The sequence below is a fragment of the Chitinophaga hostae genome (genome assembly GCF_018224885.1).
GTDB classification, from domain to species: Bacteria; Bacteroidota; Bacteroidia; order Chitinophagales; family Chitinophagaceae; genus Chitinophaga; species Chitinophaga hostae.
The window spans coordinates 230,686-286,932 of sequence record NZ_JAGTXB010000006.1; the positions used below are offsets into that span (position 1 = coordinate 230,686).

At 45.8% G+C, this 56,247-nt stretch carries 61 protein-coding genes and 2 tRNA genes (1 of these 63 only partly in view); 26 read left to right on the plus strand and 37 right to left on the minus strand.

The features are described 5' to 3' along the window. Positions 1-296 precede the first annotated feature (296 nt). Positions 297-368, minus strand: a tRNA-Arg gene (locus tag KE626_RS14700). A gap of 47 nt (positions 369-415) precedes the next feature. Continuing rightward, positions 416-982, minus strand: coding sequence for a MarC family protein (locus KE626_RS14705; protein WP_211973670.1), 567 nt, complete (start codon positions 980-982; stop codon positions 416-418). 86 nt (positions 983-1,068) lie between these two features. Between KE626_RS14705 and KE626_RS14710 the strand changes: the two genes are divergently transcribed. The 4 genes from KE626_RS14710 to KE626_RS14725 all read left to right on the plus strand — a co-directional run bounded on the left by KE626_RS14710 (position 1,069) and on the right by KE626_RS14725 (position 8,212). Continuing rightward, on the plus strand, positions 1,069-1,653 hold the full coding sequence (locus KE626_RS14710; RefSeq protein ID WP_211973671.1) for a helix-turn-helix domain-containing protein: 585 nt from the start codon (positions 1,069-1,071) through the stop codon (positions 1,651-1,653). 100 nt (positions 1,654-1,753) lie between these two features. Beyond that, a complete protein-coding gene (locus KE626_RS14715) occupies positions 1,754-4,966 on the plus strand; it encodes a SusC/RagA family TonB-linked outer membrane protein (RefSeq protein WP_211973672.1) in 3,213 nt (1,070 codons plus the stop codon). Positions 4,967-4,994: 28 nt separating this feature from the next. Next, a complete protein-coding gene (locus KE626_RS14720; protein WP_211973673.1) occupies positions 4,995-6,581 on the plus strand; it encodes a SusD/RagB family nutrient-binding outer membrane lipoprotein in 1,587 nt (528 codons plus the stop codon). 305 nt (positions 6,582-6,886) lie between these two features. Further along, positions 6,887-8,212 (plus strand): DUF5690 family protein, encoded by a 1,326-nt coding sequence (locus KE626_RS14725; RefSeq protein WP_211973674.1) that lies wholly within the window; start codon positions 6,887-6,889, stop codon positions 8,210-8,212. Positions 8,213-8,287: 75 nt separating this feature from the next. Here KE626_RS14725 and tatA read toward each other — a convergent pair whose 3' ends face one another. The 12 genes from tatA to KE626_RS14785 form a co-directional block, all read right to left on the minus strand. Further along, positions 8,288-8,506: a twin-arginine translocase TatA/TatE family subunit gene (gene tatA, locus KE626_RS14730; RefSeq protein ID WP_211973675.1), complete on the minus strand. Its 219-nt coding sequence runs from the start codon at positions 8,504-8,506 to the stop codon at positions 8,288-8,290. A 128-nt stretch (positions 8,507-8,634) separates the two neighbouring features. Then, positions 8,635-9,210, minus strand: coding sequence for an alpha-ribazole phosphatase (gene cobC, locus KE626_RS14735; RefSeq protein WP_211973676.1), 576 nt, complete (start codon positions 9,208-9,210; stop codon positions 8,635-8,637). Continuing rightward, positions 9,177-9,953, minus strand: a complete 777-nt coding sequence (locus tag KE626_RS14740) for an adenosylcobinamide-GDP ribazoletransferase (RefSeq protein ID WP_211973677.1) — start codon at positions 9,951-9,953, stop codon at positions 9,177-9,179. Before KE626_RS14740 ends, cobC begins: the two co-directional genes overlap by 34 nt. Continuing rightward, positions 9,950-10,996: a nicotinate-nucleotide--dimethylbenzimidazole phosphoribosyltransferase gene (cobT, locus tag KE626_RS14745; protein WP_249207471.1), complete on the minus strand. Its 1,047-nt coding sequence runs from the start codon at positions 10,994-10,996 to the stop codon at positions 9,950-9,952. Before cobT ends, KE626_RS14740 begins: the two co-directional genes overlap by 4 nt. Positions 10,997-11,009: 13 nt before the next feature. After that, the gene (locus KE626_RS14750) at positions 11,010-11,528 is read right to left on the minus strand and encodes a bifunctional adenosylcobinamide kinase/adenosylcobinamide-phosphate guanylyltransferase (protein WP_211973678.1); all 519 of its coding nucleotides are present in this window, start codon (positions 11,526-11,528) and stop codon (positions 11,010-11,012) included. Between the two features lie 136 nt (positions 11,529-11,664). Continuing rightward, on the minus strand, positions 11,665-13,002 hold the full coding sequence (locus tag KE626_RS14755) for a DUF5074 domain-containing protein (protein ID WP_211973679.1): 1,338 nt from the start codon (positions 13,000-13,002) through the stop codon (positions 11,665-11,667). Positions 13,003-13,188: 186 nt separating this feature from the next. Next, positions 13,189-13,782 (minus strand): DUF6580 family putative transport protein, encoded by a 594-nt coding sequence (locus KE626_RS14760; protein ID WP_211973680.1) that lies wholly within the window; start codon positions 13,780-13,782, stop codon positions 13,189-13,191. Between the two features lie 18 nt (positions 13,783-13,800). Further along, positions 13,801-15,744, minus strand: a complete 1,944-nt coding sequence (locus KE626_RS14765) for a TonB-dependent receptor plug domain-containing protein (protein WP_211973681.1) — start codon at positions 15,742-15,744, stop codon at positions 13,801-13,803. 113 nt (positions 15,745-15,857) lie between these two features. Further along, a complete protein-coding gene (locus tag KE626_RS14770; RefSeq protein WP_211973682.1) occupies positions 15,858-16,508 on the minus strand; it encodes a tetratricopeptide repeat protein in 651 nt (216 codons plus the stop codon). A 66-nt stretch (positions 16,509-16,574) separates the two neighbouring features. Further along, positions 16,575-17,447 (minus strand): EamA family transporter, encoded by an 873-nt coding sequence (locus KE626_RS14775; RefSeq protein WP_211973683.1) that lies wholly within the window; start codon positions 17,445-17,447, stop codon positions 16,575-16,577. A 230-nt stretch (positions 17,448-17,677) separates the two neighbouring features. Next, entirely contained in the window at positions 17,678-18,898 is a 1,221-nt protein-coding gene (locus KE626_RS14780) for an MFS transporter (RefSeq protein ID WP_211973684.1), read from the minus strand. A 118-nt stretch (positions 18,899-19,016) separates the two neighbouring features. Next, positions 19,017-19,691 carry a FadR/GntR family transcriptional regulator gene (locus KE626_RS14785; RefSeq protein ID WP_211973685.1) on the minus strand — a complete coding sequence of 225 codons (675 nt, stop codon included), beginning with the start codon at positions 19,689-19,691 and terminating at the stop codon, positions 19,017-19,019. 84 nt (positions 19,692-19,775) lie between these two features. Between KE626_RS14785 and KE626_RS14790 the strand changes: the two genes are divergently transcribed. From KE626_RS14790 to KE626_RS14820, 7 genes are all read left to right on the plus strand, one after another. Beyond that, positions 19,776-20,507, plus strand: coding sequence for a sterol desaturase family protein (locus KE626_RS14790; RefSeq protein ID WP_211973686.1), 732 nt, complete (start codon positions 19,776-19,778; stop codon positions 20,505-20,507). Positions 20,508-20,618: 111 nt separating this feature from the next. Continuing rightward, positions 20,619-21,497 carry a helix-turn-helix domain-containing protein gene (locus KE626_RS14795; RefSeq protein WP_211973687.1) on the plus strand — a complete coding sequence of 293 codons (879 nt, stop codon included), beginning with the start codon at positions 20,619-20,621 and terminating at the stop codon, positions 21,495-21,497. A gap of 14 nt (positions 21,498-21,511) precedes the next feature. Next, positions 21,512-21,973: a DUF983 domain-containing protein gene (locus KE626_RS14800; RefSeq protein WP_211973688.1), complete on the plus strand. Its 462-nt coding sequence runs from the start codon at positions 21,512-21,514 to the stop codon at positions 21,971-21,973. A 204-nt stretch (positions 21,974-22,177) separates the two neighbouring features. Next, positions 22,178-23,524 carry a TolC family protein gene (locus KE626_RS14805; RefSeq protein ID WP_249207473.1) on the plus strand — a complete coding sequence of 449 codons (1,347 nt, stop codon included), beginning with the start codon at positions 22,178-22,180 and terminating at the stop codon, positions 23,522-23,524. Positions 23,525-23,537: 13 nt separating this feature from the next. Then, positions 23,538-24,764: an efflux RND transporter periplasmic adaptor subunit gene (locus KE626_RS14810; protein ID WP_211973689.1), complete on the plus strand. Its 1,227-nt coding sequence runs from the start codon at positions 23,538-23,540 to the stop codon at positions 24,762-24,764. Next, positions 24,761-25,513 (plus strand): ABC transporter ATP-binding protein, encoded by a 753-nt coding sequence (locus tag KE626_RS14815; RefSeq protein ID WP_249207476.1) that lies wholly within the window; start codon positions 24,761-24,763, stop codon positions 25,511-25,513. The genes KE626_RS14810 and KE626_RS14815 overlap by 4 nt, the downstream gene beginning before the upstream one ends. Positions 25,514-25,526: 13 nt before the next feature. Beyond that, a complete protein-coding gene (locus tag KE626_RS14820; RefSeq protein ID WP_211973690.1) occupies positions 25,527-26,747 on the plus strand; it encodes an ABC transporter permease in 1,221 nt (406 codons plus the stop codon). Positions 26,748-26,756: 9 nt separating this feature from the next. Here the strand turns inward: KE626_RS14820 and KE626_RS14825 are convergent, their stop codons facing one another. Next, positions 26,757-27,083 (minus strand): hypothetical protein, encoded by a 327-nt coding sequence (locus KE626_RS14825; RefSeq protein WP_211973691.1) that lies wholly within the window; start codon positions 27,081-27,083, stop codon positions 26,757-26,759. Between the two features lie 52 nt (positions 27,084-27,135). Between KE626_RS14825 and KE626_RS14830 the strand changes: the two genes are divergently transcribed. After that, complete coding sequence (locus KE626_RS14830; RefSeq protein WP_211973692.1) at positions 27,136-27,660, plus strand: GNAT family N-acetyltransferase; 525 nt, start codon at positions 27,136-27,138, stop codon at positions 27,658-27,660. Between the two features lie 53 nt (positions 27,661-27,713). On the opposite strand, the gene KE626_RS14835 is transcribed toward KE626_RS14830, so the two are convergent. Further along, on the minus strand, positions 27,714-28,019 hold the full coding sequence (locus KE626_RS14835; RefSeq protein ID WP_211973693.1) for a hypothetical protein: 306 nt from the start codon (positions 28,017-28,019) through the stop codon (positions 27,714-27,716). Positions 28,020-28,213: 194 nt separating this feature from the next. Between KE626_RS14835 and KE626_RS14840 the strand changes: the two genes are divergently transcribed. After that, the gene (locus KE626_RS14840; protein WP_211973694.1) at positions 28,214-28,795 is read left to right on the plus strand and encodes a hypothetical protein; all 582 of its coding nucleotides are present in this window, start codon (positions 28,214-28,216) and stop codon (positions 28,793-28,795) included. A gap of 83 nt (positions 28,796-28,878) precedes the next feature. On the opposite strand, the gene KE626_RS14845 is transcribed toward KE626_RS14840, so the two are convergent. Beyond that, positions 28,879-29,274 (minus strand): nuclear transport factor 2 family protein, encoded by a 396-nt coding sequence (locus KE626_RS14845; RefSeq protein WP_211973695.1) that lies wholly within the window; start codon positions 29,272-29,274, stop codon positions 28,879-28,881. A gap of 142 nt (positions 29,275-29,416) precedes the next feature. Here KE626_RS14845 and KE626_RS14850 point away from each other — a divergent pair, with 142 nt between their 5' ends. Then, positions 29,417-30,412: an AraC family transcriptional regulator gene (locus tag KE626_RS14850; protein WP_211973696.1), complete on the plus strand. Its 996-nt coding sequence runs from the start codon at positions 29,417-29,419 to the stop codon at positions 30,410-30,412. Here the strand turns inward: KE626_RS14850 and KE626_RS14855 are convergent. After that, positions 30,400-30,987 carry an SMI1/KNR4 family protein gene (locus KE626_RS14855; protein ID WP_211973697.1) on the minus strand — a complete coding sequence of 196 codons (588 nt, stop codon included), beginning with the start codon at positions 30,985-30,987 and terminating at the stop codon, positions 30,400-30,402. The genes KE626_RS14850 and KE626_RS14855 overlap by 13 nt on opposite strands. Before the next feature lie 145 nt (positions 30,988-31,132). Between KE626_RS14855 and KE626_RS14860 the strand changes: the two genes are divergently transcribed. Beyond that, positions 31,133-31,414 carry a hypothetical protein gene (locus tag KE626_RS14860; protein WP_211973698.1) on the plus strand — a complete coding sequence of 94 codons (282 nt, stop codon included), beginning with the start codon at positions 31,133-31,135 and terminating at the stop codon, positions 31,412-31,414. A gap of 56 nt (positions 31,415-31,470) precedes the next feature. Here KE626_RS14860 and KE626_RS14865 read toward each other — a convergent pair whose 3' ends face one another. After that, a complete protein-coding gene (locus KE626_RS14865) occupies positions 31,471-32,316 on the minus strand; it encodes an AraC family transcriptional regulator (RefSeq protein ID WP_211973699.1) in 846 nt (281 codons plus the stop codon). A gap of 84 nt (positions 32,317-32,400) precedes the next feature. Here KE626_RS14865 and KE626_RS14870 point away from each other — a divergent pair, with 84 nt between their 5' ends. The 9 genes from KE626_RS14870 (at position 32,401) to KE626_RS14910 (ending at position 38,993) form a co-directional block, all read left to right on the plus strand. Further along, a complete protein-coding gene (locus KE626_RS14870) occupies positions 32,401-32,799 on the plus strand; it encodes a DoxX family protein (protein ID WP_211973700.1) in 399 nt (132 codons plus the stop codon). Further along, positions 32,799-33,743, plus strand: a complete 945-nt coding sequence (locus KE626_RS14875; RefSeq protein WP_211973701.1) for a polysaccharide deacetylase family protein — start codon at positions 32,799-32,801, stop codon at positions 33,741-33,743. The genes KE626_RS14870 and KE626_RS14875 overlap by 1 nt, the downstream gene beginning before the upstream one ends. A gap of 117 nt (positions 33,744-33,860) precedes the next feature. Then, positions 33,861-34,604, plus strand: coding sequence for a hypothetical protein (locus KE626_RS14880; protein ID WP_211973702.1), 744 nt, complete (start codon positions 33,861-33,863; stop codon positions 34,602-34,604). Between the two features lie 66 nt (positions 34,605-34,670). Then, on the plus strand, positions 34,671-35,630 hold the full coding sequence (locus KE626_RS14885; RefSeq protein WP_211973703.1) for a glycosyltransferase family 2 protein: 960 nt from the start codon (positions 34,671-34,673) through the stop codon (positions 35,628-35,630). Positions 35,631-35,651: 21 nt separating this feature from the next. Further along, complete coding sequence (locus tag KE626_RS14890) at positions 35,652-36,602, plus strand: helix-turn-helix domain-containing protein (RefSeq protein WP_211973704.1); 951 nt, start codon at positions 35,652-35,654, stop codon at positions 36,600-36,602. Positions 36,603-36,686: 84 nt separating this feature from the next. Next, positions 36,687-37,427: an SDR family oxidoreductase gene (locus KE626_RS14895; protein ID WP_211973705.1), complete on the plus strand. Its 741-nt coding sequence runs from the start codon at positions 36,687-36,689 to the stop codon at positions 37,425-37,427. Positions 37,428-37,460: 33 nt separating this feature from the next. Next, complete coding sequence (locus tag KE626_RS14900) at positions 37,461-38,213, plus strand: SDR family oxidoreductase (RefSeq protein ID WP_211973706.1); 753 nt, start codon at positions 37,461-37,463, stop codon at positions 38,211-38,213. Positions 38,214-38,225: 12 nt separating this feature from the next. Next, positions 38,226-38,579 (plus strand): DoxX family protein, encoded by a 354-nt coding sequence (locus KE626_RS14905; RefSeq protein WP_211973707.1) that lies wholly within the window; start codon positions 38,226-38,228, stop codon positions 38,577-38,579. Between the two features lie 90 nt (positions 38,580-38,669). Further along, positions 38,670-38,993, plus strand: coding sequence for a hypothetical protein (locus KE626_RS14910; RefSeq protein WP_211973708.1), 324 nt, complete (start codon positions 38,670-38,672; stop codon positions 38,991-38,993). A gap of 52 nt (positions 38,994-39,045) precedes the next feature. Here KE626_RS14910 and KE626_RS14915 read toward each other — a convergent pair whose 3' ends face one another. After that, the gene (locus KE626_RS14915) at positions 39,046-40,059 is read right to left on the minus strand and encodes a glycosyltransferase (protein ID WP_211973709.1); all 1,014 of its coding nucleotides are present in this window, start codon (positions 40,057-40,059) and stop codon (positions 39,046-39,048) included. After that, positions 40,038-40,655 (minus strand): class I SAM-dependent methyltransferase, encoded by a 618-nt coding sequence (locus tag KE626_RS14920; protein ID WP_211973710.1) that lies wholly within the window; start codon positions 40,653-40,655, stop codon positions 40,038-40,040. The genes KE626_RS14915 and KE626_RS14920 overlap by 22 nt, the downstream gene beginning before the upstream one ends. 141 nt (positions 40,656-40,796) lie before the next feature. Between KE626_RS14920 and KE626_RS14925 the strand changes: the two genes are divergently transcribed. Further along, on the plus strand, positions 40,797-41,174 hold the full coding sequence (locus KE626_RS14925) for a DUF4180 domain-containing protein (protein WP_211973711.1): 378 nt from the start codon (positions 40,797-40,799) through the stop codon (positions 41,172-41,174). On the opposite strand, the gene KE626_RS14930 is transcribed toward KE626_RS14925, so the two are convergent. Both KE626_RS14930 and KE626_RS14935 read right to left on the minus strand, forming a co-directional pair. Continuing rightward, the gene (locus KE626_RS14930) at positions 41,171-41,809 is read right to left on the minus strand and encodes an acetyltransferase (RefSeq protein ID WP_211973712.1); all 639 of its coding nucleotides are present in this window, start codon (positions 41,807-41,809) and stop codon (positions 41,171-41,173) included. The two genes, KE626_RS14925 and KE626_RS14930, sit on opposite strands and share 4 nt — an antisense overlap. Before the next feature lie 9 nt (positions 41,810-41,818). After that, positions 41,819-42,895: a DegT/DnrJ/EryC1/StrS family aminotransferase gene (locus tag KE626_RS14935; RefSeq protein WP_211973713.1), complete on the minus strand. Its 1,077-nt coding sequence runs from the start codon at positions 42,893-42,895 to the stop codon at positions 41,819-41,821. 143 nt (positions 42,896-43,038) lie between these two features. Between KE626_RS14935 and KE626_RS14940 the strand changes: the two genes are divergently transcribed. Next, a complete protein-coding gene (locus tag KE626_RS14940; RefSeq protein ID WP_211973714.1) occupies positions 43,039-43,764 on the plus strand; it encodes a carboxypeptidase-like regulatory domain-containing protein in 726 nt (241 codons plus the stop codon). Between the two features lie 3 nt (positions 43,765-43,767). Here KE626_RS14940 and KE626_RS14945 read toward each other — a convergent pair whose 3' ends face one another. The 14 genes from KE626_RS14945 to KE626_RS15010 all read right to left on the minus strand — a co-directional run. Beyond that, a complete protein-coding gene (locus KE626_RS14945) occupies positions 43,768-44,376 on the minus strand; it encodes a 2'-5' RNA ligase family protein (RefSeq protein ID WP_346344420.1) in 609 nt (202 codons plus the stop codon). 244 nt (positions 44,377-44,620) lie between these two features. Then, on the minus strand, positions 44,621-44,893 hold the full coding sequence (locus tag KE626_RS14950; RefSeq protein WP_211973716.1) for a DUF5615 family PIN-like protein: 273 nt from the start codon (positions 44,891-44,893) through the stop codon (positions 44,621-44,623). A 21-nt stretch (positions 44,894-44,914) separates the two neighbouring features. Next, positions 44,915-45,070 (minus strand): DUF433 domain-containing protein, encoded by a 156-nt coding sequence (locus KE626_RS35205; RefSeq protein WP_211973717.1) that lies wholly within the window; start codon positions 45,068-45,070, stop codon positions 44,915-44,917. A gap of 201 nt (positions 45,071-45,271) precedes the next feature. Beyond that, a tRNA-Arg gene (locus KE626_RS14960) sits at positions 45,272-45,343 on the minus strand. A gap of 52 nt (positions 45,344-45,395) precedes the next feature. Beyond that, entirely contained in the window at positions 45,396-47,213 is a 1,818-nt protein-coding gene (locus KE626_RS14965) for an AMP-dependent synthetase/ligase (protein WP_211973718.1), read from the minus strand. Between the two features lie 30 nt (positions 47,214-47,243). Further along, positions 47,244-47,531 carry a 2TM domain-containing protein gene (locus KE626_RS14970; protein ID WP_211973719.1) on the minus strand — a complete coding sequence of 96 codons (288 nt, stop codon included), beginning with the start codon at positions 47,529-47,531 and terminating at the stop codon, positions 47,244-47,246. Between the two features lie 84 nt (positions 47,532-47,615). Further along, the gene (locus KE626_RS14975) at positions 47,616-48,281 is read right to left on the minus strand and encodes a YceI family protein (protein WP_211973720.1); all 666 of its coding nucleotides are present in this window, start codon (positions 48,279-48,281) and stop codon (positions 47,616-47,618) included. A 64-nt stretch (positions 48,282-48,345) separates the two neighbouring features. Continuing rightward, complete coding sequence (gene paaN / locus KE626_RS14980; RefSeq protein ID WP_211973721.1) at positions 48,346-50,001, minus strand: phenylacetic acid degradation protein PaaN; 1,656 nt, start codon at positions 49,999-50,001, stop codon at positions 48,346-48,348. Positions 50,002-50,095: 94 nt separating this feature from the next. Continuing rightward, a complete protein-coding gene (locus tag KE626_RS14985) occupies positions 50,096-51,169 on the minus strand; it encodes a tetratricopeptide repeat protein (RefSeq protein ID WP_211973722.1) in 1,074 nt (357 codons plus the stop codon). 92 nt (positions 51,170-51,261) lie between these two features. Continuing rightward, positions 51,262-52,080 (minus strand): CPBP family glutamic-type intramembrane protease, encoded by an 819-nt coding sequence (locus KE626_RS14990; RefSeq protein WP_211973723.1) that lies wholly within the window; start codon positions 52,078-52,080, stop codon positions 51,262-51,264. Positions 52,081-52,143: 63 nt separating this feature from the next. After that, positions 52,144-53,388, minus strand: coding sequence for a DUF1015 domain-containing protein (locus tag KE626_RS14995; RefSeq protein WP_211973724.1), 1,245 nt, complete (start codon positions 53,386-53,388; stop codon positions 52,144-52,146). Positions 53,389-53,514: 126 nt separating this feature from the next. Beyond that, positions 53,515-54,624, minus strand: a complete 1,110-nt coding sequence (gene serC / locus KE626_RS15000) for a 3-phosphoserine/phosphohydroxythreonine transaminase (protein ID WP_346344421.1) — start codon at positions 54,622-54,624, stop codon at positions 53,515-53,517. 154 nt (positions 54,625-54,778) lie between these two features. Continuing rightward, positions 54,779-55,759 (minus strand): zinc dependent phospholipase C family protein, encoded by a 981-nt coding sequence (locus KE626_RS15005; protein ID WP_249207477.1) that lies wholly within the window; start codon positions 55,757-55,759, stop codon positions 54,779-54,781. Between the two features lie 94 nt (positions 55,760-55,853). Continuing rightward, on the minus strand, positions 55,854-56,247 hold the 3' portion of the coding sequence (locus KE626_RS15010) for a DUF502 domain-containing protein (RefSeq protein ID WP_211973725.1). The gene runs 215 nt beyond the window's last position; only the last 394 of its 609 coding nucleotides appear in the window; its start codon lies off the right edge, out of view; the stop codon is at positions 55,854-55,856.

Sequence of the window (56,247 nt, forward strand, 5' to 3'; positions counted from 1 at the left end):
AGCTATAAGCTAGCTATCCGGCGGACAATTCATCAATATCCGGGCTACACAACCAATGCCGGCCAAAGTACGGCTTGAAACAGCCCCGGGCCTTTTCTGATAAAACTGAATATTCATTTTGGGGAGTGTATATTCTGGTCAACAAAGTATTTGCCGGTACTCGCCTGATTCATCCAGCGTTCCCGGGCGGTTAATTCTTTTTTCGTTCACTACCGTTCCTGGTCCTGAAATGCTTACCAGGTAATGAAAAACGCCCGAACCTAGTAAAACTAAGCTCGGGCGAATAACATTTTTTGTAGCCTCGTCAAGAATCGAACTTGAATCTGGAGCTTCGGAAACTCTTATACTATCCATTGTACTACGAGGCCGGAAAGTACGCAAAACTACATTTTCTAATGAATAATCCCAAATCACATTAAAGATTGATATTACTCTTGAATATTTTAACGGCAATAGCCAGTAGTATTACCCCGAAAAATTTACGCAAAACCATCAGCCCGGCCTTGCCCAGCATACGTTCTATGTAATTTAAACACCGTAGTACGATATATACAATAGCCAGGTTCAAACAGATGCCGGCTAAAATATTATACTGGCCGAAGTCCGCTTTAAGCGACATAATAGTGGTGAGCGTTCCGGAACCGGCTATCAGAGGGAAGGCGATAGGCACCACGCTGCCGGCTTTTGCATCCGGATCGTTTTTAAAAAACTCCAGCCCCAGGATCATTTCCAGGCCAATAACAAATATAACTATGGAGCCCGCCACTGCAAAGGAATGTACATCCACGCTCAGTAATTTCAGAAAAGGTTCTCCCACCAGCAGGAACAGGATCATCAGGAAACCCGATGCCAGGGTCGCTTTGCCGGCATCTATATGGCCGAGCTTTTCTTTCAGGGAAACGAGTACTGGTATGGATCCTACAATATCAATGACCGCAAATAACGTAAAGGTAATGGCCAGAATTTGGTCGATACTGAACATGAATGCTAATTTGTGTAAATATAGGTAGAATGCAGAACGTTTTATCCTAGCGCCTTTCTGCTTATATTTGTTTCAATACTACTTATATGACGGAGGATATTATCATTCAGATCAGTAATAAGATCAAGGAGAAAAGAAAGGCAAAAGGTATTACTATCCAGGAGCTGGCAGACAGGGCACAGGTGAGTAAAGGACTGATATCCCAGATAGAGAATAACAGAACCGTTCCCTCCCTGTTGGTACTGATCAATATTATTAAGGCTCTCCGGCTCGATATGAACGAGTTCTTTAACGAAATTGATCAGCAAACCCAGAGCGCCAAGGTAATCATCAAGCAAAAAGCCGCCTACCAGGAGTTTGAAAAAGAACCGGCCAAAGGCTTTATCTACAAAAGGGTACTCACGAAAAATGTGAAAAATTTCCCGGTAGATATTGTATTGCTGGAACTGAAAAAAGGTGCTACCCGTGCGCAAACCGTGAAAACGGATGCCTACGAGTATAAATATATTATCAAAGGCAGGGTAGAATACCTCATCGATAACGAAAAATATATATTGGAAGAAGGCGACTCGCTGTTCTTCGATGGCCGCCTCGGCCACAAACCCAGTAACATAGGACCCGACAACGCCCAAATCCTGGTCGTGTATTTCTTCCTCGACAGCGAAAAATAGTAATATACAAATACTTAACAATAAATTTAGTATAGGTTAACATTCCGGTCACATTGGAACGTAAACTTTGCATGTAAATAATACCCAAACCTACTTTTACATGCAATCAAATCTACTTCCGGCGCTCAAAAGGCAGCTATGCGCCTTACTATTGCTGCTAATCACCACCACCACACTGTATGCACAACAAGCTATTACCGGGAAAGTCATCTCAGCTGACGATCGCCAGCCGGTAATTGGTGCTACCGTTAAGGTAAAGGGCGTCAACCGCGGCGCCGTAACAGATGCAAACGGAAGTTTTGCCATCTCCGCCGCCACAACCGATGAACTGCAGATCAGCTTTATCGGTTACCTGCCAACATTATATCCACTTAAAGGCGCTTCCGATGTAACCATTGCGCTGCAACCGGATAAGAAAGCCCTCGATGAAGTGGTTGTAACTGCATTGGGTATACGAAAAGAAGTAAAACGGGTAGGTTATGCTGTTCAGGAAGTAAAAGGCGCCGATCTCATTAAAGCCAGGGAACCCAATCCCATCAACGGTCTTACAGGTAAGGTTGCCGGTCTCACTGTAGGCGCTTCCGCCGAACTGCTGGCGGCTCCACTGGTGTTACTACGCGGTAGTAATATCGGGCTGTATGTAGTTGACGGCGTACCCATCAACTCCGATACCTGGAACATTTCTCCGGACGACATCGAAAGTTATACCGTCCTGAAAGGTGTAACCGCCTCCGCGCTGTATGGCTCCCGTGGCCTCAACGGCGCTATCATGATCACCACTAAGAAAGGAACAAAAGATAAGCGCGGCCTGTCCATTGATTTTAACTCCAGCACCATGTTCGAAAAAGGATTTAATGCCATTCCTGCTGTACAGGATGAGTACGGTCCCGGCGATCATGGTAAATACGCATTTGTAGACGGTAAAGGTAATGGTACGAACGACGGTGACTATGATGTATGGGGACCAAAATTCGAAGGTCAGCTGATTCCGCAATACGACAGCCCCGTTGATCCTGCTACCGGTAAACGTACCGGTACCCCATGGATTGCCCGCGGCAAAAACAACCTGCAACGCTTTCTGCAAACAGGGATGCTGAGCACTAACAACATCTCGGTATCTTCTCATACGGAGAAGGCCGACCTGCGATTCTCCCTGTCACATTCTTACCAGAAAGGAATTGTTCCAAACACCTCATTGAACATTACCAATTTTAATATCTCTGCAGGCTATAACTTCTCATCCCGCCTGCGCCTCGACGCCTACATGAATTACAACCGCCAGTATTCCAATAACTTCCCGGATGTAACCTATGGCCCCAACAGTATCATTTATAACACCCTGATCTGGGCGGGCGCCGACTGGAGCATGGATGATATGCGCAATTACTGGCAGCCCGGTAAAGAAGGTATACAGTCCATCTACGCAGAATACCAGCGTTATCATAACCCCTGGTTTATGACATACGAATGGTTAAGAGGACACTATAAAACAGATATCAACGGCTACGCAAAACTGAATTATAAAATCACCGACAAGCTGGAACTGCTGGCCCGTACACAGATCACCAGCTATGACCTGATGCGGAACGAAAAAGTCCCTTACTCAGCCCACCCATATGGAAGGGAAGAAGGTAAAGGGGATTACCGGGAAGACAAGCGCACTTTATTTGAAAACAACACCGATGTGTTGTTATCCTATACCAACATGTTCCCGCATAAAATTGGTGTCCACGCTTCTGTTGGTGGTAACGCCCGCTCTTACAGATTTAATTCCAGCTACGTTTCCACCAACTACCTGAACGCACCGGGATGGTATGGTTTTGGCAACTCACGCGATCCGCTGTTTGCTACCAACTTCCAGGCGCCAATGCTGGTACTGAGTGCCTACGGTTATGTAGATATTGACCTGGGAAAATATGCTACGATCTCCCTCACCGACCGCGTGGATAAAGCATCTAACCTGCCAATCCGGAATAACGTGTATTCGTACCCGTCAGTGGCATTAAGCACCGTAGTGTCCGACTATGTGCAACTGCCGTCAGTGATCTCCTTCCTGAAGCTGAGAGGATCTTATGCCAATGTGAAAGGCGGATTTACCCAGGCTACTATCGGGGCTACACCACTTGCTACCTATCCGCTGGGATATGGAACAGAGTACCAGTCTTCTTACGATGGTCCGGTGTATAACACCGCATCTTATAACGTTGCGCCTGTATACCAGAACCAGGCAGGCGCTTATATCTCTCAAACAATTGCCAATCCTGACCTGAAGCCGTTCGCTACTAAAGTGTTTGAAACGGGAATGGATATACGTTTCCTTAAAAATCGTATAGGCGTAGACGCTACTTACTTTACCAGCCAGAACGGTCCGCAGATCTATGATGTAATTATCTCCAGCGCCACCGGTTATGCTAAAAACCGTATCAACGGTGTAAATACACGTAAAACAGGGTATGAGGTGTCATTAAACGGATCTCCGCTGAGAAATCCTAATGGCCTCAACTGGAATATCACCGCCAACTGGTCTACTTACCAGGAGAAATATGTAAGCATTTATGGTAACGAAACCAAGCTGAATGCCTTTGTTGGTGTGGGTGACCGGGTGGATAAAATATACGGATCTACTTTTGTAAAAACACCGGACGGACAAATCATCAACGATGGTAGCGGTCGTCCTATTATGAACCCTACACAACAGTTCCTGGGTAACGCCAGCGCTGACTGGGTTTGGGGAGTTAATAACAATTTCAGCTATAAAGGTATCAGCCTGAGCTTTCAGTTCGATGGCCGCGTAGGTGGTAATATGATCGATTATATCCAGCAGCAGACTTTCCGCGGCGGACGTAATATTCTCACCACGCAGGGGGCTATGGGAGAAGCCCGCTACCAGGATTATAAAGGCGTGAAATCTTACCAGGGCGAGGGTGTGGTTGTGAGCAACAATGTACCCATCCAGTACGATAACAACGGAAATGTTACCAACTACGATAAGCTGCAATATGCGCCCAATACTACCAAATCCTTTCTGCAGGATTACATCAGCGTATATTATAAAACCAACGAAGCGAACGTAATCAGCAAAACATTTGCAAAACTCAGGGAAGTAACGATAGGTTATGCTTTGTCTCCTGCCTTACTGAAAGGTACTTTCATCAGGGGCGCCAATATATCTTTCGTCGGCAGAAACCTGCTTTATTTCGCTAAGAATAAAGACGTGGATCTCGACCAGTATCCTGGTGCTGACCAGGGTGCATCTACCCTGCAAACGCCTACTACCAAGAGATATGGCTTTAACTTAAACCTTACTTTCTGATCCGACTTACTTATTAAACACGCTTTGTATGAAATCATTTAGAATATTAGTTTTCATCGCTTTAACAGGTGCCGCCATTACCGGCTGTAACAAAAAGTATGACGACTACGCCATCAATACCAATAAACCATCCCAAACCCCACCCAGCCTGGTACTGGGTGGCGTACTGGCCGACATGAATACTGATAAGCCCTGGAGCAATGTAATGCGCTGGAATCAGTTTGATTGCTGCAATTACAACTATTATGGCGATCAACGCTATGATTGGGGCGGCGCTGATTTTGCCAGTTACTACTCGATGACGAACGTACAGCAAATGGAAGGAGAAGCCATCCGTTTAGGTGGACAGGCAGTGAATCCATATAGCGCCCTCGGTAAGTTTTTCCGGGCCTGGTTCTTCTACCGTTTAACTAACCTGGTAGGTGATCTGCCAATGAAAGAAGCCTTACAGGGAAAAACCGGCCTTACGCCGAAGTATGATGCACAGAAAGCCGTGTTTGTACAGATCCTGCAATGGCTGGAAGAAGCAAACACACAGCTCGCTGCACAGATTGCCAATCCGGATAAGAGTATTACGGCAGAAGGACAACTGCTGAAAGGCGACTTCTACTACGGTAACGATATGACGAAGTGGCAACGTGCAGTAAACACTTTCCGTTTACGCGTACTGATTACGTTGAGTGCAAAAACAGCAGATGCTGATTTAAAAGTAGCGCAGCAGTTTAATGATATAGTTAGTAATCCTGCTAAATATCCGTTGATCGAATCAATGGATGGTAACCTGCAGTTTATTTATAACAATATCAACAAGTATCCTTCCAACCCGGATAACCTGGGATTTGATGCTACCCGTTATAATATGTCTGCTACCTACCTGAATACCCTGGTAGCGTTAAATGATCCGAGGGCTTATGTTACTGCAGAACCAGCCACGGAGCAGCTGAATAAATTTCACAAAACGCCCGCAGATATCACCGCTTATGTAGGCGCCGGTTCTGGTATGAGCCAGAGCGATATGTCTTCCAACATGTCTGACGTGGATGTAGCAGCATATTCCGTTCGCAGCCGCAGTCGTTACTATAGCAACTATGCGGCTGAACCTGGTGTTATCCTGGGTTTCCCTGAGCTGTGCTTTAACATAGCAGAGGCTATCAACCGTAAGTGGATCACCGGCGATGCGGAAAGCTGGTATAAAAAAGGTATCAAAGCTTCGCTGGGTTTTTACGGTATTCCTGCAGAAACTGCCGGATCTGTTGTGAAAACGTATGGTGGTAAACGTTATGAGATACCATTTGATTTCGAAAATGTTTATTACAAACAGGCTGGGTTAAAATACAAAGGCAACGATGCCCAGGGATTGGCGCAGATCCTGACGCAGAAGTACCTGGCATTCTTTGAGAATTCCGGCTGGCAGGCTTATATCAACTGGAGAAGAACAGGCGTTCCTACCTTTAATGTAGGCACCGGCACGGGTAACAGTGGTATTATTCCTAAACGCTTTAAATATCCGGATTCAGAGCGCTCTTCCAATGGCGTTAACTGGGCCGCTTCCCTGCAAAGCCAGTTTGGTGGCAGCACGGATGATATCAACGGAAGTATGTGGTTGCTGAAATAAGGAGGTTTTCGGGCAGCGGAGTTTGTCTTGCCCAGGATTAAACTGATGATGATGATTTTCCGGATTTTATTTTTTTGATTTTATTAGATTAAAAAAAGATTAGTGAAGATGGAAGCGAATATGCTTTGTCTTCGCTAATCTTTTTTTTATCACTGTAAAAAAATAAAATCCTGGAAATCATCATCATCAGTTTAATCCTGGGCAAGACAATTATTTATGTTTAGTAGAACTTAACATTAAGTTCAGTTATTGTTAACATTCTGTTTACATTGAACCTGCACCTTTGTCCCAAACCATTTGTTACAATGTTGAATATTCCGTGGATACAGAGGCGGCTGCAGAATGCCCATCACCTGACTTTTTCCTTGTATGCTGCCCTGGTAGCTTTTGGTACTTATTCCTGTATGTATGCTTTCCGGAAACCCTTTACGGCAGGTATTTTTGAAGGAGTAACGTTTTTGGGGATAGACTACAAAATATGGTTGGTAATTACGCAAACCATCGGCTATGCCTGCAGCAAGTTTTATGGTATCCGGTTTATTGCAGAAATGAAGGGTAATAAACGGGCGCGCAGCATTATGCTGCTGATCGGTATTTCCTGGCTGGCATTATTGGGCTTTGCAGCAGTGCCGGCGCCTTATAATATACTGTTCCTGTTTTTGAACGGTTTTCCTTTGGGGATGATCTGGGGCCTGGTATTTAGTTACCTGGAAGGCAGGCGGAGTACGGAGTTTATGGGAGCTGTGCTATCTATCAGCTTTATTTTTTCTTCCGGATTTGTAAAGTCGGTGGGTAAGATGACAGTGGTAGATTGGCATGTAACCGAATACTGGATGCCTTTTGTAACCGGGCTGGTGTTTGTGGTGCCCATCATTATTTTCATTCTATTGCTGGAGCAGATCCCGCCGCCGTCGGCAGAGGATGAACAACAGCGAACCAGGCGCGCGCCGATGAACAAGCAGGAGCGGAGAAGTTTTCTGCAGGCGTTTTTGCCGGGGCTGATCCTGCTTATTGCCAGTTATGTATTACTCACTGTGCTAAGGGATATGCGCGATAATTTTGCGGCCGATATATGGCAGGATCTCGGCTATGGAGCAAAGGCCGGTATATTTACACAAACTGAAATTCCCATCTCCATAGCTATTATCCTGATTATGGGTATGCTGGTATTTGTGAAAAATAATTTCCATGCTTTTATGCTGAATCACTTTATCGTGATTACCGGTTTCCTGGTGGCATTGATCAGCACTATACTGTACAAGCAGCACCGGATGGATCCGGTATGGTGGATGACGTTAACCGGTTTGGGATTATACATGGGTTATATTCCCTTTAACTGTATATTTTTTGAGCGCTTAATCGCCGTGTTTAAGTATGTAAGCAATGTAGGTTTTGTTATTTATGTAGCAGATTCTTTTGGTTACCTGGGAAGTGTGCTGGTGATGCTGTTTAAAAATTTCAGCGGGATGTCTTTATCCTGGAGCCAGTTTTTTATGGATGCAGTGATTGGTGTATCAGCTACCGGTATTGTGATGATGATAGTTGCAGTCTGGTATTTTAAAAAAAGATTTGAATCAGTGAACAATAACGGCGCTGCTGGAATAGGGCAGGGAGTGCAGCTGGCAGCCTGATATAAGGCGCATTAAAAAAGGCAAATCGTTCATGCTATATGAGCGATTTGCCTTTTGTTTATGGGAGGAAATTACTTAGCTTTTTGCGTCTGTCGCATCGGCGTTATTTCCTTTCTTTGATGGTTCATCTTTGGCATCTTTAAATTCACGTATGCCGCTACCCAAACCACGCATCAGTTCAGGTATCTTCTTACCACCAAACAATAACAGTACTACCAATGCTATCAGCAGTAATTCTTTGATACCTATTTCCTGCAAAAACAAAAGCGGGATATTCAGAAAAGATGTTGTCATTATATCAGATTTTATAGTGTTCTTTTTATACGGTGTATGCAAACATAAAGTTAGCACGAATTACCAGTTTTTTTGTTTTTTAGGGAGATATTTAAATATTTTAATATAAATTCTTTATGGACAATTAGTTACAAATTAGAAAATATCACTTTTACCTCTCCGTTTTCGACCTGTAAATGAGAAATATGGCCATAATCCATCGAAATATCGAACGCATCCACAAGCGCCGTATCGGTTACATATGCCAGTATACACCGGATGACTCCGTTATGCGTCACAAAAACGGCGTCGTTTCCTTTGGCGATAACTTCTTCCAGCAATGATATACTGCGGGTATATAGCTCTTCATAGCTTTCTCCGCCTGGTATGTGCTCAAACACTACGTTATCGGCCCATTTGCGGAGTGCATTGCGGCTGATATTATCCCATGGGAGCATTTCCCAGTCACCGAAGTTCATCTCCTTTAAACGGTCGTCTTTTGTGTAATTGCTGCCAAACAAGGCTGCAGCCAGTTTTTCGCAGCGTTGCAAAGGACTGGTATATACATCCGGCGTTTTGGTGGGCAGCAAAGGCTTTACCCGCGCCACTTCGGTGTCAAAACCAGCAGCTACGTCCACATCAGAGGCGCCATAACAAATCCCACTTTCTATTGCCGGTGTGGTATGCCGGATCAGGTATATTTCCATGTGAGAATACAAAAGCATAAATAAATAACGGTTTCCGATACCTGCTGAACGGCGCCCAGGCAATCGCCGGTATAGCCGCCTATCCATTTCTGCATCAGCCGTACAAGGTACCAACGCGCCAGCAGCAAAGCCGGAATGGTTAGTAACAGGGTGTAGTTGCGCAGGTAAATAATCGCTGCCAGAAACGGCAATACGCCGAATGCCGCAGCCATCATCAAATCGGATAACGTGATGCCATTGGCAATGGGCTTAGCTTTGCTGTCGTTGTTTTCCCGCACGTATTTATGGGTGTATATCACGGTGATGGCCATGAAACGACTCAGTGGCTGCGCGGTCATAATAGCCAGCACCACCAGGCGTAACGGCAGTTCCCTCAGCGTTAAATACTTCAGGGTCATGATCAGTAACAGCCCCAGCATCCCGTAAGTGCCGATACGGCTGTCTTTCATGATTTCCAGGATCTTTTCCTTGGTCCAACCGCCGCCAAAACCATCACACATATCAGCAAAACCATCTTCATGAAAAGCGCCTGTAACCCAAACCCCTGTGATAATAGCGAGCAGGATGCTCACCATAGGGGGCGCAATGTTACTCAGGATATACAATACGGCAATCATAAAAATACCCGTTATCCAGCCAATCAGGGGCAGATAGCGGGTCGCTTTATTCAACATTTCCGGCGAGTAGGGAATACTAACGGGAACGTGTATACGGGTATAAAACATAATAGCGGTTAGCAATAACTGCCATTGTTTTTTCATATCGTACGGTTTGATACCTGGGCACTGTTAAAACTGGCCATTTCATCGAGGAAAGCAACGGCACTTTTTATCAGTGGGATGGCGAGTGCTGCGCCGGTGCCTTCACCCAGGCGCATATCCATTTGTAGTAATGGTGTTACCTCAAGATGTTGCAGCATAGCTTTGTGCCCCTGTTCCTCCGAACAATGCGCGAAAATGCAATAGTCTTTCACCGCGGGCTGCATATTCACGGCTACCAGTAAGGCTGCCGTTACGATGAAACCATCTATCACTACCAGCATCTGCAGTGCCGCGGCCTGTTGTATGGCGCCACAGATCATCGCTATCTCAAAACCGCCAAAGGTAGCCAGCGCCTGTTCGGCTGATGCCGGTGAAGCGTGTTTGGCCACTACCTGCTGCAAAACAGCCCGCTTCTGCGCCAGTTGCTGTGCATTGCTGCCAGTGCCGGCGCCCGCACATTGCGCAACGGGTATTTTTGTAAAATGACTCATCAGCAACGCAGCTGCAGAGGTATTGCCAATACCCATTTCTCCAAAACCTATTGTATTGCAGCCTTGTTCATGCAGTATCTTTACCTCGTCGGCGCCCGCCTGCATGGCCAGTTTACACTGATCGAGCGACATGGCCGGCATATGCAGGTAGTTCTGTGTACCCAGTCCTATTTTACGGTCTTTCAACAACGGGTGCGGCGCAAATTCATGGTTTACACCTGCATCCACCACCGTCAACTGCAACTGATGTTGTCTGCAAAAAACATTAATGGCAGCGCCGCCCTGCAAAAAATTATACACCATCTGCGCTGTTACTGCCTGTGGGAAAGGATTTACCTGCCCCTCGGCAGCAATGCCATGATCTCCTGCAAATACAATAATAGCAGGATGGTTGATCACCGGCGTCAGCGTATTTTGCACCAGCCCGGCCTGTAAGGCAATGCCCTCCAGTTTCCCCAGGGAGCCCGGCGGCTTGGTTTTCTGATCAATCTTATCCTGTAATGCTCCTCTCAGTGCCTGCGATACAGGTGCTATATGAATATTGCTCATCATGCCTGTTAGTTTATTACGCGTCTTTTTTTATGACTACCGGTATCCCGGAAACCATCAGTACTACGGTACCGGCTATACGTGCAATGTGCTGGTTTGCCCAGCCCTGCAAATCTGTAAACTTACGCCCTATAGCTGTTTCTGCATGTACGCCCATACCTATTTCATTGGTGACAATAATAAAGGTACCTGTTTTTTGCAGCAGGGCGTCTATCTCTGCCTGGAAGGCGGCCAGGGTATTACTGATATCGTATTCGTGTTGTACAAAAAAATTTGTCAACCATAAGGTAACACAATCTATCACCACCGTGTGCCCATCGAGCGGTAAGTGGCTTACGTACAGCTCTTCTTCGTAATTGATCCATGCCGGTCCCCGCTCTGCCTGGTGTCGCTGTATCCGTTGTGCAAAATCTTCATCCCACACTTTGGCAGTGGCCACATACACAGGATGCCCGCTTTGCGCCAGCGCCAGCTCCTGCGCATACCTGCTTTTGCCGGACCGGGCGCCACCGGTAATTAAATAGCTGTTAGCCATTAGCTGTTAGCTTTTAGGTGACGGAAGCGTGACGATGTTGTTAGCATTGACTATTCGTTTGAGCAGCGCAGTGGCAATTTAGCTTTTAGCCTTTAAAAGCTAATAGCTAAAAGCTAATAGCTAAAAGCTAACGGCTTTATCGATTGAACGTTGTTATTGCCGGGAAAAAGAAGCCGGTATAGGCTACGCTTTTCTTCAGTCCGCCGCTGGAAGCATCATAGATGTAAAGGGTGTTGTCGGCATAATTCTGGCCATAACCTGATTTTACATCTGTTACTACTACGGTATTGTTAGCCGGGTTATATCTTACAGCAGCACCAATAAGTTCGCGACCTGCCGGAACGGTAATGAATGGTGTTGTCAGCGACTGTGGTTTGCCAGGTGAATATTTGTAGATTTCGTTGCCGCCGGCGCCCCATGAATTGGTTTTACCAATAAATACGGCGTTTTCAACAGTGGAGGCAGTCATCATACCTGCGTTCCAGGCACCCCAGGAACCGTTTATATCAAATGGAACCGGAATGGTATCTACCAGTAATGATTGTGTGTTGATAGCGTAAAGTGATTTACCCTGTCCTGCCCAGATGCGGCCATCCGGCGTGATGGCAAAGCCAACATCTGCTTTGCTGAGCACCTGCTTAGCCTTGCTGAAATCTGCGCTGTTTAAGGCCACTACACCATCTGTTTCAGACATCACAAATATATAAGCGCCCGATTGTATCATACCGCCTATTTGTCCGCTTACACTGCTTAATTTGCTGCCGGCGGTGAGTGCCTGTAAGTTGATGGGGTAAATACCATCTGTTGTTCCAACCAGCCCGGTGCCGGTATTGATACCCAGGAAGGCGTTGGGGGTGGCTGGTAACTGGTCAATACGGCCGGTTTCCTTCATGGTACCCGCGTCAGCTACTACGAGGGCTGCGCCCTGTTTGGAGGTGAGGTACATTTTGTTATTGAAAATAGTGCCGAATTCAGTGGTGGTACCTAATGTTTTGCCAGGGTTATTACGCTGAAACACATACTTGTATACTGAATCTTCGCCATTGCGGTAAAAGTTCACATCTCCCGGTTCATGTCCAAACCAGCCTTCGTTGATGAGAAAGAATCCATTTTCAAATTTACCCAGCACTTTTACCTGGTAGTAATAGGTGGCGAGGGCATTACCGGAAATTATTTTATAAGAGATAGTATAATCGCCTCTTTCTGTTGGTGCAAACGTAAATGTAGAGTCTGTACTGGCCTGCACACCATTTACCAGCCAGAGGAAAGTTGGATTTTTTACATCTGCCAGTTGCGGACTCAATACCCTGCTGTCGCCAATATAAATCGTGTCTTTACCATCTTTTAAACCCGGGGTAACTATCCGGGGAGCTACAACGGCTGCTTCATTATCTTTTGAGCAGGAGGCTAACCCTACTATCGATATAACTGCTACAAAAAATGAAAGTTGAAATTTGCGTGAAATGCTGCGCATGTTTAGTTATTTATTTACGTATATCTTGTTTTCGTTTGGGTATTACAGTTAGTGACTGTAGTGATGGCGCCTGTACAGAATGCTGATGCAGAAGAGAGAACCCCTATAATAATTTAGAGATTTGGAGTCAGACAAATGTATTCATCTGCCCAATATCCAAATCTCTAAAAAACAAATGTAGAAATATTATTGTGCAAAACGCAGTCTGCGTTTTACCAGTTCAAAGCTGCCAAAGAAAATAGTGCTGTAGATAAGATTGCCTACCAGCGCATACCACATGTAAGGAATTGCCTGGATATAGCAGCTGCTGATACCTGCAAGGTCTTTGGTATAAGGCAGGCCGGTCAGCATATTGGTAGAACCGCTGATCCATACGCCAAAGTTGGATACAAAGAAGTGTATAAGTGCTGCACCCACAGATCCCATCAGGATGTTAGGCACAGTAGCTTTTTTGATCAACAGCTGTCCCAGTAACACTATCAGCACAAAGCTGGCGTAGTTCCAAACCCAGCCTCTGTACAGTAAGCCATCTGCAAATTGAGGGTGGAAAACCTGCATCAGGATAATATCGCTTACAAACAGCGCTAATAAAGGGAAAGCATACGATTTCCATTTCTGTGAAAAGGATGCACCGCCAAACAAGGCCATAGCACCTACCGGCGTGAACATAGCTATTGGTGACATGTTCGTATCGGCTCCCAACACGACGCGTATTATACCTGCTGCCAGGATAAAAAGCAGCAATACACCAAAGCGCGGATTAAGATTCTTTAATGACATTATGTTGATTTTTAATGTTTACAAATTAACGGAAATACCGGCGTTAAAATTGAATCGCCGTGAATTATAGCCAGAAATTTCAAAATACCGGTTATCTGTTATATTCCTGAACCCGGCGAAAATTTTAAGCAAGTTACCAAATTTATACTCACCATATAAATCCAGGGTATAATAATCGCCTAACGGTTTGATTTGTTCAAAGCGCTCGCCGGTATATTTATAGGTGGCAGAAACAAACAGGGCAGGGGTGGCCTGGTAGCCGAGGGTAGCATTCACAGCATGTTTTGGCACCCGGTACAGGTTATAGTAGGAAGTGTCCTTACCATTTTGTTCTATGGTAACACGGCCATCTGTATAAGTATAGTTGGCGGTCAGTTCCAGTCCTTTCGTAATCAGCCAGCGGGCCTCTGCTTCGGCGCCATAGGCCTTTTGTTTATTCGCATTGCGGTACTGGCTGAAAAAAGTGACAGGGTCAAAGTAAAATATAACCAGGTCGCGGGTTTTTCTTGTAAAACCGGTAACCCGGAAGTCCAGTTTGTTATGCGCTACGCTGGCCTGATAACCCGCTTCGTAACTGGTGGTGGTTTCAGGTTTTAATTCCTTATTACCGTAGCCGTTTGCGTACAGCTGAAAGAGAGACGGAACGCTGTAAGCTGATGAAATATTAATAAATATTTTATGATGTTCGTTGATGAGATAAGAAGGGTTAAAAGAGAACGTTTCATTATTACCATAAAGACTATGGCGATTAAACCGGCCTCCCAGCTCCAGGTTAAAGCCTTCCAGGTTATGTAAGAGGATAGAGGCATACAGGCTGGTTTGGTTCGTATGCGAGCTGTCTGGCGATAGCCTGGTAGTATCCGGGCGGGTACTGAAGGTAGACAGGAGATAATCCCTTTGATCAGTGGCCGAGCTGGTAAATACGCCGCCGCCAATGAGGCGTATATGTTTTGTCAGATCCAGGTTTACGTAGGTTTCCACCCAATGGGTATTGGCGGTAAACCGGGTGCTGTCGAATTTTGCATAGGCGCCTGTTCCCACATAGGTGGAATCATTCAGAATAGTCCGTTTATTGCGCTGGTAGCTATACAGTACGTGCCAGGAGCCGTTTTTAAAGCGGTACTCACTGCTAAAGCCGTTAAGCAGGTATTTGGAGGCGCCGGTATAATCGGTCTCATCTTTATAGCCGCCTTCATCGAGGTCGTGATGATAGTTGCTCCAGTTCAGCAGGTATTGGAAATTCCAGTGCGAACCGGCGGTCAGGCCCAGTTTGGCAAAAACAGCGTCCTGTCTGAACCCGTCCTTGTCGAACCCGGCTTTACCGGTAGAATCATAGGCATCAGAAAATCCGGCGGTCTTTTCATGTTTATAGCTAACCAGGTAAGAAAAGCGCTGCAAATTGCCATGCACGTTTACATTTCCCTGCCAGTCGCGATAACTGCCATAGCTGCCATTCAGGCCCACACCCAGCTTTTTGTCCCCGCTTTTCCGCGTAATAATATTGACCACGCCGGCTACGGCATTGGAGCCGTATAAAGTGGACTGGCTGCCACGGAGGATTTCAATCCTTTCTACCTGGTCGGGGGTAATAAAGTTAAGGTCAAAGGTGCTGTTGATCTGGGAGGCATCACTCACTGGTAAGCCATCCACCAGTATGAGGGTGTTACCATTGGAGGCGCCGCGCATGTATACATTGGGTACCGTGCCCCGGTTGTTTTCCGCACCGTTAATCACCAGTCCTGTTTGCTGGTTCAGGATACTGGCGATGCTTTTACCGCTGTTTTGCTGCAGGTATTCATGGGAAAGGATGGTGACCACCTTGCCTGTTTCTCCGGCTTTCTGGGGGCCTTTGGTGGCTGTAACAGATACTTCGTTCAGTTGGCTGATCCGGGTAGAGTCCTGGGCCATAGCAGCCGTAAATAACAGGGAACCCAATACTGTAGTGTAAAGTTTAAATCGCATTCACGAATTTTTGTAGGTAAAAAACTAAAAATGCAGCGAAGATAAAGGGTTACCACTTCATCTCCGCTGCATTTCTAAAAGCTAAAAGCTAACCGCTAAAAGCTATATAATGTTTATCCCGGCATCCGGGAAATATATTTGTCCATTTCTTTGATCTGGCTCACGATCTGCGCAGTAGTAGGTTTTTGTGCCTTGGCTCTGCGGAAATATTCCTTGGCAGATTTGAAGTCGCGACGGGTCATGGCAATGGAAGCCAGGGTTAACAGGGCAGCAGCCGTGTTTTCCTTGTCAGGCAAGCCTTTGCGCATCGCAATTTTCAGGTTCTGATCAGCGGTTTTCAGGTCATTTTTCTGGTAGGCAATGGTACCCAGCTGAAAATACTGCATGCCTTCGTATTCCTTCATCGGGCTACCTGAGTTGATACTCTGGCGGATAGTGGATTCAGCTTTATCGAGGTCGTTGGAATACATGGCCATGTTGCTTTGCATAAAGTAGTATACAGAGCGGATCGGTTTGTACAGCAGTTTAGGGAACTTTACCTGGTTCATCAGGGCGCTGGCCCTTTCAATATCCCCTGCTTCCACGGCTTCCTGTACCATTCTCATGGGGCCAAACATCACGTGTGTTACCAAACATACCAGCGCCAGCACCAGCACAATGGTCGCTTCCCACCAGCCTACGGTTAAGCCCAGTGCAATACCGCCCAGTAACAATACAATACCAATCGGAAGGCGATATAGAATAAAAAAATTAAATGCTTTCATGAAAAAACAGTTCGTAAATCACTAATGAGGGAGCAAAGATAAATAAAAAAAACACCTCATGGGTTTTCATTTCGGTCGTTTCAGGTTAGCCATGGCAATAGCACTTAAAATGATCACTACTCCCAGTATTTGCAGGGGAGATACCGTTTCATGCAGAAAAATGGTGGCTGCCAGCATCGCCACCGGCAACTCGGCGGCGCTGAGGATAGCGCCCAGCGATACCCCCGTTTGCGGCATTCCCTTCGAAAACAGGAACGGAGGCAACACCGTACCAAAAAGAGACAGCGGAATACCCCAGATCCACAGATGGGTGCCGGTGAAACGGCCATTGATAAGATATAATGGCGGAAACAACAAGGTAATGATCAGAAAGGCGCCGGTAACAATCCAGGCGCTTTTCAATACCGGTCCTAATGATGCCGCCACCCGGCCGCTTACCACTATGAACACGGTATAGCATATCGCTGCCAGCATGCCAAAGCCAATCCCGACCCAGTTAAGAGAAGTTGACCCGGCGTTAAATACGCCGCCTGCGAGCAATGTTCCGGCCAGTATAAAAAATACCGCCAGCCATTGTACTGGGGTAGGACGCTTTTTGTAGATGACCCACTCGGCGAGCATACTCATCCACGTAAATTGCATCAGCAGTATAATTGCCACACTGGCCGGAATATACTGCACGCTCTGGTAATAAGTAATGCTTACCAGTCCGGTGGAGCTGCCCAGGATCAAACAGGTCCGCGCATCCCGGTTACGAAGTCCATAGGTTTTGCGGCCGGATAGTAAATGTATTATCCATAGCGCCACCATTCCAAATCCGGCCTGCACACTGCATAATTCGCCTAATGTATATCCCTGCTGATAACCCGATTTAACGATCGTCGATAATATCCCGAAGCTGCAGGCGCCTAACAGCACCAGCAGTATACCTTTCCACATAGCAATAATAATTTAGGTGCGAAAGTACGCGGAATTTGTCTTGCCCAGGATTAAACTGATTATGATGATTTACAGGATTTTTTCTTTTGTGATTTTAAAAGATTTTGGGAGATCTCAGCGAGGATAATTTGCTTAGATCTCCCAAAATCTTCTAAAAATCAAATTAAAATCAAAAAAGAAAAAATCCTGTAAATCATCATAATCAGTTTAATCCTGGGCAAGACAAAAATCTATGCCTTTTTCTCCAGGTTCGGCAACAACCCCGTCAGGAGTCCTATTAAAGGAAGATAAGCGCATACTTCATATACATATGCAATACTGGTGGCATCCGCTAAACGGCCCAGCAGTGCGGAGCCTACGCCAGCCATACCAAAGGCTAACCCAAAGAACAGGCCGGCAATCATACCCACCTTCCCGGGTACTAACTCCTGCGCATATACGAGGATGGCGGAGAATGCGGAAGACAGGATAACGCCAATGAATACACTTAATACAGCGGTCCAGAATAAGGTGGCGTGCGGCAGCAGCAGCGAGAATGGCGCCACGCCAAGGATGGAAATCCAGATCACATACTTACGGCCAATGCGGTCGCCAACAGGGCCGCCAATAAATGTACCCGCCGCTACTGCAAACAGGAAGATGAACAGGTATACCTGCGCGCTCTGCACCGAAACATGAAAACGGTCCATCAGGTAAAAAGTATAATAGCTGGTCATACTGGCCATGTAAAAGTATTTGGAGAAAATAAGTACCAGCAGTATGCCCAGCGAAAAGATCACCCGGCTATTCGACAGCTTCGACTGATCCAGTTGTTGTACTACTTTCTTAGGCTTAATACGATGCGTATTGGCCAGATACCATTTGCTGATATTAAGCATCACCACAATGGCCAGCATGGCTGCAATGGAAAACCAGATCACATGAAACTGTCCGAATGGAACAATGACCATGGCCGCCAGCAAAGGTCCGAGAGAACTGCCGGCATTACCACCTACCTGGAATAACGATTGCGCCATTCCGTGTTTACCACCCGATGCCATATATGCCAGCCTGGAGGCCTCCGGATGGAATACCGCCGATCCAACACCTACCAGGCCTACCGATACCAGTACCATCGGGAAATTGTGCGCCAGCGATAAACTCACCAGTCCTACCAGCGTAAATCCCATTCCGATAGCAAGTGAATAGGGCTGTGGTTTTTTATCAGTGTACAGGCCTACCAGCGGCTGTAATAACGACGCCGACATCTGGAAAGTAAGGGTGATTAAACCTACCTGTGTGAAATTTAGCTTCAGGGAATCCTTGAGAACGGGATACATAGCGGGAATGAGCGACTGCATGGTGTCGTTCAGGAAGTGGGTAAAACTTAAGGCCAAAAGGATCGACAGCACCGTTTGCTGTGCTACCTGTTGTGCGGCTGCTTTGGGCTGTTCGGTAAATGTTGTTTCCATTTCTCTTCTTTTAAGATCAGATCATCTGATGTTTAAGGGTAAAAAATTAGCTGTTTTCCGGAACCACTGTCATCTATATATGGCAAAAACCTGGCAATGGCGCATGTTTTAAAAGAAATCAACGTGGCTGGTTACTGATTTTCGTGGCCCATACCAGCGCTTTTTTCGGGTCTTTATCGATAATACTCTGCAGCAACGCATCATGATAATGTTGCGTTGCAATGAAGCTGTCGGTATTGGTGTAACGCAACAGGAACGATTTTTTCAGATGCTCTGATACAGTTCTGTACAGGTCCCGCATAATTTCATTTTTACCCGCTTCCGCAATGGCATTATGGAAATTGATGTCTGCCTGTATACATGGCTCCAGCTGGTTATTGCTGGCATATTCAAAGCGCTTCTTCAAAAAGCCCTTCATTTTCTCTATATCCTTGTTATGGCGATGAACAGCGGCCTTCTCTGCAATCTTCACTTCCAGCAAAAACCTTACTTCATTCAGGTCTTCGAAGTCGGCCCGCTGCAGCCGCTGCGATAACGCCTCCCCGGGTACCGATTGTGACAATACAAAAGTGCCCAGCCCCTGTTGCACACGTACTAAGCCCCTGTGAGCCAATATTTTCACTGCTTCCCGGATACTCGACCGTCCCACAGAAAACTGCGACATCAGCTCCGGTTCCGTCGGCAGTTGTTGTCCTACCGCATATTTGCCGGAAACAATCAATTCCTGCAGCCTGTCGGCCACCTCCTCAGCCAGGCTGAGACGCTTTAAAGGCGAAATGTTTAAATTCGTCATATCATCTGATGATTACAAAGATAACCGCTTTTTTATTTTTTTTACTTTTTTGAAGATATTTTTTGGAGATTGTTGCCGAAACAGATGGATACATTGCTCGATATCTTGCGCCACTGGCCCGCCTGGCTGCTATGGATTATTTTCCTGGCTGAAAATACCGCCATTATGATCGGCGTGCTGATATTTGGAAAAGTGTTGCAGCGGCGCTTCGGGCAGGCCGCCATTACAACAGTTCCGAAGGCATCTATGTTTGCCTATAGCCGCCGGCAATGGGCCATTGCATGGCTTACCACGTTGCTGAATACCGTAGTAACCTACGCCGGCTACTGGTTATGGATACAGGGAGATATACGGCTCACCACCACTTTTTCCGGCAGGATCCTGCTGGACGCACTCATCTTGTTTTTTGCGATGGATTTGCTGATGTATGTGTTTCACTACCTGATTCATAAAACCCCCTTATATAAATTGTTGCATACCCTGCACCATGAAGCGGTTGATCCGGAACCTATCGATCTCTTTATCCTGCACCCGCTGGAAACACTCAGCTTTGGCGCCCTGTGGTTACTACTGCTGTTATTGTGCCCGTTTAATATTTACGGCATTATCATCTATTTAATCATCAATGTTATATTTGGTATGACTGGTCATTTGGGCATGGAACCGGTTCCTGAAAATATGCGACAGTGGCCGTTGTTAAAGTATCTCGGTACTTCCACTTTTCATCATACCCATCACCGGAATGAGCAATGTAATTTTGGATTCTATACCAGCATATGGGACCGTGTCTTTCGAACATTTAATGATAAGGCCTAAACACAATTCATCATTGTAATCACCCTAATCATAGTCGATAGGTAAAAAGTACCATTAAAGCCCCTAATACCACAACCCCCTTATCTACTTCCTTAGTACCTTTGTTGCATCATGTCAAAGGCGCTTATTCCAACATACGATATCTGTTCCCTGGCAATGGGAATGCCGGCATCTGAAGATATCCTGGTAGCCCGGTTTTCAGACTACCTGGCAGCACACCGGGATATCCATTTTCCTCACCGGCACTCTTTTTATCATCTGGCATTTTTTACTGCCGGGGGTGGAAGTCATACTATCGACTTTGAGCGCTTCCCGGTAAAAGCAGGACAGCTGTATTTTATGGTACCCGGACAGGTACACAGCTGGTTTTTTGAAGGGAACATAGAAGGTTATGTGATGAATGTATCAGCAGGCTTTTTTAACGCCTTTTTACAGGATCCTGCCTATGTGGAGCGTTTCCCTTTTTTCAGCGGCGTAAGTGCGGAAGGCGTGGTGCAATTGCCCAAAGCGGCTGTACCGGCGGTAATGGCATTATTCGAATCGATGCTGAAGGAAATGGCCGGAACGGCCATATACAGCCTGGATATGCTGCGTTTACTGGTACTGGAAATGTTTATCCAGGTAAGCCGTGGCAACAGGAAGGAACTGGCTAAACAGGAGCCGCCGCATAATTATGTATTGCTCCGCAATTTCCGGAAACTGGTAGATCAGCATTATATGCAGCTGCGATTACCCAAGGAATATGCTGCCTTGCTGTATGTAACGCCCAATTATCTCAACGCCTTTTGCCGGCATATGCTGGGTAAATCGGCAGGAGAAATTATCCGTGACAGGATACTGCTTGAAGCAAAACGACTATTGATCAACGTAGATATGACTATTGCTGCTATTGCTTACCAGCTGAATTTTGCAGACAATTCTTACTTCACGAAATTTTTTAAAAAATACGCAGGAGTAACACCGGAGGAGTTCCGGAAAAATATATCCTGATAAATCTACTTTATATGTGTGCAGATAAAAATCATGAAAAACCCAACCTGCTGAAAAGCCTGTTGGGGAACAAGTGTGCCCGTTGCAGACGTGGATCCATTTATACTACCAAAAATCCCTACGACCTGAAAAACTGTTTGAAGATGCCGGACAAATGCCCGGTATGCGGTCAGCAGGTGGAAGTGGAAGTCGGCTTTTATTACGGTACCGGCTATGTGAGTTATGCGCTGTCAATAGCGGTGTGTGTGGCCAGCCTGATTGCCTGGTGGTTGTTTATTGGTTTCTCCATCTATGACAACCGCATTTTCTGGTGGCTGGGTGTCAATGCCTTATTACTGCTGGCGTTGCAACCCCTGCTGATGCGCTGGTCCCGTACCATCTGGATGGCCTTTTTCGTGTATTACGACGAAAACTGGTACCAGGGTCCGCCGGAAGGAACCGGCAGGTCAAACGCTACTTTTAAAAATGCGATATAGATAACATAAAATAGATTTAACAAAACAAATTGCGGGTTTGCAGGTTATATGCTGTGGGTCCGCAATTTTTTTATGGCATATAACTCTGACAGCCAAACGAAAGGCAGGTCCGTTGATACATAAACAGGATTAATTTGTTATATTGTATAACTATTTAGCCCCTCTATTCCAGTAGTAGCTTTTACTAACATCAATGATTATACGATGATGTTTTTCAGACAGCCGGGAATCTTACTTTTCTTTATTGCTTCCTTTTTAATCAATCCCCTGCTAAAGGCACAGGATAGCAGCGTGGCGCTTCCTGCCCAATGGACCTTGCAGCAGTGTTTTGATTATGCCATGAAAAACAATATCCAGTTAAATAGTTTGCGGTTGAGCCGGATGAGTACGGAGCAGGACCTGCTGCTGTCACGCGCGGCAAAACTACCCAACCTCAATGGGTCGGCTTCCCAAACACTCAATGGCGGTAAAACATTAAACGCTTCCGGCGGTACCTCCTATGAGGTGTACACCTCCGGTAATTATTCCGTTAATTCCAATGTTACCCTTTTCCAGGGAGGATACCTGAACTATGATATCCGCCAAAAGAACCTGTTAACGCAGGTGGCCGGCCTGAGTATAGCACAGCAGCTCAATGATATCACGGTACTCATTACACAGGCATATCTTAATATTTTACTCGCCAGGGAAAATATCGTATATGTGAAAGACGTAGTGGCTACCTCCGAAGCGCAGGTAAAACAGGGGCAGCAACAATATGATGTAGGCAGCATTGCACTGATCGGACTGGTGCAGTTAAAAGCGCAACTGTCCAACGATCGTTATCTGCTCACAACAGCAGAAAACCAGCACCGTCAAAATAAGCTGGTGTTGAAACAGCTGCTGCAGTTGCCCAGTAGCTACGATTTTGAAATTATGGAGCCCGATACCTTGATTACCAACTCACATCTTTATGCATTGCAGGAAGTGCAGGATTCGGCCATGGCTAACCGCCCGGAGATAAAGAGCAGCGAACTGGGTATAGAAGTATCCAACCTTGACCTGGCAAAGGCCAGGACCGGCTATTTGCCTACGCTGTCGGCCAACGGTGGATTAGGCACCTCTTACAACGGCGGAGGTAACGGCAGCGCCTATTTCAAGCAGCTGGACAATAATTTTTATCAGCAGATTGGTCTCACATTGTCGGTGCCTATTTTCACACGTCGCGTGGTGAAAACAAATGTAGAAAAAGCAAAGATTGAAATAGACCAGTCGAGGCTCACTTTACAGGATACAAAAACTAACCTCTCTCAAACTATCGAACAGTCGTATATCAACGTACTCAATGCCCAGTCGCAGTACGATGCTGCGGTGGAGCAGCTGAAGTATTCACAGGAGGGCTACCGGATCGCCAGCGAACAACTGAAAGTAGGCGCGGCTAACGTGGTGGTTTTCCTGCAACAAAAAAACTTATATATACAGGCATTACAATCTTATATACAGGCGAAATACAATGCTGCGCTGAATATCAGGATATATGATTTTTACAGGGGCATACCGGTCAAACTATAAATGCAAATGAGGTATGAGAAAATATAAAGGCGTTATCATAACCATCGTGATCATATTGCTGTTGACGGCAGCCTGGTATTTTTTTATCAGGAAAAAAACAGTCCCGGTTTCTTTTGAAACGGCGCAACCTGCCTACGGACATATAGCCACTACCGTTACCGCCACAGGTACTATCCAGCCGGTAGATACGGTTGCTGTAGGTACGCAGGTATCCGGTACACTGAAGTACCTCTATGTGGATTTTAACAGCCAGGTAAAAAAGGGACAGCTGCTGGGAGAATTGGATAAGGACTTATTCCAGGCACAGGTAGACCAGCTGAGAGCCAGTTTACAGGTAGCCCAGGCCAATCTTGCTTATCAAAAAAATAATTACCAGCGACAGGAACTGCTTTATAAAACCGGGGCCATCAGCAAAGCAGATTATGATGTGGCCACCAACCAGATCGACCAGGCAAAGGCGAATGTAGCGAGTGTAACTGCGCAACTGGCATCGGCGCTGAAAAACTTTTCTTTTACCGAAATCCATTCACCGATAGACGGCGTGGTAGTGAACAGGAATGTAAGCGTGGGACAAACTGTAGCCGCCAGTTTTAACACGCCCACTTTGTTTGTGATTGCAAAAGATATTACCAAAATGCAGGTGGAAGCCAGCGTAGATGAGGCCGATATCGGAAATGTGAACGACTCGCAGCGTGTAACCTTTACCGTTGATGCTTACCTGGAAGATGTGTTTGCAGGGCGGGTGCAGGAAATCAGGCTGCAACCCTCTGTTTCGTCCAACGTGGTTACCTATAATACCATCATCAATGCACCTAATGAGAATAAGAAGCTGAAACCGGGCATGACCGCTAATGTAACCATATACACTGCTGAGAAAGATTCTACGCTCCTGCTGCCGGTGAAAGCACTCAAATTCAGACCGGACTCGGCACCGCTGAAAGATTATATCATACAGAGCGCGGTGCGGAAAACGCCGGCAGAGAGAAAGGACACCACCGGCAGAACATTTAAAAGTACTGCCCGTATTGGTTCTTCCAATTATGTATGGTTGCTGCGCGGTGACACGCTGCTGCAAAAACGTATCAGAACAGGATTGAATGATAACACACATATTGAAGTACTCGGAGGCCTCACCCAACAGGATGTGGTGGTGGTGAGTATGAATGCCGCCGGTGTAACGGTGGCGGGTGGCAGCACCGGTAGTCCGTTTTTACCAAAAATGGGAGGGCGCAGACGATGAGCAACGGCAAAATATTAGAACTGCAACAGATCAAACGTGAATTTGTGATGGGCACGGAAACGGTGCGTGCCCTGAAGGGCGTTTCTTTTGATGTATCAGCAGGAGAGTTTGTAACTATCATGGGGAGCAGCGGTTCCGGCAAAACCACGTTGTTGAATATACTGGGCTGTTTGGATAAACCGTCTTTTGGGGACTACCTGCTCGATGGAATTAATGTTAGCAGTTTATCGCGTAATGAGCTGGCGCGGTTGCGCAATCATAAAATAGGCTTTGTGTTCCAGGCTTATAACCTGTTGCCGCGTACGTCGGCATTGGAAAATGTGGAGCTGCCATTGTTCTACAATCCGGAGCTGACCACCAGGGAGCGCCGGGAACGGGCGTTGGGTGCGTTGGAATCGGTGAAGCTGGCCGACAGGGAAGGACATACGCCCAGCCAGCTTTCCGGGGGGCAGCAGCAACGCGTAGCCATTGCGAGGGCGCTGGTAAATCAGCCGGTAATGATACTGGCCGATGAAGCCACCGGTAACCTGGATACCCGTACTTCTTACGAAATTATGGCCCTCATGCAGGAACTGAACCAGCAGGAAGGCAAAACGATTGTATTTGTAACACATGAACCCGACATCGCGGCATTCAGCAGCAGAACGGTGATGTTGCGTGATGGAAAGGTGGTGAAGGATAGTAAGAATGAAAACGTGCGTTCTGCCAAAGAGGCGTTGGCGGCCCTGCCGCCGGCAGAAGATTATTAACTAACCCGTAAGAATGAGTGCAATTAATCTCATCATGATCGCTTTAAGGGCTTTGCAGCGGAATAAACTCCGCGCATTCCTCACTATGCTCGGCATTATCATTGGCGTGGCTGCGGTGATCGCCATGGTGGCCATAGGTGAAGGGTCCAAACAAAGCATCCAATCCCAGCTGGGTAACATGGGGTCCAATATGATCACTATTTTGCCCAGCAGTAATGTGTCGGGCGGCGTGAGGATAGGGGGCACCAGTTTCCAGTCGCTAACCATTGCAGATGTAGTAGCCATACAAAAAAATGCAGAATATGTGAGCGGGGTATCGCCGGTGGCTTCCACAAAGGGACAGGCTATTAACGGCGCGTTAAACTGGCCCACTACACTTCAGGGGGTGGCGCCTTCTTATTTCGATATCCGTAAACTCACCGTTAATGAAGGAATTAGTTTTTCTGATGCAGATGTGGCTACTGCTGCCAAAGTTTGCCTGCTCGGACAAACGGTGATCAATAACCTCTTTCCAAGCGGGGAAAGTCCTGTAGGTAAGGTGATCCGGCTTAATTCCATTCCTTTACAGGTAATTGGCACACTGGCGCCGAAGGGGCAAAGCTCGTTCGGACAAGACCAGGACGATATTATTCTCACACCGTATACAACCGTGCAAAAACGAATCCTCGCCACTATTTATTTCCAGAGTATCTACGCTTCCGCGGTGAGCGAGGGAGCATCAGAAGCGGCTACGAATGAAATAATAGATATCCTCAGAACCACTCACCGGCTGCGGCCCAGCGATGAAAACAATTTCCAGGTAAGAACGATGGAAGAATTGATCAAAACGTTGAGTTCCACAAGTAGTTTGCTGACCATCCTGTTAACCGCTATCGCCGGTATTTCCCTGGTGATTGGTGGTATCGGTATCATGAATATTATGTACGTATCGGTGACGGAGCGTACGCGGGAAATCGGGCTGCGTATGTCTATCGGCGCAAGGGGAGTGGATATATTATTACAGTTCCTGGTGGAGGCGATTATTATCAGTGTTACCGGCGGACTGATAGGCGTGGTGTTAGGCATTACTTCTGCGAAAGTAATTACGCTCACGCTGGGATGGCCAACGCTGGTATCTGAATCTTCTATTATTTTGTCTTTTGTAGTGTGCGCGTTTACTGGCGTCTTTTTTGGTTATTATCCTGCACAGGCCGCGTCGCGGCTGGATCCTATCGAGGCGCTGCGATATGAATAGATCCGGCGATTACTTGTTGCAATCATACAATACGGCTACGCCGTCGGCTATCCATTGTTGGAAGGTGCTTTCTCTTTCGAATTGCGGCAGATTCAACGGATGCCCCGTGATATCTTCCAGTGCAAACCCATCAGCATGCGTTTCCACTGCCTGCCGGGTAGCAATTTCCTGTTCAGGTGTAGTAGCACCCAGTATTTTCCGGAATTCAAAAACGGCGCTGTCGGAGGTGTCGTTGGCATGGATAACTGCTACCACAAATTCGTATTCCCCGAACCGTTGTAAGGAGGCAATGGTGCGGGTGTTTATTTTATAGCAGGTGCCTGGTGTAAGTTGCATAAGCGGCTGTTTTCGCACTATGAATATACGTAACAATTACTATCTTGTAAACATGGAATTAACCTCGCTACGACTGTTGCTAACACCCGTTACCACAGCAGATATCCCGGTCATACACCGGCTGCACAGCATGCCTGAAACAGATGAGTACAACACGCTGGGGATCCCGGCCGATATTGCTGTTACTGCCGATGTGGTGAATGGCTGGCTCCGCGATGCTGACCAGCAGGTATGGTGTATAACGGTGAGGGATACACGTGAATTTATCGGATTGGCCGCATTGGTTTTAAAAACGCCCCGTTTCCGCAGCGCAGAAGTATGGTATAAATTGGATCCGGCCTGGTGGGGGCAGGGACTGGCTACAGAAACGGTGACAACATTAGTGCAATATGCTTTTGATCAGCTGAATTTGCACCGGGTAGAAGCCGGTTGTGCTGTGAATAACAAGGGATCGGCAAGGGTGCTGGAGAAATCGGGTATGCAGTTGGAGGGGCGTAAGCGTAAGGTGTTACCTATCCGGGGAACCTGGTCCGACAATTTTATGTACGCCATCCTGGCAGAAGACCGGAGACATTAAAAAGGCCGGGAGGTTTCCCCTGCTCCGGCCCTTTATTATGCTGAGATGGAAAATTAACTTTTCTTCTTATCGTGTATCTGGGATTTTTTCAGATACACCTTCTTGCCTTTCTCATCTACAATATATTTCCTGTCTTTTTTGTCGATGTAAACGGTCTCGCCTTTGGGCCCTTCCTTGTCTTTATAGATCTTATCCGTTACTGCTGAGGCTCCTTTTACGGCGAGGGAAGCGGTTTTATGACCTATTTTTTTTGCGGTGCTGTCGATGCCTTGTGCAAATGTATGCTGGCCAGCCAGCGAAATAACCGCACCCAGTGCGGCTGCAAACAGGAATTTTGAGATATGCTTTGGAGTTCTCATGTTTTTATGTTTAATGTTTAATAAAATGATTGCCTTTTACAGCATAATTTCAACAATAATGCCATAACATTTGTTTACTGAATGCCAGCCCGTTACAAATGCTATTTTTGCGGTATTGCTGGGATGTACCGGGGATTTTCCCCGTGCCGGGATCGTTTTATTTTCGTATATTCATAGCCGGTAACCCAACACCTATGAAGTCAACGATTAAAGGTCTGTATCTATCTGTTCCTACACCTTGCGGGGAGAATTGGGGCGAAATGACCCCCACTGCGAATGGACGGCACTGTAGTAGCTGTAATAAAACGGTAGTTGATTTCTCCTTATCATCGGATGCTGAAATTTTTGCTGTTATTGCTAACAGCAAAGGGGAGGCATGTGGACGATTTTTTGATGATCAGCTGCAGCGCAATATTGCCGCAACAGTGCCGTCGCGTAGCCATGTTATGCCGGCAATGTTAATGGCAGCCGGTCTGGCCGTTGGTATCGCCACCAACGGTTATGCAGAAGCGAGAGGATTGGAGCAAATAGAAATGCAACCGATGCAGGCTTCCGCTGCGGATACTAGCGTCAGCGGCAAAACTCATAACTTACCGGAAATAGTGGTCATCGGTTACGAGATGAAGACAAGAACTTATACTACCGGGGCGGTATGTGTAACAAACACCACTGAGGTTAAGGTCGTTGGTAAAACGCTGGTAACTACCCTCGTCGATGGGAAGATAGACCCGATAACGGAAAGACCCAAAAAGAAAAAACGATTCCTTTTTTTTTAAATTTAAAAACCCTTCCAAACCGCCCGTGGTCTGAAAGGGTTACCCGTGTTAGCTGTCATCGATTCCCTGGAGAATAGCTGTCCTTAATTTCCCCAGAAAATATCTTCCTGCCGGATATCTGCTGCATATATTTTCGCTGCTACGATTTTACCATCTTTCACCGTATATACGTCTACGTTATCAGTATGCAATTCAGCGCCGGGGCGGCTTGCTTTCCAGGTAAGTACCACGGAAGCCTGATCACCGTTTACCGCGATGGTTTTAACATCCGACAGGGACATCGTATTCTGCGATATTTCAAACATGCCGCCTACCATCTGGAATACTTCGCCACTGGAAGTTTTGATGCCGGAGAAACGATTGCTGCCGGGCTGCTCCCAGGTAATATCAGGATGTAACAGCGCACCCAATTTTTCAAGGTTTACCTGTTGAACGGCATTTACGAAATCAGTTACTACCTGTAATGTTTGCTTTTCCATTTTTATAATTTTTTGTTTGTTGATGAATTGATAATGCAAAGCTACTCCGGCGCACCTGTTTATCATTTACCTTAACACGACAATTACTTACCATTTAACGACAGATTTTTTTTGTGAATCGGGAGTTAAATATCTTTAGTGTATGAAACAACTGGTATTAAGTATGATGGCGTATGCAGTGCAGCGGGATGTAGATGCAGCACAGCTATGTAAGCTGTCGGGTATTGACCTTACAGCCCTGAAGAAGAAGAATGCAGCGCCGGTAACTGCGCAACAGCTGCAGGATCTGTGGCTGAATGCAGGCAGGCTTACCAATGATCCGCTGTTTGGGTTGCATTTTGGAGAAGCGCTGCAACCGGCTGCGTTGGGCATAGTAGGAGAGATCATCCAAAGCAGTGCTACTGTAGGGGAAGCGCTCACGCACGCGGCCGCATTAACACACCTTGTTACAGACCAGTGCCGGATGGAAATCAACCGGTCGGCCAAAACATTTTCTGTAAAACTGATACCGGTTACTGACTACGGCGCAACGCCGCCTTATGCTTTCCGGCAACTGATAGATCTGTTGCTGGTAATGATCATTCATGAACTGGATGGATTGCTGTTGGAAAAGATTATACCACAGGCGGCCCGTTTGGCATATACTGTACCTGATCCGGTAGAGTATGAGCGTGTTTTTCGTTGTAAGCCGGCAAAAAAGCAGGGAGAGTACCTGTTGGTATTTGACATCAGGTATTGGGAAGAACCGCTTCTAACGGCCAACTATGAGCTGCAGAACCTATTACTGCAAAAGTTGAGCAGTTTACCGCAAACAGGTAGTCAACCGCAAACATTGCAGACAAGGATCTACAACCACCTGTTGGCCAATTCCTACCTGGGGGTATCGTCGCTCGACGCCATGGCAGCCAATTTCAATATCAGTCCGCGCAGCCTGCAACGGAAGTTAAAGGAAGAAGGTGTAAAATATCAGGATATTGCCGATGCGGTGAGGCGTTCACTGGCCGTTTACTATATATCGTCTGGTAATTACCCGTTGAAAGATATTTCCTGGATGCTTGGTTATAATGAGCTGAGTGCGTTTACAAGGGCTTTTAAGCGGTGGACAGGCAGCACGCCCATGAGTTATCAGTCGTTGTAGTTCAGGAAAGTGTCTTTATGCACTATTCCCCATCTTTTTACAAAAATATAATCGCCCCGTTCCACGGCGCTGATATAGTCCTGCAGCCATTCTTCGAAAGAGCCGGCTACAATGGCGCGGTGACTGTCGTCGTGCCACAGGGTGATCACCTGCCCGCGTCTGCCTTCCGGGGCAGGATCGAGGTCGATACAAAGGTGGTTGCCAAAACCGTCGCCGGTAAATGGTATCCACAAGGGATTCCACCAGTCGTTTTTAATGCCTGTATCCGGTGTGGCCAGGATCGGCTCCTCATGCCAGGTGAAGGTACCGGCATCCAGGAGGTCTTTCCAGTGGTGCCACTGCACCGTAATATCTTCAACGCTTAATAGCTGATCGGCATCTACCAGCCCGGCCCTTGCCTTCTGTTGCCCGTTGTGTAACGCGTAAAATGCCTTGAAAGAAGCCGGCATAGCCGTTCCAATTAGTTTTTCAAGTGCTTCCATCGCCTCAGGTGTAACGCCGGGATGTAGGATGTTTAGCAGTCTTGGGGCATGCTGTTGCATCCAGTTTTCCCACCTGTTCCAATATTGCTGCATATGGTATGGGTTTTAACGACTATAAAGATGTGAAATTTAATCAATAAATTTATTCATTCTTCGTGTATGTTTTTTATAAGGTAATTATCAATAATTTTGTACCTCTTGAAAGCGTACAACATCATTAAAAGTAAATAACTCCTTTATGGCACAGTTACCTAAATTTCTGATTGCAGACGATCCTGTAACAGATCCGGAAAATGAATATATTTTTCATACCGAGAAACCCCGCTTCTTTGCCAAACGCGTGGAAGAAGATGAAGAAACTGCCTACATTGATATCATTCATGAAATCGATAATGTAGAAGAATTCTACAAAAATTCCCCGGAGAAAAAACAGGAACTGCTGGAACAGCTGGAAGACTGGTACTACTCCTACATGGAGTGGCTGGAAGACGATGGGGAAGAAGAGGAAGATGAAGAATAGTAACAATAAGGAATTAAAAAAAGCGCCCGTGTTTAGCGGGCGCTTTTTTATAGTCGTTAATTCTTTGCTGCCTGAAGTTCTTTCCGGTAAGCAGAAGGGTTTACCCCTCTGTATTTTTTAAACATCCTGTTCAGGTGACTTTCGTCGGTAAAGCCCAGCTCATCTGCAATTTCTCCCACCCGCATACTGCTGTACTGCAGCCTCGTTTCCACCAGCTTCAACTTATACTGGGTAATATACTGTTGTAAGCTATCACCGTTGTTACGTTTAAAATACTCGCTCAGATAAGTTGGGGAAATATTAAAATTCGCTGCAATCTGCTCTGCGCGCAGTTTCTGCGGCGAGTAAATATTTTCATGTATATAATGCAGTATATTCAGGGAGGCTTCGTTTTTTGCAGGATGTTTAGGTTGTTCCGGCATCTGCAATACGATGTTCCGGGCAATGACCATGATGATCGTGTTCACAATCTGCTGCGCCATTTCCCGGTGATAAGTCTGCTGATTCACCAGCTCCCTGATCAATGCTTCTATCAGCGCTTTTACCAGGGGCTTATCATTCCTGTTTTTTAAAATACAGCCCGGCATATGGTTGTTATTCTGGAAAATAAACTCCAGCTGCTGTATCCAATCTTTTTGCTGATTCTTTAGGTAGATGTTATTGAAGCGGATGAAGAAAAACTTGGTACTTTCCTGCACGTCGAAAGAATGGCAATCCTGGGGCATTACCAGGAACAATTTACCAGGGCTGTAAGGCAGCTGATTTTTGTTAACACACTGCATACCACTGCCTTCTACAATATATACCAGTTCGAAAAAATTGTGCTTATGCGGGTCTATCGGGCACTCTGTGCATTCCCGGTATTCAATCTCAAAAGGCTGATATAAATTCTCTTGTAGCATACCTGCAAAAGTACAGAATGATCCTAAAAAAGTACAAATTATTTGACGGCTTGCTGCTGATCTTTGTCTTATAAAATCATACAAATGGAGAATAATGTTATTGTATTCTTTTTACTACGGCTGGCGGTAGCTGCCAGCATGTTCGGCCACGGTCTGGTTAGGTTACCTAAATTAAATGGTTTCAGCGCCTGGATGGTAAAAAGTTTTGAACCGTCCATGTTGCCCGGTGCACTGGTAGTGCCTTTCAGCTACGCGCTGCCAATTGCCGAATTTGTGATCGGTGTATTGCTCCTGCTTGGCCTGTTTACCCGCATAGCTCTTATTGGCGGCGGCGTTGTAATGATCATGCTGATATTTGGCACCGCTATGATAGAAAACTGGGAAGCACTGCCTTCACAACTTATTCACGCTGCTTTTTTCGCCGGATTACTGGCGTTCATGCAGTATAACACCATTGCAATTGATCATCTTATAAAAAAATAATGGCTACAAGAAAAGAATTCCTGAAAACCGCCGGCCTGGTGGGGTTGGCTGGTATGGTAAACCCAACGGTAGCAATGGCGCAAGCCGCTGCCCCTAAGGCCGCCCGGTCCGGCCCTGGATGGGCAGATGGCTCCCGCCTTGTGGTGTCGGTATCCATGCAGTTCGAAGCCGGTGGTCAGCCGGATAACCCCGAAAGCCCTTTCCCGCGGAATATGCTGAAAGGGTATAAAGATCTGCCCGCAGCCACCTGGTATGAATACGGATACAAGGAAGGCATACCGCGTATGCTCGATAACTGGGATAAGTACGGTATCAAGGTAACTTCACATATGGTGGGCAGCGCAGTGGAAAAAAATCCAGCCCTTGCCAGGGAAATTGTACAACGCGGACATGAAGCCGCGGCTCACGGACTCGACTGGTCGCCGCAATATATGCTGCCCTATGAGGAAGAAAAAAAGTTTATACAGGGTGGTATGGAGGCGATCAGAAAAGCCACCGGCATAACACCTGTAGGCTATAATGCCAACTGGTTGCGACGCGGGGATAATACCCTGACCATATTACAGGAGCTGGGCTTCCTGTATCATATCGATGACCTGAGCCGTGACGAACCATTTATTACCAAAGTAAATAACATCGATTTTGTAGTGGTGCCGTATACGCTTCGCTGCAATGATATTCAGCTCATAGCAGGACAATGGTTTTCGACAGACCAGTTTCTCCGGCAAATAAAAATGGAATTTGATCAGCTGTATGAAGAGTCGGCAAAACGTAAACGCATGATGTCTATCAGCTTCCATGACCGCATCGGCGGTACCCCCCAGCTGGTAAAGGCTACCAGCGAATTGTTCGCTTACATGCAACAACACCCCGGCGTGGTATTTAAAAGAAAAGACGACATCGCAAAAATGGCATTGGCAGATAAACACACAATCAGGGAATAAAGGAATTGAGAATTACGAATTAAGAATTACGGATTTGCGGGAAGCTTATTTACATTATCTCCCCACAAATCTGCAATTCTTAATTCGTAATTCTTAATTCATTATTTTGTTGGCGCTATGAGTGTATTTAAAACAGATCCGGCAGGTTTTGCAGCGATACGGAAACAAACATTGGTGAGAACATTGCCAGTGATGCTTTTCGGCGTGATCGTTGTATTTGCAGCAAATTTTAGTCCGTCGGATTATCGCTTCGATATGTATCCCATGCTGATTGCCGTGCCTGTTATGCTGGCGGCGGTGGCAAGAGGCGTTTATATAGGCCTGAGAAAAAGAAGGAAATTGTACGACAGCTTCACCGTGGAAATAACAGAAGATACGGTAACCAGGACACAGGCCGATACTGCCGACCTGGCACTGAACCGGCTTGAAATTTCCAGTATCAGCAAGGACCCGGCCGGTGTTATCACCATCAGGGGAATGGAGCAACATGATATTATCCAGATCCCCGCCACCATGGAGCGGTCTGAAGAACTGCAGGCAATACTTTCCCGCATCATGCCTTTTACAGAAAGCAGTGAACGTTCCCTGTTGGAACGTTTCGGATGGATCACAGGCATTATTACCATCCTGCTGATGGTAGTCATCCGGTTTGTAAACAACAAAATTGTGGTAGTACTGAGTGCCATCGCATTAATTGCGTTGCTGCTGTGGAGTTTCTTAAGGGCCTACCGGAATAGAAACATTCCGGACCGGTACAAACGCAGCAGCTGGATTATACTGTTGCTGATTGCAGCTGTTATTGTGTCAGTATTAATGAAACTCGGTTGGATGACGGATTTTTGGGAGATGAATGCTGAATAGGACGTTTCCGGGATAATCGATAATTTTGGTGCTGGTTTGTGATCAATTAAACTTCTCATCATAGAAATGGAAAAAGGCATTACTATTATCATCTGTACTTACAATGGTAGTCTTAGAATCCCCGAAACATTAGCGCACGTAGCAGGGCAACAGTTTTCTGACGGAACAAAGTGGGAAGTGATCTTTGCGGATAACGCATCCACAGACAATAGCAGTTTCGTGGCAGCTACAGAATGGGAGAAGTTTGACAGTACCGCTACTAACTTTACGCTGATAAAAGAAAATACCCCCGGAAAAATATACGCCCTGCACCAGGCCATTGCCATCGCAAAGTATGAATACTTTATTATTTGTGATGACGACAACTGGCTGGATCCATACTACGCCCAAACTATGTGTAAAACGCTGGATAGCGACCCGCTGATCGGCGCCGCAGGCGGACAAAGCACTGCTGTTACCAATGGCAAAGCCCTCCCGGAATGGTTTCCGGAAGCAGCAGCTGATTATGCCGTTGGAAAACAATCCGCTGCCACCGGCGATATTACAAAACGGGAATACTTATGGGGCGCCGGTCTGGGTAGCAGAACATCCCTCTACAAAAAAATGTACCTTCATTTTCCTTCACTGCTGGTAGGCCGTAAAGGAGCTGCCCTCACTGCAGGGGAGGATTCAGAGTATTGCCAGCGTCTTATCCTGGCCGGCTACAAGCTTTACTACAACAGCGATCTTATATTCCGACATTTTATCCCCGATGCAAGACTGGAGCGGGCTTACAGGGACGGGCAGCTGAATGGTTTCCAGGCATCCGATGCCATCCTGGATAAATACCGCATGGCTATCAGGCTGCATGATAAATATAAAGATGGGCTATTCGCTAAATCGGTTGCAATCATCAATACTTTTTTTAAAAGCATATTCACTAAAAAAGAGAAGTACAGGAACCAGTTACAACTATTGCTGAAGAAGGATAACCACAATGACCAGGTGATTTCCGCGATCCGGAAATTCATGGACGGCAATGCTTAATTTTGTATAAAGTAATAGCGCATGTCTGACAGGAAAACTACACCCGCAGAAAAGAAGGTATTTAATAACCTGCTGGAACAATACATCTACCAGGGATTACCTACGGACAGCATCGTCGCTAAAACGGATTTCACCATCCATAACCTGCGTGATATTCATCATGAGCTACCTTACACCTCTATTGTATACCGAACCAACTTCTTTTCTTTTGTTTTTGTGAAAGATGCCTTCGGCAGATATACTACCGATGAGCAGGTATTTAGCACCTGCCCGGGCACCATTTATTTTACTAACCCCGGTCACTTTAAATCATTCGAGTGGCGGGAAATTAAAGACGTATACCTGGTTACGCTCAGTGAATCTTTCCTGAAAGAAAATGTTCATCCGAAAATTTTTGAAGAATTCCCTTTTCTGCTCGCCGAAACGGTGCCTCCCAGGGTATTAAAGCCAGAGGTATTTGCGGAATTTGAGCAGCTGTACCTGCACATAGAGAAGGAGTACAACGCTGCATCTCCTTACAGAACCCGGATGATAGGCAACCTGTTTGTAGTATTGCTCCTGAAAATAAAAGAATATTTCTGGGAAGATTACAACCCGATTTATGAAGGCAACCGGAGCTCCCAGATTGTGAAAACCTTTAAAAGAACGCTCGAACAGCATTATCGCGACCTGGCAAACGGCAAGGCAGAAAAGGTATTCCGCGTCCAGGACTATGCCGATGCCCAGCACTTACACCCCAATTACCTGAGCAATGTGATAAAAAGCAAAACAGGTAAGCCCGTTGGCACCTGGATTACTGAAAAAACTACTGCAGAAGCAAAATCACTCCTGCAGAATTCAGCTGCCTCCATCAAGGAAATTGCTTCCCAGCTGGGCTTTACAGAAGCCACCCACTTTAGCAATTACTTTAAGAAACAAACCGGTATCTCCCCGGTTTTATTCAGAAGACAGCATGGCAAAGCCACATCTTAGATATTTGTAACTAATAGTGTAATTCTTATACTTTTTAAAACTGCTGATATTTCAACTTTGTTGTGTCATTAAAAACAAAGCAATATGAGCACATTAAAAGATAAGATTATTCTCGTTACCGGTTCTTCAAGAGGCATTGGCGCTACCATCGCCCGTCAACTGGCTGCTGCAGGTGCAAAAGTGATTGTTAACTATGCCGGTGGAAAAGATGCCGCACAGCAGGTGGTAAACGATATCCTGCAAGACGGAGGCGATGCCATTGCCCTGCAGGCAGACGTGAGCAAAGGAGATGAGGTAAAAGCCCTGTTCGACGCTGCTATGGAGCACTATGGCCGGATAGATGTACTCGTAAATAACGCGGGTATCATGATTAATAAATTAATAAAGGATACGACCGACGAAGAGTTTACCCGCCAGTTTGATATTAATGTACGTGGTACTTTTAACACCATGCGGGAAGCCGCAACCCGCTTGTCAGACAACGGCAGCATCATTAACTTCTCCACTTCTGTTAACCGTATCATGCTGCCTACCTACGGTACCTATGTAGCCTCCAAAGCCGCAGTGGAACAGTTAACCCGTGTGTTTTCAAAAGAAGTGGGCGCCCGGGGGATTAATGTGAATTCAGTTTCTCCTGGTCCTACCAACACAGCATTATTCACCAATGGTAAATCGGATGAGCTGATGGCGCGGCTGGCATCGCTTTCCGCCTTTAACCGGATAGGTGAACCGGAAGATATTGCCCGTGTGGTGGTATTCCTGGCCAGCGACGATGCCAAATGGATTTCTGCCCAGAATATTGGCGCCAATGGCGGAATGGCGTAATACATAAACAAATCATCGTTAAAATCAGATCACATGAACAGCTTAAAAAATAAAGTAGCGCTTATTACCGGATCAGCAAGAGGGCTGGGTAAAGCGATTGCGGAGCGTTATGCAGCATTAGGTGCAGATATTGTTATTAATTATTCGAGAGATAAAGCTTCGGCAGATGAAGTCGTTAGCAACATCACTGCCATGGGAGCCAATGTAATAGCCGTGCAGGCAGACGTAAGTAAAGTCGCTGACCTGGAGCGCCTGTTTGCCGCTGCCAAAGCGGCCTTTGGAAAAATCGACATCGTGGTGGCCAACGCAGGTATAGAAATGGTGGAAGTACCGGTAACAGATTTTACAGAAGAGCAGTTTGATAAAGTGTTTTCTATTAATACAAAAGGTACCTATTTCACGATGCAGCAGGCGGCAAAACATGTGGAAAATAACGGACGGATTATTTATATTGCTTCCAGTACCACGTCGTTCCCCGTGCCGGGGATGGCGGTTTACGGCGGCAGCAAAACAACGCCCAGGTACCTGGTGGATATTTTATCAAAAGAAATCGGGCATAAGGGAATCACCGTTAATTCCATCATTCCTTTTGCGGTGGATCATTCCGGTATCTTTGTGGATCCGGCGGCATATCCTGAACTAAGAAAACAATTGCTGGACAGTTGTCCGATGGGCCGGCTGGCAGAAGTAGAAGACGTAGCAAACCTGGCGGAATTTTTTGCGAGTGATTTATCTTCCTTTGTATCTGGTCAGCACCTGCTGGTAAATGGAGGCGCTACCAACTAAATTTCAACCTATATGATACTCAAAGTACTCAACGCAGCCCTCATTCTTTTCGCTGTATTTATGGGCCTTAAACAAGGCTGGGCGATGATCGGCAACAGGCCTGAAATGGTTACCATGTTCAGTAAATGGCACTTCAGCAGTACAGCCATTACGATCAATGGAGTGGTAACCGTGTTGAGTGCTTTGCTGATCCTGTTTCCGCGAACATTTGTATTCGGCAATTTCCTGATGGCAGCCACCATCCTGATGATTATTTGCTTTCATCTGTCGGGTCGGGAACTGAAAGGCGCCGCCATTGAATTACCTTTCCTGCTGCTCAATCTTGCAATCATCTATTTACAGCACCCGCTCGCAAAAGCCAGTTAAATGAAAACATTGCTATACATAATGATCTGCTTATTGCCCCTGGCTATAAGTGCACAACGCTCTTCTCATCTCCCAAAAAACAACCCTCCGATGAATACAGATAAATTAACAAATGACGTGGTTAAAAAGGCGATCACCGCATTACAGGCAAACGATAAAAACGCATGGTTCGCTTTATTTACCGATCCGGCAGAACTATTTGACGACGGTAATAAAACAGATTTTAAAACCTTTTCAGCAAATGCCCTGGGGCATGAGCACTTCACCAGTATCGACAAAGTAGAAAATAATGGCCTGGACGTATACGGAAAATTTCATAGCGATAAATGGGGCGATTTTAAGACCTATTTTAAATTTCGCCTGGACAGGGAAGGGAAGATTAATCGGTTGGAAATAGGGCAGGCGAATTATTAAAAGAAGTATAAGTAAGTATAAGTAAGTACAGGATAGTACTTACTTATACTGTTTAAACTATTTTAAGAGAGGTCAGGACTTTGTTAACGAAACCCGGCAGAGGCTTGTCCAGCGCCATATAATCACTGGCATGTGCGGCGATGAATTGTATCAGATCAAATGTTTTCTGCGGGCTGCGGTTCCATTTTGTTTTGAGGAATTTCTTGAGCGTTTGCCGGCTGAACTTCGCACCGGAAATAAGTTTTGATTCCAGCATTTGTTTTCTTTCCGGAAATACCTGCACCATACAGGTTTCATAGCAGGAGCGTGTACCGTACAGCAAGCGGTTCATATATGGCCTGTTGGCGCGCTTAGCGGTAATAATATGCGTGAGGCGCAACGCCGGGGAAATGCCGGCTGCATAGCCTTTGCTGATACAGAGCATTATCATTTGGGTGTCTTCCCCGCTGCTTAGCTTATTCCCGTTTCTGCCGGTTAAAGTAAGGCGTCCCTGGTTTACCTGTTGCAGGTATTCCCTGCACAGATCCGTTTTAATACAAAGGCCGGTACCATAAGGATAACAGGGCTGCCAGTCTTTAATGGCTGCAAAACCAACAGTAGTGGCTGTTCTGTGCTGAAAGAGTTGTAAGGCTACTTCCCTGATATTATCATCCACGCCATCTACAAAGTCTACTTCCACATTACCTGGTCCCCATGCTGCCACGTTCGGAAATTGTTTGTTCAGCCGGTGCAGTTCCTGCAGGTATTCGCTTTCCGGTTCGTTGTCGTCATCGAAAAACACGATCTGCGCACCCTTGGCCTCTGCAATAGCTGCCAGGCGGGCATATAACAATCCCTGTTTAACAACAAACAATTGTTTCAGGCCAGGTATACCGGCAGTATATTCTTTTATGTAAGGTAAATCCTGTACACGCACCTTACTGTTATTATCCACCAGGATAACCTCGGTGCTGATGTTGGCAACATTTAACTGTCGCACGGCTTGCAGACAGCGTTTCAGCACATTTTCATCGGGATTATATGTACATATTACAATTGAATAGTCTACATTCTCCTGCCCACCCATAATGAATCGTATAGTTTAATAAATTGGAAATCGCTGTTGGCCAGTACTATATTTTTAACTACATGGGTAGGACCAAGCTCATCGCGATCTTCGTAGAAATCATGAAAGGCGATATAACCACCTTTCACCACTTTATGTGCATAAAGTTTGAAATCTAACTTGCATCCTTCAACGGAATGATCGCCATCTATAAACAGGAAATCAATGGTGTCGAATGCTGTATGAAAATCCTGGGAATAGCCCTTTTTAGGAACGATCTTTTGTGCGACGCCCCTTTGTTCCATATTCTTTTTAAAAGCGACCAGGAGGTCTTTATCCGCCCCCTTATTATTGTAATCTTCCTGGCTGCTGTCGTCATGTCCGGCGTCAGCATTAAAGGGATCAATGGCAAATACTTTTCCTGAAGAAAGTCCTTTTGCGATGCAATAGGTGCTTTTCCCCATCCAGCTCCCAATTTCCACCACTACGGCATTGCTGCCCAGTTTGGCCGCCGTTTGGTAAAGGCCCAGGGCTTCCTGTTCAGAGAGCCATCCGTCGATGTTGCGATAAGCGTCTATTTTCTTTAATGTGGATTTTTCAAAGAATTTTTTGAACATATATGAGTATTAGAAAAGATGATGAGTTAGTATAAAAAGATGATTACCATTGTGAATGTTACATTCGGGAATGGATATTATCCACTTTATATTTTTTAATAATGCGTAAAAGTACCAAAAAGTAGCTATAATATTGTAACCATGATGAAAATAGAGATCACTCATGTGGGCAACATAGCTGTTGCTGAAATAATATCTGACAACATCGTTATGAACAATACGGAGGATGCGCTGGATATACTTGGTAATTGCCGCTATCAGGGCGCCGATCATATTATCCTGCATGAAAAGAATATTATCCCCGGATTTTTTGATTTAAAGACTACCATTGCAGGTGATATCCTCCAGAAATTTTCTACCTACCAGGTAAGTCTGGCTATCGTAGGCGATTTTTCAAAATACAGCAGTCAAAGCCTGAAGGATTTTATTTACGAGAGTAACAAAGTTGGCAGGATTAATTTTGTGGATACCGTTGCAGCTGCTACGGAGAAACTGGCTAAGCAGGGGAGCCGGGGTTAAACGGCCAACGGCGCCAGTTCTTTTATTATTTTTGCCGGTATGCCAACCGCCACGCAGTTATCGCCCAGGTTTTCCGTTACCACAGCCCCGGCGCCTATGTGTACATTGTTACCGATTTTTACTTTCGGAAGTATGATGGCTCCCGCTCCAACGGAGCTGTATTGGCCCATTTCAACGCCGCCGAGTAACTGGCATTTGGGAGATAGTTCACAGTAATCTCCGATAGTGACATCGTGATGTATATTTACCCCGTAATTAACCAGTGTGCCGATACCTATGCGCACGCTGTTACTGATAAAAACATGGCTCATGATATTTAAGCCGGTTTCAAGATGCACATCAAAAGTGCCGATCAACGCAGTGGGGCATATAATGCTGTTCAGTGTGCCTCCGAGTTCAGCGATACGATTACTTAATTTATATCGGTTTAATGCGCCGCCGATCCCTATCGCATAAGAGGGATCGGTGGTCAGCAATGTTTTTGCCTCTTCAAAAGAAGTAATGATTTTAAACCTGTCAAATAAAACAGTGGCGCCATTTATATTGTCGAAAAAGGATAGACCGGTTGTCTGCCCCTGTCTTTCAAGGATCTGAAGCAGTTCTTTTGCATGTCCTCCTGCACCTAGAATAAGCATAACGCTGTTTTATATATTCTTCAAGATAACTTTTGTGATCATATCCTGGTCTTCCTTACGCAGCGTATGGTAGATGGGTAAACACAATACACGTTTTGCGATGGACTCAGACTGAGGGCAGCTGTTATTGTTTACGTAATCCAGTGTATTCAGCGAAGGATAAAAGTATCTCCTGGGTTGAACATACTGGAGGTTCAGGGCCGCAGTTACTTTCTGCAAAACTTCTTCGCTTTCGAATACTACCGGGAAATAAGCGCAGTTAAAATCACAGCCTTTTGTGATGGTTAGTAACTGTACTTTGTTGGATTCCTGCAGGGCAGATTTATAATGCTGCCATTGCTTTTTACGCACCTTAAATATTTCGTCCATGTGCTCGATGCAGCATAAGCCCATAGCAGCATGAAATTCAGAGTTTTTAGCGTTAACGCCTATGCCATCAAAGGTCACCGGGGAGGTATGGCCGAAGTTGCGTAAAAGCCCCATGCGGTCTGAAATATCGGATTGGGGTGTAAAAACAGCTCCGCCTTCAATGGTGTGGAAAATTTTGGTGGCATGAAAACTACAGGTGCTGATATCACCATATTCAAAAACAGACTTGCCGTTATATAAACTGCCAAAGCAATGCGCCGCATCATAGATCACTTTCAGGTTATGTTTGCTGGCGATAGCCTGTATCATGTCTATATTACAGGCGTTACCAAAAACATGTGTAGCCATAATGGCGCTGGTGTTTTCCGTAATCGCTGCTTCTATCTGGCTGGCGTCAATATTAAAAGTAAGCGGATCTATATCTGCAAATACCGGTGTACAATTTTCCCACACGATAGTAGAAGTTGTGGCTACATAGGAAAAAGGAGTGGTAATAATTTCTCCTTTCAGGTCCAGTGCTTTTATCGCCATCTGAAGGGCAATGGTGCCGTTTGCAACAAACAGGAGGTTGGAAACATGCAGGTATTGCTTTAGCCTGGTTTCCAACTCATTCACCAAAGGACCATTATTGGTTAACCATTGCCGGTCCCATATATCATTCAGATACTTGTTGTATTCTTCTCTTGGCGGAAGAAAAGGTTTTGTTACTGGAATCATCTATTTTAATATTAATACTCCCGGAACTCAGGTTACAGGGATAATGAAGGTACAAACAATGAGATATATAATAAAGGGTTGGTTCATATTATTGGTATTTTTACTTTGATAGACAGGTAATTATTGATTACATTTAAATACGAATGAAGAAGCAATCCCTGATACTACATATTCCCCATCCCTGCACCGTTCCATGGGATGAGATGGCTCCGCCAACTGGCGGGCGTTTTTGCGATCATTGCCAGAAAAAAGTGCTGGATTTTTCTGCCATGACAGATAATGAATTACTGGCCGTGATCGGTAACAGCAACGGGAAAATCTGCGGCCGACTGCATCCGGCACAGCAAAACCGCTTGCTTGCTCCCGATACGTCCCGGCGGCGTGGCTTTCTGCCGGCTGCCATTATCGCATCGGTTTTAGCAGCGGTTATTCCAGGGAGCAGTAAAGCACAGAAGCCGGCTACAGATACCACGATATCACCGTCCGTAAAAAAAGACGCAGAGGCAAAGCGGGATATACCGGGTTTGCTTACCGGGAGAATTGTAGACTCAACTTCTCACGATGCCCTGCCAGGTGTAATTGTGTCGATATCCGGCGCCGATGTGCGTGTGCTTACCGATAGCGCAGGACACTTTCAATTAGCTATACCAGCAGCATTAAAAGGACAGACCATCAACCTGAAGACGAGTTATATTGGGTATGAGCAAAAGTGCATGTCTTTTACATCTGAGCAGTTGCTGGCACCCGTTAGCATCGGCCTGCAGGCGGCGGGTACGCTTGGTCTTATGGATGTAGTACTTGTAGGGGAGATAGAACCACGACGCAGGGGCTTCTGGCAAAAAATTACAAAGCCTTTCAGAAGGAGATAGTTGCTAAATGAAGTAATCCCGCAACGGGATTGTTGCGAGTTCGCGATAGCTTTCACCAGGCGCCTGTTTTAGTATCGTGATATGTTTACACAGGAAAGAATCATAATAATCAAATTTGGATAAGTCTACCCTGCCAGCAAATATATCGTTGGGTATTGTTCTGGCTATAGTAAGATGTGGTGTTATTTTTTTCCGGTAGACCGGCGCTAAGTCTGCAGTAAGCAATAGTTGATAAAGCGCTTCTATTGGAGTGGGATTGCTGATCTTTAAAAAGAGGGTTGTAGATAAATCACCATGCTGGAAAATATCGCTCCCATTTAACTCAACTTCGAAATTCTGGGAAGAGGATAAAGCATCTTTCACTTTCCTGATAACCTGTTCGTCATCGTCTGTTGATGAGAATTTCATTAGTGAAATATGCGGTTTTGAATACAGGTTAATCTTTGATAACGGAATTATTTTATCCAGCAGTATTTTAAAGAATTCAACTATCTTTTTTATCCTGTCACAAGGCGAAATAATAATAAAATAATACACGTAGGAGATGGGTGCCATCTCAAAATGAAACAGACTTAGCTGATCCGGGTTATACCTATATTTACTCCTGGGCATGGTACATGACAAAATCGCGTCTGTATTAATAACAAAGCAGGTCTGGAAATGGTTGCAGAATATGTCAACCCATACCTGGTATCCGCAATGAAGTGGTTAATTTTCTTGGCAATGCGCTTGTGGTCATTTGCCTGTAGAGGAATACAGCGGCTCTCACGGCTACAAATACTATATCAAAGCTGTCTGATACGTATCTTCTTAGGAGTTAGGGTTACAAATACAGGTCTTATCAGTTCCTGGCTCTTTACAGGTAAATTAACGACTGTGAAATTTCCTTAAATTCATAAAATGCATATCGCAGAAAGAGGACACTAAGGTTTTTTATGTGATGTGCGAAGACCCACTCACCAAAGTCTCTATCTTCTGTAAGCAGTAAATAATCATTATCTAAGGCCCATTCAATTACTTGCTCATCTTTAATGCCTTTTTTTAGTTCCGTCACTGAAATGACTTCAAAACCGGCGTCGCGCAATGACTCAACAATATAGGTGTGTATATTTTCGTCGGCTAAGATCATGCAACAGCTATAATACTTTCGTTAGCAATTACATCGGAAGCATAAGCCAATACGGCATTTATTGCAACCCTCAGATAATCTTTGTAAAACCAATGCTACAGTAATGCGGGTTCCTTTAATAACAGGCTTGCCTAGTAGTATATGTGTATTCGATTCTATGTGTTCTCTGTAATCCATATTTCTATGTTTCGTACCACAATTTAAGCAAAAAACAGGGGTTTATGGACCTATTGTCACTCGATTTTCCGATCCTAAGCACTTGTTTACAGAATTATCAGGTGAGAATAGTTGCACAAATTGCATGCTCTGAAGCACAGTCCCCGTAAAGAAAAACGCCCAATCTCAGCAGAGCTGAAATTGAGCGAAGTAATTTTTCAGTAGCCTCAACAGGGATCGAACCTGTATCTAAAGTTTAGGAAACTTCTATTCTATCCATTGAACTATGAGGCCATAACCCCAATTCCGGGATTGGGTGGCAAAAGTAAGGGTTTTAAATTAATATTTAAAGACTTTCTATATCTACTTTTCCTGCAGCAGGGGCATAGATGCCGTCGATTTCTTTTTTGAATTTCTCCAATATCACTTTCCGCTTTGCTTTCAGCGTAGGGGTTAATTCTCCTGCGTCCACGGTCCATTCGCGTGGAATCAGCACAAATTTCTTCACCTGTTCAATGTGGTTGAAAAACTGGTTGTATTTGTCAACTGCCTGCTTATATAGGTCCACAACCTCCGGGTTTTTCACCAGTTCCTCATTGCTGCTGGCAGCAATACCTTTTTTCTGGGCCCATCCGCGCAGGTTCCCAAAAGACGGTACAATCAAGGCCGCCGTGAATTTCCGGTCTTCGCCTACTACCATGATCTGTTCTATATAGGGCGATTCCTTGAATTTGTTTTCGATGGGTTGTGGCGCCACAAATTTGCCACCGGAGGTTTTAAAGAGTTCCTTTTTACGGTCTGTTATTTTCAGGAACTTATTATCGATGAGTACACCGATATCGCCTGTATGGAACCAGCCGTCCCGGATGGCATCGGCTGTAAGATCGGGCCGTTTGTAGTAGCCAATGGTGACGTTAGGTCCCTTGCAGAGAATTTCGCCGTCTTCTGCCAGCTTTACCTGCACGTCGCTGATAACCGGTCCTACGGTGCCAAACATCCTGTCTTCCACGTTATAGCGGTTTACGCTGATCACGGGGGAGGTTTCCGTAAGGCCGTAGCCCTCCAGGATGGGGATGCCGCCAGCAGTGAATATTTTGAGTAAACGCACCTGGCAGGCAGCTGCGCCATTTACAATGCACTGTATATTGCCGCCCAAGGCGCTTCGCCACTTGCTGAAAATCAATTTATTAGCAAGTTTTAATTGCAGGTTGTACCAGGCGCCCTGGTCCTTATTGATTTCATAGCGTTTGCCAACATTTACTGCCCAGAAAAACAGCGCCCGTTTTATGCCTTTTAGCTCCAGCCCTGTAGCCATGATCCTTTCATATACTTTTTCCAGGAGCCGTGGCACGGTGGTAAAGATGGTGGGTTTCACCTCTTTGAGGTTATTCCCGATAGAATCCATGCTCTCTGCGTAATAAACGGGGACTCCTGAAGTAATGTACAGGTAGGTGACCATTCTTTCGAAAATATGGTTCAGGGGCAGGAAACTGAGGGCTCTGGCGTTTGTGTTTACCGGCAGGTATGGCTGGCAAGCCATTACATTGCTTACTACATTATGGTGACTGAGCATTACGCCTTTGGGCGTTCCTGTTGTGCCCGAAGTATAGATAATAGTTACCAGTTCCTCGGGAGATATATTTTTCTTTACGGTTTCTATTTGTTCAAAATCGGCTTCGCTGCCAAGGTCCAGGATTTCTTTCCAGTGCCTGGCGCCTTCTACCTGGTTAAAAGTGAATATTTCCCGGAGGGCGGGGAATTTATCACGCATGGCGGTTACTTTGTCCAATAGCTCTTTGTCGCTTACAAAAAGAATACGGGCTTCCGCATCGTTTAGCACATATGCCAGTTCTGTTTCGCTGATGGTAGGGTAAATGGGAGTAAGAACGGCACCCAGTTGCTGGCAGGCCAGGTCGGTGATGATCCATTCTGGTCTGTTGGGCGAAACGATCGCTATTTTGTCTTTTTCTTCATTATGCTTGATACCGGCCCTGATGCCCAGTTTTAATAAGCCCGAGCTGAATCTGAGGGTAATGTCCGCTACTTCTTTCGTACTATATTTTTTCCATTCCCCGTTTTCTTTGCCAGCCAGCATATCCGCTTTGGGGTAATTGGCCAATTGGTAAGAAACTGCATCAAATAGTCGTTGCGGTTGGTCCTTCATGCTGCTGTAGTTTTGATTTCGCTCAATGTCTTAAACACGCGTTTGCTGTTGTTCTTTCAGTTTTTCATATTCTTTCAGGGTGTCGCCAAAAGGATCTTTATGATAGGCATTGAAATACTGGAAAGACAATGCAATTCCCCATCCCAGCGCAGGCCATACAGGCCAGGGAGTGCCATTCGTTTTATCACTGTCTGTAAGGAACCAAACAGCCCATAATCCCATATTGATAACCAGGTATATGATAAGATGGGATTTGAATCCGGCCCTGGCTTTTGCAATACGCCAAAGACGATCATCTCTTTCTTGTGTAGTTTCCATTGAAGTCAGTTTAAGGTCATAGTGGTACTACTAAATTTAAAATATTTTATTGGCTTCACGTAGAAAAAAACGAAAAAAGCGGGCTTATCGGTTGGCCCGGATATCGAAGGTGATATTCACTTGTGAGTTAATGAGTTTATCCTGCAGTGATTTATCAGCCCGGTAGCTGATGCCCCATTCGGTACGGTCAATATTGAAATTGGCCATCGCGCTGAGTCCATTACTGGTAAATTCAACTCTGGCAGGGAACGAAATATTTTTGGTAACGGATTTCAGTGTCAGGTTCCCTTTGATGATATGTGTAGCTTCTTTGAGGGTTAATTCATCGCCTACTGCAGGATGGAAAGAAGTTACTTCCGTGATTTCAAAAGTAGCAGCAGGGAATTTTTTAACATCGAAAAACATTTCTCCTTTCAGCTCATTTTCCAGTTTGCGCTTCATGGCTGTGTCTCCCGCAAGGTCCACATCCTGCAGGGAATGCATATTAATGATAAATTGTCCGCCGGTGATAACGCTGTCTTTTACATAAAGTGCGCCTCCTGCAAGCTTCAGCGTACCATGATGTTTACCGGTTGGTTTGGTGCCTGTCCATGTTACCACGCTGTTGGCGGTATCGGGCAAATAAGCATGACCGGTGCCGGTTTGTACGGTTTGTGCATCCGTAACCTTTGCTTTATCAGCCTTAGGCGCCTGCTCGCATGCAATAATGCCGCAGGTAAGAATGAATATGACACATAGCAGTTTTTTCATAAATAGACGTATGCTTTAAAAAACAAGCGTCCCGGTTTTAGGGGACGCTTGTTAATAGGTTTTACTATTCTGCCAGCTCCCGGTTGCCCACCCATACAAATCGCTTCACAATAAATTCCTGGTTGGTAAAGCTGGCATTGCCCGCCGGGTTACCACCGGTAACATGGAAATCAGAAAAAGCAGCATGCTGATTTACCCAGATAAATCCTGTGAAGTTGAACGACACTGGTGTAAATACACTGTTCATTTCTGTTGTAATTTTTTCTTTTATCTCATGATCAGTCGTATACGCACCACAGGTAATGGCGCCATACTTCACGGCCATTTGCCGCGCCAGTTGAATGCTGTGATGGGTATCCCTTGTTTTAATGATCAGTATTACCGGTCCGAAAAGTTCCTTTTCATAGATGGCCGTGTCCGCGCTGCTTACCTCCAAAATGGTAGGAGCACATACCCTGGCGTTGGAAAATTCTTCATTTACCACCGGCGTGCCTTCCAGTATCACTTTACCGCCCAGGTGGCGGGCTTCCTGCGCCCTGCTGAGGGTAGCCTCATTTTGAATAGCGCCCAATGTGCCGGCGCCCATCTTCGGATGATTCACCAAACCTACCACGGCATCTTTGAATTTTTGTACCACTTCGTTGAAAGACACAGGCCCATTGTCGGTACCGACACCCTGTTCGGGGATGAAAAAGTTCTGTGGTGCGGTACACATCTGCCCGGAATACAAACTAACAGAAAATGCCAGGTTCTGGATCACTGCATCCAGGTCTTTTGCACTGTCGAGTATCACAGAGTTAACCCCTGCTTTTTCTGTGAATACAGTTTTCCCTGGCAGCGATTCTATGTAGTTACCAAAGGCGTTGCCGCCGGTATAGTCAATCAGTCTTACTTCCGGATGTTCGCACAGCTCTTTGGTGATGAGGTTTTCAGAACTATCTGCTGCCAGCTGGCACAGGTTCGGATCATAACCACTGTCACGTAACGCCTGCTGAATAGCGCTCACTGCAATGGCTATGGGAAGTATTGCTTTCGGATGCGGTTTTACAATCACCGGGTTACCGGTCACCAGGTCGGCATATACCCCCGGCAGCGTATTCCACACCGGGAAAGTAGAACAACCGATCACCACACCAGTACCTTTGGGAACGGGTCTGAATGTTTTATATAACTTGATACTGGTTTTGCCCATTGGCTTTTCCCAGGTAAGATTCGGAGGATAGCGCTGTAATTCGTGATAGCCGGTAGCTACTGCTTCAAGGGCACGGTCGTTAGCATGCGGACCGGAAGCCTGGAAGCTCATCATAAAGCTTTGCCCGGTGGTATGCATGGTGGCGTTGGCGATATCAAAGAAATAATCTTTTATTCGTTCAAGCGTTTCCGTGAGTATGCCGGCTCTTTCCGCTACAGGTAGCAGCCCCCAGCTTTTACCCGCTTCAGCGGCCTTGCTGAGCAGGTCGGTAACAGTAAATACCGGATAGGTCACTCCCAGCACCTCACGGGTATAGGGCGATACTTCTTCTCCGCTCCAGCCAGTTTCACCTGTTTGCAGTAATTGTTTGAATGGTTTGCCCAGCAGTTGCTGATAACTCTGAACGCCCCTTGCATGGGCCTCTTCGCCGTAAGCTTTTGGATGCTCCGGATATTGCGAATAGAAAGTTCTTTCGTGGTTCGCCTTTACAGCGTTGTCGATAATGTTTTGGTGTTTGTTAACGAGCATATTCAGATTTTGAGATTTACAATTTACGGATTTAGTCGATCAGTTGCTACAGCAACTAAATGACTAAACCGGTAAATCAAAAAAATACCCAATACTAATATCCCGAATTTATCAGCGTAAACCTTCCATCATTGTAGTATTCATCAGGTCGGGGCTTTAATGGCGTACTACGTTGGTAGTTCAGGAATGCATCATAATCCTGTTTATGTAATCCTACCCATGCTTTGTAATTGGCCTGGTTAGCAGCAGGACCAAACAACCATTGATTGTAGGATTCAAACATCCCCTCCCGTAACAGGTTGCGCTGAAAATCGAAGAGGGCAAACGGATACTTCATGCCGTAAAAATTATACCAGTCCAGCAGAAAGCGGGTACGTACCATCACCAGCACATCGGGATCTATTCCCCCGGTTACCACATTGATTTGCTTACCCATGCAGGTTTTGTACGCTTCTACAAAATCACTTCTACCTTTTCTACCCTTTTTATCATCCGGTAACATGGCGTCAAACAGCGTCGGATCATTGAATAACTTCTTATAAGACTCCAGTACAATATTTCTTATCTCTGCTGTCCGGGTGGTGAAACTTTCCATATTCATGAAGGTTTCGCCATATAAAATGCACCACAACGGGTTATTACTGTAATCATATGTTTTGGTCGCGTTGTAATAGTTGCCCGGAAAGGCCGGATCCTGTTCAATACCCCTGATCCAGCTGCGCAGCGCACCGTCATACATTTTAAAGTTCATCAGCAACGTGCCGTTGTCATTATACAACTCGCCACTGTGGGGATACTTCTTAATGGCGCGCTCATACATACGCTGCGCGGTTTTCCATTCTTCCCTGCCCACATAAATATTTCCTGCGATCTGAAATGCCTGTACATCCACCTCTTTGCTGTTCAGCAACGGCTCTATCACGCTTTTTGCCTTTACCAGGTCACCTTTCAGGTAGAAGGTAAATGCCAGCTGTTTCTTATATTCAAAATTATCCGGCTCCAATTGTAAAGCCTGGTTCAGTACCAGTATGGCATTGGAATAATCCCCGCTTCGAATAAACCCGGATGCTGTATTGTATAGCTCTTTGGCATCCTGTGCAACCACTACCTGTGAAAATAAAACCCCTGCAACTAAAAATGCTTTCAATAAAGATGACCATTTCTTCATTCCTTGTCTTGTTCGTTTGTTGTAAAAGTAAGGAAAATGGGGTAATGTCCCACAGATCAATCGGTGAGCAGAAAGCGGAGATATTTTATATATTAATTGATTATTTTATTTGACTCAAGAATGTTCCTGTTGAAGAAAATAATAACCACCCAGAACACGATAGCAGCCCCTAGCAGCACAGGTGCAGATTCATTTAAATCACCCAGTTTTCCTAAAGCAGTAATATGATCTTTTTGCCTAATGTTTAATAATAATGGTATAGCACTAAGCATTGCATTGGAAATATAGGTGAATACCAGGCTGCGGGACCTGTAATACAGCCACGACAGGAAAAAAGAGACAGGCAGATAAGTTAGCATGGACGCCGGATACAAATAGGGTAGGGCAGCCACCACGGAAGCAGCTACCAAAGCAATATGGGCAGGATTTTTTCGGAGCAGGCCATCCAATACGATACCCCGGAACACAAATTCCTGTATCGCCGGAAGAAACAGGATAAACACCACGCAATAGAGCCATACAGAACTTGTTATAAAACCGCTGCCAGACCAGTTAAAAGGACCTCCGATAAAATGTTTCAGAAAAGCTACCTGCACATACAGGGCCGGAACAATCAGCAGCAGCATCCATAAATTGTCGCCTTTGGGCATATTCAGGGAAAGAGAAGCCTTTTGCCGGGTAAACAGGTAGAAGGCAACCAGTGAAACGGGAAGCAATACATCTGTGAGATAGGCGACATTTTGTGCCGGAACAGATAAGTAAAAAGCGAAACGAAGAAGTGACAGGTGCAGGGCTAAACTACCCAAAAAGAGTACAAGACCTAATACGATCGTTTGCTTCATGGAAGGATAGGGACCCGGTATCAGCGTTAAATCATCTTTCAGAAGATCAGTGGCAGGTGTTACAGACATAGGGAACAGCGGTATAGGTGAATAAAAAAAGCCCCTGCCGGGATAAGCAGGGGCTTAAAAATATTAAATAATATGTGTAATTAATCCATCTCTCAGCTTAGGCTCAAACCAGGTACTCTTTGGCGGCATCACATTACCGCTGTCGGCAATATCAAATAATTGCTGAATAGTAACAGGGTATAGGGCAAATGCTACTTTCATTTCACCGCTGTCTACCCGTTTTACCAGCTCATTCAGTCCGCGGATGCCTCCTACAAAATCAATCCGTTTGTCGGTCCGCTGGTCTTTAATCCCCAGCAATTTATCGAGTACATTATTCGACAGGATCGTCACGTCCAGGATCCCGATAGGGTCTGTGGTGTAGGTGCCTTCTTTGGCTACAAGGCGGTACCATTTGCCGTCGAGGTACATGCTGAATTCATGCAGCATAGAAGGTTGTTGTGGCAGGTGGCCTATTTCTTCCACGGTGAAATCATAGTCCAGTCTTGACAACAGGGCTTCTTTGCTAAGTCCGTTCAGGTCTTTTACCACCCGGTTATAATCCAGGATAGCCAGCTGACTGGCGGGGAATATGGTGGTAAGGAAATAGTTGACGGGGTTTTCAACAGAGGTAACTTTACCTGCTGCATACAGTTCTTTTTGCACGAGACTGGCAGAGGCAGCGCGATGGTGGCCATCTGCGATATAGGTGGCCGGTACTTTCTCCGCAAACAGGGAGGTAATATCTGATACGGCGCCCGGGCTGCTCACCACCCAAACGGTATGTTGGATGCCATCGTCGGCTGTGAAGTCATAGGCCGCCTTATTATGCTCCATCCAATGATCCACCAGCGCGTTTACTTCCGGTACATCGTTGTAAGCCAGGAATACGTTACCTGTTTGTGCTTTGGTGGCTTTAATGTGGTTGATGCGGTCCAATTCTTTGTCGGGGCGTGTAAACTCGTGTTTTTTAATAATGCCGTTATTGTAATCGGATATCGACGATGCGCATACGAGCCCGGTTTGTGCGCGGCCGTTCATTATCAGTTTATAGATATAATAGGCAGGCTGGGATTCCTGGAAAAGAATACCTTCCTGTACCATGCGCTGCAGGTTTTCTGCAGCCTTGTCATAAACCTGCTGACTGTGGGTATCGATCCCTTCCGGCAGATCAATTTCAGATTTTGAAACATGATAATATGAATACGGGTTGCCGGATGCTGCAATGCGGGCTTCTTCTCCGCTGAGAACATCATATGGGCGTGCCGCTACTTTTGGAGCCAATTCTTCTGTTGGCCTTAATCCGTTGAATGGTCTGATAATAGCCATGATGAATATGAATTACGAATTTAAAATTACGAATTACGGATTTGTAGGTAGATAACCCGGATAATATCCGCGTTTACAATCTACATACAAATCCGTAATTCGTAATTTTAAATTCGTAATTCTTTTTTAGGCCTTCTTCAGCGAAAAGTATTTCATGGCTTCTACCATTACTTCTACGCTTTCGTAAGGCAGGGCGTTATACATAGATACACGGAATCCGCCAGAGAGACGGTGTCCCTTGATACCTACAATGTCTTCTTTTTTACAGAATTTCAGGAATTCCTCTTCCATTTCCGGCTTATCCATAATAAAGCAGGCATTCATTTTACTACGGTCTTCCTTCACCACGGTACCGCGGAACAGCGGGTTGTGGTCAATTTCGTCGTAAAGCAATGCTGCTTTCTTGTCATTGATCTTTTCAATGGCAGGAATACCACCCTGCTCTTTCAGCCAGCGGAGGGTAAGCATGGAAATGTAGACTGCAAACACCGGCGGGGTATTCAGCATGGAACCATTTTCAATATGATTCCTGTAATCCAGTATTGACGGTATTTTGCGCGATACCTTGCCCAGGATGCTTTTACGTACAGCTACCATGGTAGCGCCGGCAGCGCCCATGTTTTTCTGCACGCCTGCATAAATCAACGAGTACTTGTTAAAGTCCATGCTGCGGCTCATAATGTCACTGCTCATGTCTGCTACCAGGGGTATGTCGGTAACAGGCGTCATATGCCACTGTGAACCATAAATGGTGTTGTTAGTGGTAATGTGCAGATAACTCGCCTGTGGCGGAATGGTAAACTGCTTGGGAATGTGATTGTAGTTGCTTTCTTTGGAGCTCGCCACAACGTCGGCGAAGCCAAACAATTTTGCTTCTTTGATAGCCTTGTTAGACCATACCCCGGTATCTACATAAGCGGCTGTTTCACCGCTCTCCAGCAGGTTTGTCGGCACCTGCATAAACTGCGTGGTGGCCCCGCCATGTAAAAAGAGTACTTCAAAGTCGTCATCAAGCTGCATCAGTTCCCTCACCAGGTTGCGCGCCTCGTCCATCACCGCTATAAACGGTTGCGTTCTGTGGCCAATTTCCAGTATTGACATTCCCGATCCCTCAAAGTCGATCAGGGCCTTACTGGCCTTGTACAATACCTCGTTGGGTAATACAGAAGGACCTGCGTTAAAATTATGCACCTTCATGTTGCGATTCAGATTAAATTCAAATTTTGATCTTTCCACTTTGTTTTGGTTTTTCTAAGGAAACGGAAAAAAAACGGCACGGGTGTTTTAAAACCTGTAAGGCGCGTGGTGTAGGATAGGCTAAAAGATGGTATGGGCAAAGATAAAATTTCTTTTCTAATTATTGAGTAATACCGCAAATATTTTAAGCAGTTTACTCTTCCCTCACCGGCAGTTTACCTTCCAACCATTGCTGTTGCAGCTTTTCAACTTCCTGTAGCTCTTCCGGGCCAAGGGTTGTATGAGTCAGCTCCCGCAGGGAAGGCTGCCCTGCATTGACCCAGGCTGTATACCAGGCGGCGGCTACAGCTGCAATCGCATTTTTCATCCTCCGTTCTACCATGTCGCCCATCGATAGTGAATAAGCTTTCGTATAGTCATCAGCGTAAGTACGTACCAATACCCCGTTTCGGTTTTCATAGGCAAAACGACGTCCCGGCGGAAACCGCTCACTGAGCCGCTTTTCGTAACGCAGCACTGTATCTGCTTCCATGCCGCTTACCCGGATAATGTCCCAGATAAAGCGGCGCGGCTCCCGGATATACTCCGCCTTTCCCGCCCAGTAATCAAACTCCTGGTCGGCCAGCAACTCCGGGATCCTGGACTCCCATAACCCATGTATGCCCTGTTGCCCGCTGAACTGCCCGTTGTGATTGGAACAGGCATGCAACGGCACATGCGCATCGGCAATATAATGCCCCAATTCGGCCGACAGCTGTAAAATCCGCTGTTGCTCCTTTTCCCGGAACGCTTTTGTAAGCAGGGCCATCATTTTCTCCAGGTGCCAGGGCAGCACGCCATTACGGTTCAGCGAATCAGCAGAATACTTTGCCACCGCATCTGCCCACTTACGGGGAATATGATCATAGGGAGGCTGATCAAACAGATCAATGTCAATGAAATGCCGGGCTCCCTCCGCAGGCACCGCATAACGGCGCTTGTCAGGATCAGTGGCATGTACGGTAATGTACTCCAGTTGGGGCTTGTACAATACCATCATCTCCGGAGGTAAACAAAATACCGCCAGCCGGTTTATCCGCTGGTGCGCAAAAAATCCCCAGGCATGGGCTTCTGCACATGGTAACATCATAACAATAAATAATACGGAAATACGTACGTAGTTGTGGGTTAACATATCGCTATATTTTTGGGAAGACGAATATAGCCCTTTTGTTTTTTCAAACCGGATGTATGCCCGGTTTTTTTCAACCAGGCATACATCCGGACATCTAAATATTTGTTACGCCACCGCTTACGGCAAACTTCATGGCCTCGCCGGCAGATACATTGGTTAACGCCTTCACCCTGTCTTTAGGGACCATAAATACCTTACCGGTAATCGCGTAGGCATGTGGTACATATACTGCCATATAATCTTCCAGTCCCAGGTTGCTCACGTCAGGCTGTGTAATAAAACCCATCTCCCACACATCTACCCCGTAAACCTGTACCAGTACAGGGTGATCAAACTTTTTCTTCTCGCCTACAAACGCATCAAAAACATCTTTGATAGATGTATAGATGTACTTGATAAATGGAGTCCGCTCCAGCAGGTGATCAAACAAATCAAAGATCCTCCCTATTATAAATGAGGAGCTAAGGTAGCCGACCACTATGATCAGC

What these genes read in the sequence shown, in the direction of transcription:
- KE626_RS14965 (WP_211973718.1), bottom strand. Translation starts at nt 47,213, where the DNA reads ATGAAGGACCAACCGCAACGACTATTTGATGCAGTTTCTTACCAATTG.
- KE626_RS14740 (WP_211973677.1), bottom strand. Translation starts at nt 9,953, where the DNA reads ATGAAAAAACAATGGCAGTTATTGCTAACCGCTATTATGTTTTATACC.
- KE626_RS14840 (WP_211973694.1), top strand. Translation starts at nt 28,214, where the DNA reads ATGAAGTCAACGATTAAAGGTCTGTATCTATCTGTTCCTACACCTTGC.
- KE626_RS14895 (WP_211973705.1), top strand. Translation starts at nt 36,687, where the DNA reads ATGAGCACATTAAAAGATAAGATTATTCTCGTTACCGGTTCTTCAAGA.
- KE626_RS14990 (WP_211973723.1), bottom strand. Translation starts at nt 52,080, where the DNA reads ATGTCTGTAACACCTGCCACTGATCTTCTGAAAGATGATTTAACGCTG.
- KE626_RS14815 (WP_249207476.1), top strand. Translation starts at nt 24,761, where the DNA reads ATGAGCAACGGCAAAATATTAGAACTGCAACAGATCAAACGTGAATTT.
- cobC (WP_211973676.1), bottom strand. Translation starts at nt 9,210, where the DNA reads ATGCTTTTGTATTCTCACATGGAAATATACCTGATCCGGCATACCACA.
- KE626_RS14870 (WP_211973700.1), top strand. Translation starts at nt 32,401, where the DNA reads ATGGAGAATAATGTTATTGTATTCTTTTTACTACGGCTGGCGGTAGCT.
- KE626_RS14780 (WP_211973684.1), bottom strand. Translation starts at nt 18,898, where the DNA reads ATGGAAACAACATTTACCGAACAGCCCAAAGCAGCCGCACAACAGGTA.
- KE626_RS14710 (WP_211973671.1), top strand. Translation starts at nt 1,069, where the DNA reads ATGACGGAGGATATTATCATTCAGATCAGTAATAAGATCAAGGAGAAA.
- KE626_RS14800 (WP_211973688.1), top strand. Translation starts at nt 21,512, where the DNA reads ATGTGTGCAGATAAAAATCATGAAAAACCCAACCTGCTGAAAAGCCTG.
- KE626_RS14830 (WP_211973692.1), top strand. Translation starts at nt 27,136, where the DNA reads ATGGAATTAACCTCGCTACGACTGTTGCTAACACCCGTTACCACAGCA.
- KE626_RS14795 (WP_211973687.1), top strand. Translation starts at nt 20,619, where the DNA reads ATGTCAAAGGCGCTTATTCCAACATACGATATCTGTTCCCTGGCAATG.
- KE626_RS14890 (WP_211973704.1), top strand. Translation starts at nt 35,652, where the DNA reads ATGTCTGACAGGAAAACTACACCCGCAGAAAAGAAGGTATTTAATAAC.
- KE626_RS14915 (WP_211973709.1), bottom strand. Translation starts at nt 40,059, where the DNA reads ATGGGTGGGCAGGAGAATGTAGACTATTCAATTGTAATATGTACATAT.
- KE626_RS14860 (WP_211973698.1), top strand. Translation starts at nt 31,133, where the DNA reads ATGGCACAGTTACCTAAATTTCTGATTGCAGACGATCCTGTAACAGAT.
- KE626_RS14725 (WP_211973674.1), top strand. Translation starts at nt 6,887, where the DNA reads ATGTTGAATATTCCGTGGATACAGAGGCGGCTGCAGAATGCCCATCAC.
- KE626_RS14945 (WP_346344420.1), bottom strand. Translation starts at nt 44,376, where the DNA reads ATGCCCAGGAGTAAATATAGGTATAACCCGGATCAGCTAAGTCTGTTT.
- KE626_RS14785 (WP_211973685.1), bottom strand. Translation starts at nt 19,691, where the DNA reads ATGACGAATTTAAACATTTCGCCTTTAAAGCGTCTCAGCCTGGCTGAG.
- paaN (WP_211973721.1), bottom strand. Translation starts at nt 50,001, where the DNA reads ATGCTCGTTAACAAACACCAAAACATTATCGACAACGCTGTAAAGGCG.
- KE626_RS14900 (WP_211973706.1), top strand. Translation starts at nt 37,461, where the DNA reads ATGAACAGCTTAAAAAATAAAGTAGCGCTTATTACCGGATCAGCAAGA.
- KE626_RS14770 (WP_211973682.1), bottom strand. Translation starts at nt 16,508, where the DNA reads ATGAAAGCATTTAATTTTTTTATTCTATATCGCCTTCCGATTGGTATT.
- KE626_RS14805 (WP_249207473.1), top strand. Translation starts at nt 22,178, where the DNA reads ATGATGTTTTTCAGACAGCCGGGAATCTTACTTTTCTTTATTGCTTCC.
- KE626_RS14910 (WP_211973708.1), top strand. Translation starts at nt 38,670, where the DNA reads ATGAATACAGATAAATTAACAAATGACGTGGTTAAAAAGGCGATCACC.
- KE626_RS15005 (WP_249207477.1), bottom strand. Translation starts at nt 55,759, where the DNA reads ATGTTAACCCACAACTACGTACGTATTTCCGTATTATTTATTGTTATG.
- KE626_RS14935 (WP_211973713.1), bottom strand. Translation starts at nt 42,895, where the DNA reads ATGATTCCAGTAACAAAACCTTTTCTTCCGCCAAGAGAAGAATACAAC.
- KE626_RS14970 (WP_211973719.1), bottom strand. Translation starts at nt 47,531, where the DNA reads ATGGAAACTACACAAGAAAGAGATGATCGTCTTTGGCGTATTGCAAAA.
- KE626_RS14835 (WP_211973693.1), bottom strand. Translation starts at nt 28,019, where the DNA reads ATGAGAACTCCAAAGCATATCTCAAAATTCCTGTTTGCAGCCGCACTG.
- KE626_RS14820 (WP_211973690.1), top strand. Translation starts at nt 25,527, where the DNA reads ATGAGTGCAATTAATCTCATCATGATCGCTTTAAGGGCTTTGCAGCGG.
- KE626_RS14880 (WP_211973702.1), top strand. Translation starts at nt 33,861, where the DNA reads ATGAGTGTATTTAAAACAGATCCGGCAGGTTTTGCAGCGATACGGAAA.
- cobT (WP_249207471.1), bottom strand. Translation starts at nt 10,996, where the DNA reads ATGATGAGCAATATTCATATAGCACCTGTATCGCAGGCACTGAGAGGA.
- KE626_RS14885 (WP_211973703.1), top strand. Translation starts at nt 34,671, where the DNA reads ATGGAAAAAGGCATTACTATTATCATCTGTACTTACAATGGTAGTCTT.
- KE626_RS14760 (WP_211973680.1), bottom strand. Translation starts at nt 13,782, where the DNA reads ATGTCATTAAAGAATCTTAATCCGCGCTTTGGTGTATTGCTGCTTTTT.
- KE626_RS14810 (WP_211973689.1), top strand. Translation starts at nt 23,538, where the DNA reads ATGAGAAAATATAAAGGCGTTATCATAACCATCGTGATCATATTGCTG.
- KE626_RS14950 (WP_211973716.1), bottom strand. Translation starts at nt 44,893, where the DNA reads ATGATCTTAGCCGACGAAAATATACACACCTATATTGTTGAGTCATTG.
- KE626_RS14720 (WP_211973673.1), top strand. Translation starts at nt 4,995, where the DNA reads ATGAAATCATTTAGAATATTAGTTTTCATCGCTTTAACAGGTGCCGCC.
- KE626_RS35205 (WP_211973717.1), bottom strand. Translation starts at nt 45,070, where the DNA reads ATGGATTACAGAGAACACATAGAATCGAATACACATATACTACTAGGC.
- KE626_RS14750 (WP_211973678.1), bottom strand. Translation starts at nt 11,528, where the DNA reads ATGGCTAACAGCTATTTAATTACCGGTGGCGCCCGGTCCGGCAAAAGC.
- KE626_RS14875 (WP_211973701.1), top strand. Translation starts at nt 32,799, where the DNA reads ATGGCTACAAGAAAAGAATTCCTGAAAACCGCCGGCCTGGTGGGGTTG.
- KE626_RS14995 (WP_211973724.1), bottom strand. Translation starts at nt 53,388, where the DNA reads ATGGCTATTATCAGACCATTCAACGGATTAAGGCCAACAGAAGAATTG.
- KE626_RS14845 (WP_211973695.1), bottom strand. Translation starts at nt 29,274, where the DNA reads ATGGAAAAGCAAACATTACAGGTAGTAACTGATTTCGTAAATGCCGTT.
- KE626_RS14905 (WP_211973707.1), top strand. Translation starts at nt 38,226, where the DNA reads ATGATACTCAAAGTACTCAACGCAGCCCTCATTCTTTTCGCTGTATTT.
- KE626_RS14825 (WP_211973691.1), bottom strand. Translation starts at nt 27,083, where the DNA reads ATGCAACTTACACCAGGCACCTGCTATAAAATAAACACCCGCACCATT.
- KE626_RS14975 (WP_211973720.1), bottom strand. Translation starts at nt 48,281, where the DNA reads ATGAAAAAACTGCTATGTGTCATATTCATTCTTACCTGCGGCATTATT.
- KE626_RS14930 (WP_211973712.1), bottom strand. Translation starts at nt 41,809, where the DNA reads ATGCTTATTCTAGGTGCAGGAGGACATGCAAAAGAACTGCTTCAGATC.
- KE626_RS14765 (WP_211973681.1), bottom strand. Translation starts at nt 15,744, where the DNA reads ATGCGATTTAAACTTTACACTACAGTATTGGGTTCCCTGTTATTTACG.
- KE626_RS14850 (WP_211973696.1), top strand. Translation starts at nt 29,417, where the DNA reads ATGAAACAACTGGTATTAAGTATGATGGCGTATGCAGTGCAGCGGGAT.
- KE626_RS14705 (WP_211973670.1), bottom strand. Translation starts at nt 982, where the DNA reads ATGTTCAGTATCGACCAAATTCTGGCCATTACCTTTACGTTATTTGCG.
- KE626_RS14755 (WP_211973679.1), bottom strand. Translation starts at nt 13,002, where the DNA reads ATGCGCAGCATTTCACGCAAATTTCAACTTTCATTTTTTGTAGCAGTT.
- KE626_RS14775 (WP_211973683.1), bottom strand. Translation starts at nt 17,447, where the DNA reads ATGTGGAAAGGTATACTGCTGGTGCTGTTAGGCGCCTGCAGCTTCGGG.
- tatA (WP_211973675.1), bottom strand. Translation starts at nt 8,506, where the DNA reads ATGACAACATCTTTTCTGAATATCCCGCTTTTGTTTTTGCAGGAAATA.
- KE626_RS14790 (WP_211973686.1), top strand. Translation starts at nt 19,776, where the DNA reads ATGGATACATTGCTCGATATCTTGCGCCACTGGCCCGCCTGGCTGCTA.
- KE626_RS14715 (WP_211973672.1), top strand. Translation starts at nt 1,754, where the DNA reads ATGCAATCAAATCTACTTCCGGCGCTCAAAAGGCAGCTATGCGCCTTA.
- KE626_RS14985 (WP_211973722.1), bottom strand. Translation starts at nt 51,169, where the DNA reads ATGAAGAAATGGTCATCTTTATTGAAAGCATTTTTAGTTGCAGGGGTT.
- KE626_RS14920 (WP_211973710.1), bottom strand. Translation starts at nt 40,655, where the DNA reads ATGTTCAAAAAATTCTTTGAAAAATCCACATTAAAGAAAATAGACGCT.
- KE626_RS14925 (WP_211973711.1), top strand. Translation starts at nt 40,797, where the DNA reads ATGATGAAAATAGAGATCACTCATGTGGGCAACATAGCTGTTGCTGAA.
- KE626_RS14865 (WP_211973699.1), bottom strand. Translation starts at nt 32,316, where the DNA reads ATGCTACAAGAGAATTTATATCAGCCTTTTGAGATTGAATACCGGGAA.
- KE626_RS14855 (WP_211973697.1), bottom strand. Translation starts at nt 30,987, where the DNA reads ATGCAGCAATATTGGAACAGGTGGGAAAACTGGATGCAACAGCATGCC.
- KE626_RS14940 (WP_211973714.1), top strand. Translation starts at nt 43,039, where the DNA reads ATGAAGAAGCAATCCCTGATACTACATATTCCCCATCCCTGCACCGTT.